The sequence below is a fragment of the Pseudomonas sp. GW-45 genome, assembly GCF_056896675.1.
The window spans coordinates 1205881-1263551 of sequence record NZ_CM167674.1 but is presented as its reverse complement, the minus strand read 5'-3'; the positions used below and the strand labels follow the sequence as shown (position 1 = coordinate 1263551).

Annotated in this window: 54 protein-coding genes (2 of these 54 only partly in view); 19 read left to right on the top strand and 35 right to left on the bottom strand. The window is 55.0% G+C overall.

The window, feature by feature from the left end:
* The 4 genes from lpxK to AC1XYH_RS05660 form a co-directional block, all read right to left on the bottom strand.
* On the bottom strand, positions 1-756 hold the 5' portion of the coding sequence (gene lpxK, locus AC1XYH_RS05675; RefSeq protein WP_483325664.1) for a tetraacyldisaccharide 4'-kinase. It extends 273 nt beyond the left edge of the window; only the first 756 of its 1029 coding nucleotides appear in the window; its start codon is at positions 754-756; its stop codon lies beyond the left edge, outside the window.
* Positions 753-1187, bottom strand: a complete 435-nt coding sequence (locus tag AC1XYH_RS05670; RefSeq protein WP_483325663.1) for an ExbD/TolR family protein — start codon at positions 1185-1187, stop codon at positions 753-755. The genes lpxK and AC1XYH_RS05670 overlap by 4 nt, the downstream gene beginning before the upstream one ends.
* A 2-nt stretch (positions 1188-1189) precedes the next feature.
* Complete coding sequence (locus tag AC1XYH_RS05665; protein WP_483325662.1) at positions 1190-1873, bottom strand: MotA/TolQ/ExbB proton channel family protein; 684 nt, start codon at positions 1871-1873, stop codon at positions 1190-1192.
* Between the two features lie 84 nt (positions 1874-1957).
* Complete coding sequence (locus tag AC1XYH_RS05660) at positions 1958-4207, bottom strand: DNA internalization-related competence protein ComEC/Rec2 (RefSeq protein WP_483325661.1); 2250 nt, start codon at positions 4205-4207, stop codon at positions 1958-1960.
* Between the two features lie 94 nt (positions 4208-4301).
* Between AC1XYH_RS05660 and AC1XYH_RS05655 the strand changes: the two genes are divergently transcribed.
* On the top strand, positions 4302-4826 hold the full coding sequence (locus tag AC1XYH_RS05655) for a DUF2062 domain-containing protein (RefSeq protein ID WP_483325660.1): 525 nt from the start codon (positions 4302-4304) through the stop codon (positions 4824-4826).
* Here AC1XYH_RS05655 and lolD read toward each other — a convergent pair whose 3' ends face one another.
* Together lolD and AC1XYH_RS05645 are read right to left on the bottom strand one after the other, a co-directional pair.
* A complete protein-coding gene (gene lolD / locus AC1XYH_RS05650) occupies positions 4827-5510 on the bottom strand; it encodes a lipoprotein-releasing ABC transporter ATP-binding protein LolD (RefSeq protein WP_483325659.1) in 684 nt (227 codons plus the stop codon). It abuts the gene before it with no gap.
* The gene (locus AC1XYH_RS05645) at positions 5503-6747 is read right to left on the bottom strand and encodes a lipoprotein-releasing ABC transporter permease subunit (RefSeq protein WP_483325658.1); all 1245 of its coding nucleotides are present in this window, start codon (positions 6745-6747) and stop codon (positions 5503-5505) included. The genes lolD and AC1XYH_RS05645 overlap by 8 nt, the downstream gene beginning before the upstream one ends.
* 110 nt (positions 6748-6857) lie before the next feature.
* Between AC1XYH_RS05645 and AC1XYH_RS05640 the strand changes: the two genes are divergently transcribed.
* The 3 genes from AC1XYH_RS05640 to AC1XYH_RS05630 are packed head-to-tail and all read left to right on the top strand — an operon-like array spanning position 6858 to position 8453.
* Positions 6858-7433, top strand: coding sequence for a PilZ domain-containing protein (locus tag AC1XYH_RS05640; protein WP_483325657.1), 576 nt, complete (start codon positions 6858-6860; stop codon positions 7431-7433).
* Complete coding sequence (locus AC1XYH_RS05635; protein ID WP_483325656.1) at positions 7430-7726, top strand: phosphodiesterase; 297 nt, start codon at positions 7430-7432, stop codon at positions 7724-7726. The genes AC1XYH_RS05640 and AC1XYH_RS05635 overlap by 4 nt, the downstream gene beginning before the upstream one ends.
* A 1-nt stretch (position 7727) precedes the next feature.
* Entirely contained in the window at positions 7728-8453 is a 726-nt protein-coding gene (locus AC1XYH_RS05630; RefSeq protein WP_483325655.1) for a glycerophosphodiester phosphodiesterase, read from the top strand.
* Between the two features lie 34 nt (positions 8454-8487).
* Here the strand turns inward: AC1XYH_RS05630 and sthA are convergent, their stop codons facing one another.
* The 9 genes from sthA to AC1XYH_RS05585 all read right to left on the bottom strand — a co-directional run bounded on the left by sthA (position 8488) and on the right by AC1XYH_RS05585 (position 17075).
* The gene (sthA, locus tag AC1XYH_RS05625; RefSeq protein ID WP_483325654.1) at positions 8488-9885 is read right to left on the bottom strand and encodes a Si-specific NAD(P)(+) transhydrogenase; all 1398 of its coding nucleotides are present in this window, start codon (positions 9883-9885) and stop codon (positions 8488-8490) included.
* Positions 9886-9951: 66 nt separating this feature from the next.
* Positions 9952-10194, bottom strand: coding sequence for a (Na+)-NQR maturation NqrM (gene nqrM / locus AC1XYH_RS05620; protein WP_483325653.1), 243 nt, complete (start codon positions 10192-10194; stop codon positions 9952-9954).
* 3 nt (positions 10195-10197) lie between these two features.
* Complete coding sequence (locus AC1XYH_RS05615; RefSeq protein WP_483325652.1) at positions 10198-11115, bottom strand: FAD:protein FMN transferase; 918 nt, start codon at positions 11113-11115, stop codon at positions 10198-10200.
* A 106-nt stretch (positions 11116-11221) separates the two neighbouring features.
* A complete protein-coding gene (gene nqrF / locus AC1XYH_RS05610; RefSeq protein WP_483326311.1) occupies positions 11222-12448 on the bottom strand; it encodes an NADH:ubiquinone reductase (Na(+)-transporting) subunit F in 1227 nt (408 codons plus the stop codon).
* Between the two features lie 13 nt (positions 12449-12461).
* Positions 12462-13070 (bottom strand): NADH:ubiquinone reductase (Na(+)-transporting) subunit E, encoded by a 609-nt coding sequence (nqrE, locus tag AC1XYH_RS05605; RefSeq protein ID WP_483326310.1) that lies wholly within the window; start codon positions 13068-13070, stop codon positions 12462-12464.
* Positions 13071-13076: 6 nt separating this feature from the next.
* Complete coding sequence (locus AC1XYH_RS05600) at positions 13077-13748, bottom strand: NADH:ubiquinone reductase (Na(+)-transporting) subunit D (protein WP_483325651.1); 672 nt, start codon at positions 13746-13748, stop codon at positions 13077-13079.
* Between the two features lie 2 nt (positions 13749-13750).
* Positions 13751-14530: a Na(+)-translocating NADH-quinone reductase subunit C gene (locus AC1XYH_RS05595; protein WP_483325650.1), complete on the bottom strand. Its 780-nt coding sequence runs from the start codon at positions 14528-14530 to the stop codon at positions 13751-13753.
* Positions 14520-15734: an NADH:ubiquinone reductase (Na(+)-transporting) subunit B gene (locus tag AC1XYH_RS05590; protein ID WP_483325649.1), complete on the bottom strand. Its 1215-nt coding sequence runs from the start codon at positions 15732-15734 to the stop codon at positions 14520-14522. Before AC1XYH_RS05590 ends, AC1XYH_RS05595 begins: the two co-directional genes overlap by 11 nt.
* A 3-nt stretch (positions 15735-15737) precedes the next feature.
* The gene (locus AC1XYH_RS05585) at positions 15738-17075 is read right to left on the bottom strand and encodes a Na(+)-translocating NADH-quinone reductase subunit A (protein WP_483325648.1); all 1338 of its coding nucleotides are present in this window, start codon (positions 17073-17075) and stop codon (positions 15738-15740) included.
* Positions 17076-17367: 292 nt separating this feature from the next.
* Here AC1XYH_RS05585 and AC1XYH_RS05580 point away from each other — a divergent pair, with 292 nt between their 5' ends.
* A complete protein-coding gene (locus tag AC1XYH_RS05580; RefSeq protein ID WP_483325647.1) occupies positions 17368-17928 on the top strand; it encodes a chalcone isomerase family protein in 561 nt (186 codons plus the stop codon).
* Between the two features lie 63 nt (positions 17929-17991).
* On the opposite strand, the gene AC1XYH_RS05575 is transcribed toward AC1XYH_RS05580, so the two are convergent.
* Positions 17992-19431, bottom strand: coding sequence for a glyceraldehyde-3-phosphate dehydrogenase (locus AC1XYH_RS05575; protein ID WP_483325646.1), 1440 nt, complete (start codon positions 19429-19431; stop codon positions 17992-17994).
* Between the two features lie 193 nt (positions 19432-19624).
* Here AC1XYH_RS05575 and mfd point away from each other — a divergent pair, with 193 nt between their 5' ends.
* Together mfd and AC1XYH_RS05565 are read left to right on the top strand one after the other, a co-directional pair.
* Positions 19625-23116 carry a transcription-repair coupling factor gene (gene mfd / locus AC1XYH_RS05570; RefSeq protein ID WP_483325645.1) on the top strand — a complete coding sequence of 1164 codons (3492 nt, stop codon included), beginning with the start codon at positions 19625-19627 and terminating at the stop codon, positions 23114-23116.
* The gene (locus tag AC1XYH_RS05565; protein ID WP_483325644.1) at positions 23113-23679 is read left to right on the top strand and encodes a CsiV family protein; all 567 of its coding nucleotides are present in this window, start codon (positions 23113-23115) and stop codon (positions 23677-23679) included. The genes mfd and AC1XYH_RS05565 overlap by 4 nt, the downstream gene beginning before the upstream one ends.
* Before the next feature lie 49 nt (positions 23680-23728).
* Here AC1XYH_RS05565 and AC1XYH_RS05560 read toward each other — a convergent pair whose 3' ends face one another.
* The 5 genes from AC1XYH_RS05560 to AC1XYH_RS05540 all read right to left on the bottom strand — a co-directional run bounded on the left by AC1XYH_RS05560 (position 23729) and on the right by AC1XYH_RS05540 (position 27929).
* Positions 23729-24466 carry an S-methyl-5'-thioinosine phosphorylase gene (locus AC1XYH_RS05560; RefSeq protein ID WP_483325643.1) on the bottom strand — a complete coding sequence of 246 codons (738 nt, stop codon included), beginning with the start codon at positions 24464-24466 and terminating at the stop codon, positions 23729-23731.
* The gene (locus AC1XYH_RS05555) at positions 24463-25629 is read right to left on the bottom strand and encodes a mechanosensitive ion channel family protein (RefSeq protein ID WP_483325642.1); all 1167 of its coding nucleotides are present in this window, start codon (positions 25627-25629) and stop codon (positions 24463-24465) included. Before AC1XYH_RS05555 ends, AC1XYH_RS05560 begins: the two co-directional genes overlap by 4 nt.
* Positions 25626-26612, bottom strand: coding sequence for a beta-N-acetylhexosaminidase (gene nagZ / locus AC1XYH_RS05550; protein ID WP_483326309.1), 987 nt, complete (start codon positions 26610-26612; stop codon positions 25626-25628). The genes AC1XYH_RS05555 and nagZ overlap by 4 nt, the downstream gene beginning before the upstream one ends.
* 55 nt (positions 26613-26667) lie before the next feature.
* Complete coding sequence (locus AC1XYH_RS05545; protein WP_483325641.1) at positions 26668-27156, bottom strand: L,D-transpeptidase family protein; 489 nt, start codon at positions 27154-27156, stop codon at positions 26668-26670.
* A gap of 89 nt (positions 27157-27245) precedes the next feature.
* On the bottom strand, positions 27246-27929 hold the full coding sequence (locus AC1XYH_RS05540; protein WP_483325640.1) for a TetR/AcrR family transcriptional regulator: 684 nt from the start codon (positions 27927-27929) through the stop codon (positions 27246-27248).
* 201 nt (positions 27930-28130) lie between these two features.
* On the opposite strand from AC1XYH_RS05540, the gene lexA reads away from it, so the two are divergent.
* The gene (lexA, locus tag AC1XYH_RS05535) at positions 28131-28739 is read left to right on the top strand and encodes a transcriptional repressor LexA (protein ID WP_483325639.1); all 609 of its coding nucleotides are present in this window, start codon (positions 28131-28133) and stop codon (positions 28737-28739) included.
* 10 nt (positions 28740-28749) lie between these two features.
* Positions 28750-29256: an SOS-induced cell division inhibitor SulA gene (gene sulA, locus AC1XYH_RS05530; RefSeq protein ID WP_483325638.1), complete on the top strand. Its 507-nt coding sequence runs from the start codon at positions 28750-28752 to the stop codon at positions 29254-29256.
* A gap of 128 nt (positions 29257-29384) precedes the next feature.
* Here sulA and AC1XYH_RS05525 read toward each other — a convergent pair whose 3' ends face one another.
* From AC1XYH_RS05525 to fadB, 6 genes are all read right to left on the bottom strand, one after another.
* A complete protein-coding gene (locus AC1XYH_RS05525) occupies positions 29385-29627 on the bottom strand; it encodes a hypothetical protein (protein WP_483325637.1) in 243 nt (80 codons plus the stop codon).
* Positions 29628-29691: 64 nt separating this feature from the next.
* The gene (locus AC1XYH_RS05520) at positions 29692-30195 is read right to left on the bottom strand and encodes a DUF6586 family protein (RefSeq protein ID WP_483325636.1); all 504 of its coding nucleotides are present in this window, start codon (positions 30193-30195) and stop codon (positions 29692-29694) included.
* 11 nt (positions 30196-30206) lie between these two features.
* Complete coding sequence (gene topA / locus AC1XYH_RS05515) at positions 30207-32828, bottom strand: type I DNA topoisomerase (protein WP_483325635.1); 2622 nt, start codon at positions 32826-32828, stop codon at positions 30207-30209.
* Between the two features lie 95 nt (positions 32829-32923).
* Positions 32924-33136 carry a DUF1653 domain-containing protein gene (locus AC1XYH_RS05510; RefSeq protein ID WP_483325634.1) on the bottom strand — a complete coding sequence of 71 codons (213 nt, stop codon included), beginning with the start codon at positions 33134-33136 and terminating at the stop codon, positions 32924-32926.
* A 101-nt stretch (positions 33137-33237) separates the two neighbouring features.
* Positions 33238-34413 carry an acetyl-CoA C-acyltransferase FadA gene (gene fadA / locus AC1XYH_RS05505; protein ID WP_483325633.1) on the bottom strand — a complete coding sequence of 392 codons (1176 nt, stop codon included), beginning with the start codon at positions 34411-34413 and terminating at the stop codon, positions 33238-33240.
* 30 nt (positions 34414-34443) lie between these two features.
* Positions 34444-36591: a fatty acid oxidation complex subunit alpha FadB gene (gene fadB, locus AC1XYH_RS05500; protein WP_483325632.1), complete on the bottom strand. Its 2148-nt coding sequence runs from the start codon at positions 36589-36591 to the stop codon at positions 34444-34446.
* 491 nt (positions 36592-37082) lie between these two features.
* Here fadB and AC1XYH_RS05495 point away from each other — a divergent pair, with 491 nt between their 5' ends.
* The gene (locus AC1XYH_RS05495) at positions 37083-37520 is read left to right on the top strand and encodes a universal stress protein (RefSeq protein ID WP_483325631.1); all 438 of its coding nucleotides are present in this window, start codon (positions 37083-37085) and stop codon (positions 37518-37520) included.
* A gap of 87 nt (positions 37521-37607) precedes the next feature.
* Here the strand turns inward: AC1XYH_RS05495 and uup are convergent, their stop codons facing one another.
* Positions 37608-39530 (bottom strand): ATP-binding cassette ATPase Uup, encoded by a 1923-nt coding sequence (gene uup, locus AC1XYH_RS05490; protein ID WP_483325630.1) that lies wholly within the window; start codon positions 39528-39530, stop codon positions 37608-37610.
* Between the two features lie 200 nt (positions 39531-39730).
* On the opposite strand from uup, the gene AC1XYH_RS05485 reads away from it, so the two are divergent.
* Positions 39731-41680: a transglycosylase SLT domain-containing protein gene (locus AC1XYH_RS05485; RefSeq protein WP_483325629.1), complete on the top strand. Its 1950-nt coding sequence runs from the start codon at positions 39731-39733 to the stop codon at positions 41678-41680.
* Between the two features lie 4 nt (positions 41681-41684).
* Here the strand turns inward: AC1XYH_RS05485 and AC1XYH_RS05480 are convergent, their stop codons facing one another.
* Together AC1XYH_RS05480 and nfuA are read right to left on the bottom strand one after the other, a co-directional pair.
* Positions 41685-42617, bottom strand: coding sequence for a chemotaxis protein CheV (locus AC1XYH_RS05480; RefSeq protein ID WP_483325628.1), 933 nt, complete (start codon positions 42615-42617; stop codon positions 41685-41687).
* Between the two features lie 95 nt (positions 42618-42712).
* Positions 42713-43297: a Fe-S biogenesis protein NfuA gene (gene nfuA / locus AC1XYH_RS05475; protein WP_483325627.1), complete on the bottom strand. Its 585-nt coding sequence runs from the start codon at positions 43295-43297 to the stop codon at positions 42713-42715.
* 193 nt (positions 43298-43490) lie between these two features.
* Here nfuA and metH point away from each other — a divergent pair, with 193 nt between their 5' ends.
* From metH to AC1XYH_RS05450, 5 genes are all read left to right on the top strand, one after another.
* Positions 43491-47183: a methionine synthase gene (gene metH, locus AC1XYH_RS05470; RefSeq protein WP_483325626.1), complete on the top strand. Its 3693-nt coding sequence runs from the start codon at positions 43491-43493 to the stop codon at positions 47181-47183.
* Between the two features lie 5 nt (positions 47184-47188).
* Positions 47189-48523, top strand: coding sequence for an MATE family efflux transporter (locus AC1XYH_RS05465; protein WP_483325625.1), 1335 nt, complete (start codon positions 47189-47191; stop codon positions 48521-48523).
* Between the two features lie 74 nt (positions 48524-48597).
* Positions 48598-48831, top strand: coding sequence for a DUF2970 domain-containing protein (locus tag AC1XYH_RS05460; protein ID WP_483325624.1), 234 nt, complete (start codon positions 48598-48600; stop codon positions 48829-48831).
* Positions 48832-49195: 364 nt separating this feature from the next.
* The gene (locus tag AC1XYH_RS05455) at positions 49196-50854 is read left to right on the top strand and encodes a nitrite/sulfite reductase (RefSeq protein WP_483325623.1); all 1659 of its coding nucleotides are present in this window, start codon (positions 49196-49198) and stop codon (positions 50852-50854) included.
* A complete protein-coding gene (locus AC1XYH_RS05450; protein WP_483325622.1) occupies positions 50838-51338 on the top strand; it encodes a DUF934 domain-containing protein in 501 nt (166 codons plus the stop codon). The genes AC1XYH_RS05455 and AC1XYH_RS05450 overlap by 17 nt, the downstream gene beginning before the upstream one ends.
* Before the next feature lie 61 nt (positions 51339-51399).
* Here AC1XYH_RS05450 and AC1XYH_RS05445 read toward each other — a convergent pair whose 3' ends face one another.
* Complete coding sequence (locus AC1XYH_RS05445) at positions 51400-52386, bottom strand: YhdH/YhfP family quinone oxidoreductase (RefSeq protein WP_483325621.1); 987 nt, start codon at positions 52384-52386, stop codon at positions 51400-51402.
* A gap of 9 nt (positions 52387-52395) precedes the next feature.
* Positions 52396-53421, bottom strand: a complete 1026-nt coding sequence (gene sohB, locus AC1XYH_RS05440) for a protease SohB (protein ID WP_483325620.1) — start codon at positions 53419-53421, stop codon at positions 52396-52398.
* A 172-nt stretch (positions 53422-53593) separates the two neighbouring features.
* Here sohB and AC1XYH_RS05435 point away from each other — a divergent pair, with 172 nt between their 5' ends.
* The 3 genes from AC1XYH_RS05435 (at position 53594) to AC1XYH_RS05425 (ending at position 55682) form a co-directional block, all read left to right on the top strand.
* Positions 53594-54298 (top strand): histidine phosphatase family protein, encoded by a 705-nt coding sequence (locus tag AC1XYH_RS05435; RefSeq protein ID WP_483325619.1) that lies wholly within the window; start codon positions 53594-53596, stop codon positions 54296-54298.
* A 62-nt stretch (positions 54299-54360) separates the two neighbouring features.
* Positions 54361-54675 carry an SCP2 sterol-binding domain-containing protein gene (locus AC1XYH_RS05430; protein WP_483325618.1) on the top strand — a complete coding sequence of 105 codons (315 nt, stop codon included), beginning with the start codon at positions 54361-54363 and terminating at the stop codon, positions 54673-54675.
* 239 nt (positions 54676-54914) lie between these two features.
* On the top strand, positions 54915-55682 hold the full coding sequence (locus AC1XYH_RS05425) for an SDR family oxidoreductase (protein ID WP_483325617.1): 768 nt from the start codon (positions 54915-54917) through the stop codon (positions 55680-55682).
* Between the two features lie 57 nt (positions 55683-55739).
* On the opposite strand, the gene AC1XYH_RS05420 is transcribed toward AC1XYH_RS05425, so the two are convergent.
* The 3 genes in view from AC1XYH_RS05420 to AC1XYH_RS05410 are tightly spaced (at most 18 nt apart) and all read right to left on the bottom strand, a layout consistent with a single transcriptional unit that may run on beyond the window.
* Positions 55740-56402 carry a hypothetical protein gene (locus AC1XYH_RS05420; RefSeq protein ID WP_483325616.1) on the bottom strand — a complete coding sequence of 221 codons (663 nt, stop codon included), beginning with the start codon at positions 56400-56402 and terminating at the stop codon, positions 55740-55742.
* A gap of 18 nt (positions 56403-56420) precedes the next feature.
* On the bottom strand, positions 56421-57260 hold the full coding sequence (gene nudC / locus AC1XYH_RS05415; RefSeq protein WP_483325615.1) for an NAD(+) diphosphatase: 840 nt from the start codon (positions 57258-57260) through the stop codon (positions 56421-56423).
* On the bottom strand, positions 57260-57671 hold the 3' end of the coding sequence (locus tag AC1XYH_RS05410) for a FimL-related protein (protein ID WP_483325614.1). Its footprint extends 1262 nt past the window's final position; the window shows 412 of its 1674 coding nt (coding positions 1263-1674); its start codon lies beyond the right edge, outside the window; it ends in the stop codon at positions 57260-57262. The genes nudC and AC1XYH_RS05410 overlap by 1 nt, the downstream gene beginning before the upstream one ends.

The window sequence follows — 57671 nt, the reverse complement described above, 5'->3', positions numbered from 1 at the left end:
CGGGTTACCGATACCCGCCACCGCGACCACCTCACGTGCCCCCTGCCAAAGATCGATTGGCACCCTAGTGCCGCTGACCAGGTGAATCAGCGCGGTGGGCCGCAATTGCATGGCGTAACAGCTGCCCTGATCTACAGCCGCACCGTTGTGTACGACCAAGTCAACGGTGTCTAGCCGTTGCGGCGGTTCACGCAAAGGTCCTTCTGGCAGACAGCGACCATTACCCAGGCTGCGCTGTGCGTCTAGCATCACCAGTTCAACACTGCGCCCAAGTGCATAATGTTGCAGACCGTCGTCGCTGATAATCACATCGACCTGTTCCTGAGCCAGCAAGGCGCGGGCTGCAGCAGGGCGATCAGGATCAATAAAGACCGGAACCTGGGCGCGCTGAGCAATTAACAAAGGTTCATCACCGCTGTGCGTGGCATCACCGGCAGGATCAACTCGCCAAGGCAGCTGCGGCGGCTGTCCACCGTAACCTCTGCTGATCACCCCTACACGGAACCCTTGGTTACGCAGAAATGCAATCAGCCACAGCACCATGGGCGTTTTACCGGTACCGCCTAGGGTTATATTACCTACCACGATCAGCGGAACGGGCGGCTGCCATTGGCTACGCCGCCCGCTCAAATACTGCTGACGCCGGCGCTTGGCAAGGCTTGCGTATAGCGCAGACAGAGGGCGTAACAGAATCAGCCAGCGCTGCTTCCCATACCAGGCACGCAATAGCGCCTGCTCCAGGGAAAAGCCCTTCACTGTTGCTCGCCCGCTCCGAGTTCACTGGTGGTCAGACGCAAACGACTAAAGCCGAGTTGTCCGGCGGCGTCCATCGCAGTGATAACCCACTGATGAGGCGTCTGTGCATCTGCGGTAATGACCACAGGCAACATATTGTCACCCCCTGACTCCTTCTGCAGCGCCGCTTTGAGATTGCTCAGACCAGGATTAAGCAGCGCCTTGTCGTTCAGCGCCATTTCACCGGTGGCGGAGATAGTCAGCTCAAGCTGTTGAATATTCCGATTTTCGACCCGTTCCCCGGATGCCGCCTGGGGCAGGTCCAGCTTCAATTGGGTTTCGCGGGTGAAGGTAGTAGACACCATGAAGAAGATCAGCAGCAGAAAGACCACATCAATCAGCGGCGTCAGGTTGACGTTAACCTCCTCCGCTCTTTTACGGCGAAAGTTCACGGTCAGGCTCCCTTGCCAACAACCGCAGTAGCCGGCGCGCGCGCGGCGTTGCCGTTTTCCTTGCTGCCGTTGAACTCGACGTCACGATTGCCCTGCACTACTTCAACCAACTTGGTAGCTTCCTGCTCCATGGTGATAACCAACTCATCCACACGACGCACAAAGAAGCGGTGAAAGAACACCGCCGGAATAGCCACGGTGAGACCTGCCGCAGTGGTGATCAGCGCCTTGGAGATGCCGCCAGCCAGCACACCCGTATTGCCGGTGCCCTGTATCATAATGGCGCTGAACACATCGATCATACCGATCACGGTACCCAGTAGGCCCAACAATGGCGTGATAGCAGCAATGGTACCCAGGGTATTGAGGTAGCGTTCCAGTTCGTGCACGACCTTGCCGGCCGCCTCCTGGATACATTCTTTCATGATTTCGCGGCCGTGGCGTGAGTTGGCCAGGCCGGCGGCGAGCACTTCACCCAGAGGCGAATCGGCTCTCAGGGTTTTCAGTTTGACCGCATCCAACTGGCCATCCTTGACCCAACGCCAGACTTGACCGAGCAAATTGACCGGTGCAACGCGGCTAGTACGAAGCGCCCACAGACGTTCGATAACAATGGCCACAGCAATAACAGACGACAGAATGATCGGCAGCATTAGCCAGCCACCGGAACTGATCAATTCCCACACAAGCGATCCCTCCCCCAAAATGGTTGTTTACTCTAGCACAGACAATCCGCCGAAACGCCCTGTAACAGCGGTGCCTACACCTTATTATTCATGCCAAAAACGCCGTGCTTTTTCACGCCAGCGCCAGCTAAGCTGAGGCTTCGCATGAGCGCCCAGCGTAAAGCGCACGGCGCCGGAAGCGGCAGTATAAACCGGTTCAGCCGACAGTTCCCGGTATCGTGCCACAACCTTTGCATCTGGGTGACCATAACGGTTCTGCGCACCGGCGCTGAACACCACCCAACGCGGCGCCACCTTGCGGATAAAGGCGTAGGAAGAAGAGCTGCTGCTGCCATGGTGAGGAGCCAGCAACAACGTGGCAGGCTGCAGCTTCGCCAGCACCTGATACTCACCGGTGCGCCGTATATCACCCGGCAGCAAGACACCGCCCTGCCCCGATCCTATCTGCAGCAGACAGGAACGATCATTGGCCGCAGCGTCCGGCACACCGTCACCGGGGAATAACGCGAAGTCCACACCATCCCACTGCCAGCGCTGCTCTGTGCAAGGCTCTGCGGCCAAGGCGGCCGTAAGTTGCTCCGGCTCACCGCTCACTACTTTGGTTACCGGCAAACGCTGGGTTATCGCCAGGGCGCCGCCGGCATGATCGTTGTCGGCGTGGCTGATCAGCAACATATCCAAACGCGCCACACCACTCGCCTGCAACGCCGGTGCTACCACGGCCTCGCCCAAATCAAAGCCACTGGCCATCCGCGCGCCCGCGTCATACAGCAGATCGTGCTGGGCCGTTTGCACATGCACTGCCAGGCCCTGCCCCACATCCAGCACGGTAACCTGCACCGCACCCAGGGGCGGCCGTGTAACGGACGGCCAGACCAGCGGCAGCAAACACAGCACAGCCGGCAACCAGCACAGCCGTGCCAAAGGACTCAGCAACAACAGAGTACCGAGCAGCGCTGTCAGCCAAGCCAACCAACCGGGGAACGAAAAATGCAACACTGGACTGAATCCAGCAATCCATTGCAACGCGCTGAACAGCCAATCCAGAGCGCTGGCAGACACCTGCAGCAAAGTGGGCCAATTGAATGCCACCTCAAGCAATGCGCCAAGCAAGGCTGCTGGCAGTATCACCAAGCTAACGCAAGGAATGGCGACCAGATTAACCAGAAACGCCGAAACACTGCTTGGCATGCCCCATAGCACCAGCCAAGGCCATAGCCCTAGATAAACGACCCACTGAGCACGGCCCCAACGCGCCCAAATACCGCGCTGAGCCAACCGGCCGCTGAGACCCCATATCAACAAACCCACAGCGGCAAACGATAGCCAAAAACCAGCACGCAAAGGAGCTGCTGGATTAAACAGCACCACCACGACCAATGCCACTAACCAGATCAACAGTGCGCTAGGTCGCCTGCGTGCCAGCTGGGTGAGGCACACCAGCACACACATCAGGAGCGCGCGCTGAACCGGTACAGCGAAGCCCGCCAACCATGCGTACAACCCCGCTGCAATCAGTGCCACTGGAGCCGAAAGCCACAGCTGGGGCCAAGACCAGCGGATTCGTCCCCAGCGCATTAAGTGCCTGGTCAGCCAGAATACAGTCAACGCCAATATCCCCACGTGCAAGCCGGATATAACCATCAGGTGACTGGTGCCGGTGGCCTGTAGAGCCTCCCAGTCCGCACGGCTCAAGCTGGTTTTATCACCTAACAGCAAAGCAAGCAGGCGCTGGCCGTGCGGCACAGGCTGCAACGCCTTAGCAAACCGGGTACGCAAAGTATCCCGCCAAGGTGAGCTTTGTGTTTCAGACAGCCGCTTACCAGTGCGCACACTACCCAAACCACCGGTGCCGGAGGCGTACAACCAGGCTTCGTAATCAAACGCGCCTGGATTACTCATACCCCGCGGACGTCGCAGACGAGCCTCAAGCCGCCACCGCTCCCCGGCAACTAATGGTTCGCCACCCCACCAATGCATGCGTAGGTCAGGCAAGCTTTCACCGCTATCGCTTACCCGGACTGATTCAAGCTGAAAGCGCCACCCAGTATCCGTCTGTTCCGGCAGCGCCGAAACCCGTCCCTCAAGCGCAACAACTTGAGAGTCATGTTCATGCGGCAAACGCTGCGCCATTGCCTGGTGGTGAAAGATTAGCGCCCAACAGACACCACTCAGGAAAAACGCCAGATAGCGTCCTAACCAAAAATGGCGCCACAACACAGCCGCTACAGACAAGAGCAGCAGAGGCAACCACCATGGGGGTAGCTGCGCAAAGGATAGGGGTAACAACAAACCAGCAAGCAGACTTACCAGCAGCAGGCGAATATCACTCAAAAAACTTCCTGTAATCGACTATGCTGCCAGACAGTAGTGCCCGTCTGACATTCCATGCATAATTGGCGCACGCCACAGTAGCCGAAACCCTGCGATGCCTCGCCGTCTATTCAAACGTCTGATGCCACATCCGGATCGAATCAAGGGCAGTAAGTCCCTCCGATTTATGGGCGACCTGCTGCACGATCCGAATCTCTGGCACCTCAACCGCCAAAGCGTTGCGCGAGCAATGGCGGTGGGTCTATTTGTTGCACTAATCCCAATCCCGCTGCAGATGCTAGTTGCTGCAGCAATCGCGGTACTCGCACGCTCTAACTTACCTATCTCGATCAGTCTGGTCTGGTTAACGAACCCGATAACCATGCCTCCGATTTTCTATGCCCAATACAAGGTCGGCACTCTCCTGCTTGGCGCGCCGGAACGCAGCATGCCAATGGAGCTTTCGATAAATTGGTTGATGGCTGAAATTCACCATATCTGGCAGCCGTTGCTGCTGGGATCACTGCTGGTGGCTACAGTCGTCGCCGCATTGGGCTATTGTCTGACCATGTTGTATTGGCGATGGTGGGTATCGCGCAACTGGCAACGGCGCAAAATGCGACGCCGTAACCAGTCCTGATCAAGGTTGCTCGCAGAGCTGCCCTTTTTTGAGGGTAAATATGCGGTCCATTTGCCCCGCCAGCGCCAAATCATGGGTCACTACCAGAAAGGCGGTGCGCAGCGTCTGACTAAGCTCCAGCATCAACTGCTGAATACTTTCCGCAGTCTCATAATCAAGGTTGCCCGTCGGTTCATCCAGTAACACGCAAGCCGGTTCATTGATCAGCGCACGCGCAATGGCCACGCGCTGACGCTCGCCTCCTGAAAGCTCTGCCGGCTTGTGACCTACCCGCTCCGCCAAACCAACGCGTTCCAGCATAGCGGTTGCACGCTTGCGCGCCTCGGCAATTGGTGTTTTGCCAATCAGCAGAGGCATGCAGACGTTTTCCAGCGCACTGAACTCCGCCAGCAAGTGATGAAACTGATAGACGAAACCCAGATCGGCATTACGTAAACGCCCACGCTGAGTTTCCTGCATAGCTGACAACTGCTGCCCGGCTAGCCAAACCTCACCCTGACTCGGTGTATCCAGGCCACCTAACATGTTCAATAGCGTGGTCTTACCCGAACCGGAACTACCCACAATTGCGATTCGCTCGCCACGATGCAAAGAGAAGTGCACCTGATCCAGGACCAGCAAGCGCTGCGGTCCGATCGCATATTCCTTACTCAGGCTACGGCACTCAAGAACGACATCAGTCATAACGCAGGGCCTCCGCCGGCTCGGTTCGCGATGCCCGCCAAGCGGGATAAAGGGTTGCTAGGAAGCTCAAACTGAGCGCCGCGCCGCAGATGATAAAAACATCACTCCAAATCAGTTGCGATGGTAGGTAGCTGATGAAATAAACATCCGAGCTAAGGAATTGAATACCTAAAGTATTTTCGAGCCACGCCACCATCTGCGACACGTTCAATGCCGCCAGCACGCCCAACACGCAGCCGCTCAGCGTACCTACAACCCCAATTACCGAGCCTTGCACCATGAAAATGCCCATGATCGACATCGGCGTAGCGCCCAGAGTGCGCAGGATGGCGATATCGGCCTTCTTATCCGTAACCACCATGACCAGGGTTGAAATAATGTTGAACGCCGCGACAGCGACAATCAGCATCAACAACAGGCCAATCATGGTTTTTTCCATCTTGATGGCCGCAAACAAATTGCCATGAGTACGCGTCCAGTCCTGCGCGTAATAGTCGCCCGGCAGCTTGGCGACCAGATCCCAAGCCACTTTGGGTGCTTCAAACAGGTTATCCAGCTTGATGCGCACACCTTGTACTTGGCCGGGCTGCCAGCGATTTAATTTAGCGGCGTCGCCGAGGTTGATCATCGCCAGTGAGCTATCCAGCTCCGCGCCAACCTTAAAAACACCGGCTACGGTAAAACGCTTCAAACGGGGGAAAACACCTGCCGGCGTGACCGAGGCTTCGGGCAGAACAAAGGTCAGTTTGTCGCCCACCGCAACATTGAAACGTTTGGCGATCAGTTCGCCGATAACGATGCCAAACTCACCTTCAACCAAATTATCCAACGAGCCGCTCTGCATGTGGTCTTCAATAATAGAAACGGTTTTCTCCGCTTCGGATTCCACGCCAGTAACCAGCACCGGAGCAACGCCGCCATCGTGGGTCAACATGCCCTGCAATTGAATAAAGGGTGCGGTTGCTACCACTTTGGGATTAGCAATCAGTTCCTTTGAGAGTGTCTGCCAGTCGCTGATCGGCTGATAACCATTGATGGTGGCGTGCGGCACCATGCCGAGAATGCGCGTGCGCAGCTCACGGTCAAAACCATTCATCACCGACAGCACCAGAATCATCACCATCACGCCGAGGGTAAGCCCCAGCATGGAGATCAGCGATATAAAGGAGATAAAGTGGTTACGACGCTTGGCCCGCGTATAACGCAGCCCGATAAAAAAGGGTAAGGGTCTGAACATGAAAAGCAGGTTACCTTATAAGCCGGGCTCAGCCGGTGAATTTTGAGCGACATGTTACACTGAACAGCAGCACTTGGTCAGCGCTGCAGCAGCGCCATACGAGATATGCCATGCAAACAGACAATGAAGACAAGCGCGAGTTCTTCCGCATTCAGGATCAAATGGCACTGGATTGTAAACCCATTGACGGGCCTGATGCCGATTTAGGACGACAGCACGGTACGCTGTTTGATCTGCTGAGCGATATGCACATGCTGGACTACGAGTCACAGCATCTGTTGCGGCAAATATCCGAGCGCGATCGCGCACTTGCGCAATACCTTAAAGTCATCAATAAACGAATCGATCTGCTCGGCAAAACCTTGGCCGTTGAGCTATCCGGCGACTTTGGCGATCCCATTGACGTTATCCTCAGCGAAGGCGGCATGTCGTTCGAGTCGACCGAAGCTTACCCCGTCGACTCCTGGTTAGCCGTGCACATGATTCTGCTACCCGCGCCGCTTGGCTTGGCTATTCCTGGACGCGTGGTACGTTGTGACCGCAATGCGACAGATCAGGGCTGGACACTGGGCATCAACTTCGACGTGATGACAGATGCACAGCGACAACTGCTGGCACGGCATATACTGCAAAAACAGGCACAGGAAATACGTGCCGCCAAATCGACCGAAAGGACCTCTTCATGAAAACGCTACTGCACGGACTGGTACTGGTCAGCAGCATGCTGGCTGCCGGCACACTCCACGCTGATACCCTGAGCATCCCTGTAGGTGAGCAAAGTGGCAGCCAAGCCACCTCGTTGCCACAACGCGGTGTAAGTTTCGACGCCGTTGTACGTGGCTGGGGTGAGCCTGCCCGCCGGCATGCGGCAGTGGGCCAGCCGCCTATCACTCGCTGGGACTACGACAGCTTTAGTGTGTATTTCGAATCCAGCCACGTGATCGACAGCGTCCGCCAGCACAAACCCAAGGCGCCCTGATTTGACACCGCTTATTTATGGGCATCGTGGCGCCCGAGGCGAAGCGCCGGAAAACACGCTAGCCAGCTTTCAAAAAGCATTGGATGCCGGGGTAACCCGAGTAGAGCTTGACCTGCATTTATCAGCAGACCATCAGCTGATGGTGATACACGACCCTACACTGAAGCGCACCACCGGACGGCGCGGCAAGGTAGCGCAACGCCAGGCTGCGGATTTGATGCAGCTAGATGCTCGCTTTGGCTTACCTAGCTGGCCAGACGCATGCCCTATCCCCAGCCTCGAGCAGTTATTTAGAACCTTTACACAGCTGGAGCACTATCAGCTGGAAGTCAAAAGTGGCTCAGTGCGGCAATCACGCATCGTGCTACAAGCCGTAGAGGAACTGGTGGCGCGTTACCGACTGCAGGACAAAGTGGTGGTCACATCGAGCAGCCGCACCCTATTGAAATACGCCAAGGCATCCGCTTTCAGCTTACCTACCGGCCTAGTAGAAGAATATGGCCTGCTTGACCCAATCAAAGCCGCGCAGCGTTATGGTTGCCGCTACCTGATACTCAACTGGAAGTTATGCACTGCCCAGCGCATACAACTGGCTCAGCAAGCCGGCTTGCATGTATCTGTGTGGACCGTGAATGAAGAGCACAGAATGCAAAAGCTAGCCGCCATGGGGGTCGACAGCCTGATTACCGATTACCCATTGCGGGCAATGCAGCTGTTTAATAAATAGCGCCTGAGCTCTCAGGCGCTATTAACTCAACCGATCAGAACAATCGATTTAACCCGTCCAGTGCCGCAACCCGGTAGGCCTCGGCCATAGTCGGATAATTGAACGTAGTATTGACGAAGTAGTTGATACTGTTAGCTTCGCCTTTCTGGCTCATGATTGCCTGGCCGATGTGCACAATCTCAGATGCCTGGTCACCAAAACAGTGAATACCCAGGACTTCCAGCGTATCGCGATGGAAGAGTATTTTCAGCATCCCCACCGGCTCGCCACTGATCTGCGCACGCGCCATGCTTTTGAAAAAAGCCTGGCCGATCTCATAGGGCACCTTCTCGCTGGTTAACTCCTGCTCGGTTTTACCCAGCGAGCTAATTTCCGGAATAGTGTAAATACCCGTTGGTACGTCATCGACGAAGCGCCAGGCGTCGTTACTGACGATATTGCCAGCAGCCGAGCGACCCTGATCAAAAGCCGCGCTGGCCAAACTTGGCCAGCCAATCACGTCGCCTACCGCGTAAATATTGGGCACCGCGGTGCGATAGTTCTCATCGACACTGAGCTGACCGCGACCATTAGGGTGCAAACCGATGTTTTCCAGACCAAGACCATCGGTATTGCCGGTGCGCCCATTACACCAAAGCAAAGCGTCAGCTTTTAGCTTCTTACCGGATTTGAGATGCAGGGTTACGCCGCGGCTTTCGGTGCCTTCAATCTTCTCGTATTCTTCATTATGTCGAATCAACACACTGTTGTTACGCAGGTGATAACTCAACGCATCTGAAATCTCGTCATCCAGAAAGCTCAGCAGCCGTTCTCGGTTGTCGATCAGGTCAACCTTTACACCTAGACCGCAAAAGATCGATGCGTATTCGCACCCAATCACTCCCGCACCATAAATAATCAAGGTGCGCGGCGTGTGATTCAAACGCAGGATGGTGTCGCTATCGTAGATACGCGGATGGCCAAAATTCACGTCCGAAGGACGATATGGGCGCGATCCAGTGGCTACAATCACCTCTTTGGCGATTAGTTTTTCCACTACACCGGTGTTGTTGACCAGTTCGATGGTGTGCTCATCGGCGAAACTGCCTTTACCGAAAAACACGTCCACGCGGTTACGCGCATAATAGCTGGTACGCGAAGCAACCTGTTTGGCCATCACCTTTTCAGCACTTTTCAGCACATCTGGAAACGGAAACCAGCGAGGATCACCGATGGCACGAAACATCGGGTTGGTGTTGAATTGGATGATCTGCTTGACCGAATAACGCAACGCTTTGGACGGGATGGTACCCAGGTGAGTGCAATTACCGCCTACTTCCTTGCGCTCCTCCACCACAGCCACTTTGCGGCCATGTTTAGCTGCATTCATCGCAGCACCTTCACCCGCAGGGCCTGAACCCAGCACCACCACATCGTAGTTATAAACAGCCATTCAGTCGGTTCCTTGTATCACACAGACAACACGCATAAAGAGAGTGCCACAGACAGCAAAACGCCCCTAGTCGACCTTGGTGGCATCCCGGGCTAGCTCAAACTCCTGGCTACGCGGCTGCACACCGGCATTGACCGTGGCCTCTTCACATTTGGTGGTGTCACCCCCGCAAATCCCGCAGGACTTATCGAGGCCCGTCGCGCCAATACCACCACAGGAACCCGCGATCGGCTTGCGACCCATCATTACGCCAACGGCCATACCGGCCACAATCAGCAGCATCAAAGGGAATACCAAAAGCCAAACCATGGTTTACTCCTCGCTCTTTGCAAGAGCATTAAATTGTGGGGTGCCTTTGGAAATAAAGGCCTCCCCCTCGCGAATAACAAAAAAAGCTGGGATTTTATGCTCTACCGCATACTGCCAGCCGCGATCTTCACCCATGATCATCAACAGCGTAGATAGGCCGTCCGCCTCTGCGGCTGAATCATCAAGTACGGTGACAGCCGCGAGCTTGTGCATCACCGGATGACCAGAACGGGCATCAAAGGTATGCGAGAAACGCTGCCCATCAACCTCGTAATAATTGCGATAGTCACCTGAAGTAGAAACACCCTCACCGTCCAGTGCAAGGATCATTTGCGCCACGCGCTCATCATCTCGCGGCTCTTCTATAGCGATTCGCCACGGACGATTACCGGGTTTTTTTCCCGCTGCCTTGAGCTCACCGGTGATTTCCACCATATAGTTTTTGACGCCATAGGTAGCCAGGCGTTCCACTACCCGATCAACCATATAACCAGCACCCACGCTGCTTATATCGAGTGTCAAAGCAACGTCTTTACACAACTGACTTTCATCATTGATGTGCAGATGCTGCTGCCCCACCGTAAGCATTACCTGCTGCAGTTGATCAGGATGTGGCATCTGATGCTGCTCGCCGCCGTGGAAGCCCCAAAGCTTGAGTAGCGGCGCCACGGTGATATCGAAAGAGCCTCCGCTGTCAGCGTGAAAGTGGTCAGCTAACTGAACCATATCCAGCACTGACTCAGGCATCGTCATACAGGTTCCAGCGGGGGATGCGTTGAATCGGGCCAAGTCAGAATCGGTGCGCCAGTTCGAAGCTTCGCTGTCGAAGCGCGCAAACATGCTTTCGATTTCTTCCTGTAGCGCCTCAGGTGCCGGCGACTCTTCAGTCGGCACCCACTTGATCGAATAGGTGCTACCCATGGTCGCCCCATACATCTCGGAAACCGGGTCGACAGAATTGAAACAGCCCGTTAGGGCTGCTGCCAAGGCAACAGCAATAACGGGCCGGACCAAGCCAAGGCGCATATCAGCCGCCAAAGTCATCAAGCAGAATATTCTCAGGCTCTACCCCCAAATCCTGCAGCATCTTGATCACCGACGCGTTCATCATCGGCGGCCCACACATGTAGTACTCACAGTCTTCTGGCGCTGGATGCTCCTTCAGATAGTTTTCCAGCAAGACATTGTGGATAAAGCCCGTTGGGCCTTCCCAGTTGTCTTCCGGCAGTGGGTCAGACAGCGCCAAATGCCACTCGAAGTTATCGTTCTCAGCTGCCAGCGTATCGTACTCATCGACGTAAAACGCTTCACGCAATGAACGCGCACCGTACCAGAAAGTGATTTTGCGCGTGGAATGCAGACGTTTGAGCTGATCAAAAATGTGCGAACGCATAGGCGCCATACCGGCACCACCGCCAATAAAGACCATTTCGGCATCGGTATCCTTGGCAAAAAACTCACCGAACGGACCGTATACCGTGACCTTGTCACCCTCGGTAAGACCAAACACCCAGGACGACATTTGACCCGCTGGCAGATCATCACGGCCAGGCGGCGGCGAAGCCACACGAATATTGAACTTCACCAGACCGCGCTCTTCCGGATAGTTAGCCATGGAGTAAGCGCGGATCACGGTCTCATCTACCTTGGACGTATAGCGCCACAGGTCGAATTTATCCCAGTCGCCACGGAACTCAGGCTGGATGTCAAAATCCTTATAATTGACAGCGTGCGGCGGGCATTCCAGCTGCACATAACCGCCAGCGCGGAAATCGACGCTCTCGCCCTCCGGCAGTTTAAGCGTGAGTTCCTTAATGAAGGTGGCCACGTTGGGGTTGGACTCAACCGTGCATTCCCACTTCTTAACGCCGAAGACCTCTTCCGGCACTTCGATTTTCATATCCTGTTTGACCGGAGTCTGGCAGGACAAGCGCCAGCCTTCTTTGGCTTCGCGCTTGGTGAAGTGTGACTCTTCAGTGGGCAACATCTCGCCGCCGCCACTTTCGACAATGCATTTGCACTGCGCACAGGTGCCGCCGCCGCCACAGGCGGAGGACAGGAAGATGCCGTTGGCAGACAGCGTATTCAACAGTTTCGAGCCGGCCGCTACGGTCACAGTACGTTCGCCATTCACCTCAATGGTGACGTCGCCACTGCTTACCAGTTTCGAACGGGCAATCAGAATGATGGCAACCAGCGACAATACGATGGCTGTAAACATCCCGACGCCCAGAAAGATTTCCATGTTCATCAGTTACAGCTCCTCTCTACAGTTGCACGCCGGAAAATGACATGAAACCTAGCGACATCAACCCAACAGTAACGAAGGTGATGCCCAGGCCACGTAAACCATCAGGCACATCGCTGTACTTGAGTTTTTCCCGGATACCCGCCAAAGCAATGATTGCCAGCGCCCAGCCGATACCGGCACCAGCGCCATAGACCACACTTTCACCAAAGGCATAGTCACGCTCTACCATGAACAGCGACGCACCCATGATGGCGCAGTTAACGGTGATCAGTGGCAAGAACACGCCCAAGGCGTTGTAAAGAGCAGGTACAAACTTGTCGAGCAGCATTTCGAGGATCTGCACGATGGCCGCGATCACACCGATATAGCTGAGCAGACCCAGGAAGCTCAGGTCAACGTTCGGCAGGCCAGCCCAGGCCAACGCGCCATCTTTCAGCAAATAGGTATAGATCAGGTTGTTGGCAGGCGTAGTGATCGCCAATACGACTACAACAGCAACGCCCAAGCCAATGGCGGTCTCAACCTTTTTGGAGATGGCGATGAAAGTACACATCCCCAAGAAGAAGGCCAACGCCATGTTTTCAACGAAAATCGCCCGAACCAGCAGGCTTATGTAATGTTCAATCATGGCTTACATAGCCTCCTTCATCGCGCGAGTCTGCGGCGCCATCTTGAATTCCGCTGCTTCAACTTGATCAGTTTTCCAGGATCGTAGACCCCAGATGAGCAGACCAATAATAAAGAATGCAGACGGTGGCAGCAGTAACAAGCCATTAGGCTGATACCAGCCACCAGCGCTAACCACTGGCAGAATTTCGATGCCAAACAGGCTACCGGCACCCAAAAGTTCACGTACTGTCGCGACACAGATCAGAATAAAGCTGTAACCCAGACCGTTACCAATACCGTCCAGGAAGCTCATATGCGGCGGGTTCTGCATGGCGAAGGCTTCAGCGCGGCCCATCACAATACAGTTGGTAATAATCAAACCGACGAAGACCGACAGCTGCTTGCTGATGCCGTAAGCGTATGCCTTGAGCACTTGGTCCACTACGATTACCAATGACGCGATAATCACCATTTGCACGATCATACGGATCGAGCTGGGGATCTGATTACGTACCACTGAGATGAAGAAGTTAGACAGCGCCGTTACCGAGGTCAAAGCAATACACATAACCAGGGTAACGTTCAGACTCGTGGTAACCGCTAGCGCAGAACAGATACCAAGGATCTGAAGCGCAATGGGATTGTTGCTGAAAATAGGATCAAAGAGCACCTGCTTGGCGCTTGCATTAGCCATGATTATGCCTCCCCTGCGCGAAGATGATCGAGGAACTCGCCAAAGCCGTCTTTACCCAGCCAGAAACGCACTAGGTTTTCCACGCCCCGACTAGTCAGAGTGGCACCGGCTAATGCATCAACCTGATGCTCTGCGTTCGGACTGTTGTTGTCTACGCCGCCCTTAATGACACTGATATCAACGTCACCAGACTCGTCGTATACAACCTTACCAGTCCATTGTTTCTTCCAGCTGGGATTATCCACCTCACCGCCTAGACCGGGGGTCTCAGCGTGCTGGTAGAAGCCCAAACCCACCACGGTTTTCAAATCGCTTTCCAGCGCCATGAAGCCGTACAGTGTGGACCACAGACCATAACCGTGAATCGGCAGGATGACAGTTTCGATTTCGCCCTGCTCGTCTTCAACCACATACACCGTAGAGTAGTAGGCTTGACGACGGATACTGGCAATATCGACCTTTGGATCCATACGCTGCGAGGTTTCCGGGACTTTGGACGCTTTCTGCTGGTCGTAGGTCAGCGGATCTGTCGCATCGCTGAACTCACCGGTGCGCAGATCCACAAGCCGCGGAGTAACCTGTTTGAACTGCTCCTGCACACTAACGCCTTCTTTATATAGGCCGGCGATCTGCAGAATATTGCGCTGTTTGTCTTGCAACTGGTTGGTAATCTGGACTGGCTTGAGCGCTACAGCAGCGGCAGATACCACTACAGAGCACACCAGGCAGACCAGAAGCGCAACCGTCAGGGTGCGGAGAACGGATTCTTTCTTACTGGACATTGCGTGCAAGCCTCCGTTTGATGTTGGCCTGAACCACAAAGTGGTCAATTAGCGGGGCGAACAGGTTGGCGAACAGGATGGCCAGCATCATGCCTTCCGGGAAGGCCGGGTTGACCACACGAATGAGGATCACCATTAAGCCAATCAATGCACCAAACAGCCACTTGCCGGTGTTGGTCATAGAGGCAGACACGGGGTCAGTCGCCATGAAAATCATACCGAAAGCGAAGCCACCGACTACCATATGCCAGTACCACGGCACTGAAAACATCGGGTTGGTCTCTGAACCAATCGAGTTAAACAGCAGACTGGTGGCAATCATGCCGATCATCACACCGGCCACAATGCGCCAGTTAGCAATTTTCGTTGTCAGCAGTACCGCGCCGCCGATAAAGATGGCCAGCGTGGAGACCTCACCCATAGAACCCTGGATGTTGCCGTAGAAGGCATCCCACCAGGTGATGCCTTGGGCAACCACTTGATCGATACCACCGGAGGCCGCCATGCTCAGCGCAGTAGCACCAGCAAAGCCATCAACCGCAGTCCAGACCGCGTCACCTGACATTTGCGCAGGGTAAGCGAAGAACAGGAATGCGCGACCGGTCAACGCCGGGTTGAGGAAGTTTTTACCGGTACCGCCAAATACTTCCTTACCAATCACCACGCCAAAACTGATACCCAGCGCAACCTGCCACAGCGGAATGCTCGGCGGCACGATCAGGGCGAACAGAATGGAGGTAACGAAGAAACCTTCGTTGACTTCATGCTTGCGAACAGAGGCGAAGATCACTTCCCAGAAACCACCGACCAGGAAGGTCACCGCATAGACGGGTAAAAAGTAAGCTGCGCCATGAACCAGATTGTCCCAGAGACTCTCGGGGTTAAAGCCGGCAAACAGTGAGATCAGCGCAATACGCCAGTTATCCTGCGCTGCGAGCATATCTGCATTGGCTGCATAGATGCTATTAGCCTGATAACCGATGTTGTACATACCGTAAAAAATAACCGGAAAAGTACAGAGCCATACGGTGATCATCATGCGCTTAAGATCGAGACCATCACGCACGTGAGCAGTCGTCTTGGTGACGCTGCCGGGGCGGTAAAAGAAGGTATCGACGGCTTCGTAAAGGGCATACCACTTCTCGTGTTTGCCACCTTTTTCGAAGTTGTGCTCTATCTTGTCGAGGAATGCGCGTACACCCATGACTTAACCCTCCTTTTCAATGCGAGTCAGGTTATCCCGCAGAATCGGGCCGTATTCGTATTTGCCAGCGCAAACATAGCTACACAACGCCAAATCCTCTTCTTCCAACTCAAGGCAACCGAGCTTCTGTGCCATCTCAGTGTCACCTACGATCAGGTAACGCAACAATTGAGTAGGCAGGATGTCCAGCGGCATGACCATCTCGTAATTGCCTACCGGAACCATGGCGCGCGGACTGCCATTGGTGCTGGTATCAAAATCAAACAGACGAGAAGGTGCCAGTTTGGAAGTAAAGATATTGAGTACCGAGTGCTTGTTCTTACCAGCACGCAGATAGTGCAGCAGTTGGCGCTCATCGCCTTCCTTCAGCACTGATACCTGGGAGTGGAACCGACCAAGATAGGCAACCGGACCACGCGCCATGCGACCACCGAATACCGAGCCGGAAATCACGCGATTGTTGTCCGGAGTCAACTCACCTGCGGTCAACTCATCCAGGTTTGCACCTAGGCGGGATTTCAACAGACGCGGTTTCTCTACCTGCGGTCCAGCCAGTGCAAAGTAACGGTCAGTCCAGATTTTACCTTGGGTGAAAAGCACACCAAAGGCGATCACGTCCTGATAGTTGATTTGCCAAACCGTCTTGGTTTCGCTGACTGGATCAAGATTGTGTATGTGCGTGCCTGCCAAACCGGCGGGATGCGGACCGGCAAAGCTCTCGGTGCTAACGCCGGTAACAGATTCACCCGGAATATTGGCACCTTCGGCCTTACACAACCAAACCTTACCCAAGCGCGCAAGGACCTTAAGACCGTTTTCAAAGTCAGCAGCATGCTGCTGGATGATCACGGCAGGATCGGCCGCCAACGGATTGGTATCCATCGCGGTAACGAAGATCGAGCTGGGTTTGCTGTCAACAGCAGGCGTCTTGCTATAGGGGCGGGTACGCAGAGCGGTCCACAAACCTGAGCTGATCAGCTGATCACGTATTACCTGCTGATCCAGCGAGGCCAGTTGGTCGACCGCATGAGAATCAAAGGCGACAGCTTCGTCACCCTCAATATCGATTACCACCGATTGCAAAACACGTCTTTCACCACGATTGATGGCACTAACAACACCAGCAGCAGGCGAAGTAAAAATGACACCAGGCGTTTTTTTATCACTGAACAGGATCTGACCCAGCTTGACCCGGTCTCCCTCGCGTACCTCCATAGTGGGCTTCATACCGTGGTAATCAAAGCCTACTACTGCGACACTGCGTACCTGACGGGCGTCATCGATACGCTGCTCGGGTGAGCCGGTGATTGGCAGATCCAAGCCCCGTTTGATTTTTATCATACGAATAGCCTAATCACTAGTTTGGAATCTTTAAGGGCGGACTGCCGGTGCGAAGCACAACAAGCTCTGCGGAATGGCTCTTGGCAACAGACACGGAATCAGGGCGAGACAGCCACAAACCCCCATCAAAAATCCCGCTAAGTATAAAGTTCCTGCCCCACCATTACTACTCGACCCTTGGCTTTTTCGGGTTTTAAATAACCTACATTGATGAAATCTATGACCTTGCATCCCGCATCTACTCTGGGCTTGTCATAGACTGAAACACTGCATCGTTAAAACGGAGACAACCATGCGACCACATTACCTGCTACTTGCCGGCCTGCTGCTGTCCACGCCGGCGCTCGCCAGCAACGAACGCATAAACCAGGCCGGCTTCGCTTCCAGTGTGACAACGGAAAACAGTAACCAAGTGTTGCCACTGCGCAACACTCACCTGCTTGAATACCTTTTCGTCGATGTCTACAGCGCTGCTCTTTATGCTCCAGCCGACGCAAAGCTCGAGCAATTGCTGGCCGGCAACTCCGCATTGCGGCTTGAACTCTATTACTATCGCTCAATCAAGCGTCAAGATGTCATCAAGGCCGCCTGGACTGCACTAGAGCGGCAATATGACACCACAACGCTGGCTACTCTAAAGCCTAGCGTGGATCAGTTGCATGTCAGCTTCAGCGATATTGGTAGCGGCGATCGCTACAGCCTGACCCGCACCAGCGACCAGCATCTAGTGTTGCGCCACAATGGCAAAATCACCTTTGAATCCAACGACCGGCAATTGGCTGATGCTTACCTCGGCATCTGGCTGCGCCCTGATGGCTTATCCGATGAGTTACGTAGCGCCCTGTTGAACTAAGATCACTCAAACAGCAGGCAACAAAAAAGGCGCCTAAGCGCCTTTTTTGCATTAACCCATCGATCAGGCCGGGAATGCCGGCGGATTGACGTGAGCCATGTCTTCCAAAATCCGCACTACCTGGCAGCTGTAGCCGAACTCGTTGTCGTACCACACATAGAGAATGACGCGGTTATCGTTGCAGATAGTTGCCTCTGCATCCACTACGCCCGCGTGACGCGAACCAACGAAGTCGGACGACACCACCTCTACCGAGTTAGTGAAGTCGATCTGCTTGTGCAGGTCGGAGTGCAGCGCCATGTGACGCAGATACTCATTCACTTCGTCGCGATCAGTCGACTTTTCCAGGTTCAGATTAAGAATCGCCATCGACACGTTCGGCGTAGGAACGCGAATTGCATTGCCGCTCAGCTTGCCTTCCAGCTCTGGCAGCGCCTTGGCAACCGCCTTGGCTGCACCGGTTTCGGTGATAACCATGTTCAATGCGGCGCTACGACCACGACGATCACCTTTGTGGAAATTGTCGATCAGGTTTTGGTCGTTGGTGTAAGAGTGCACGGTTTCAACATGACCATTGACGATGCCGTACTTGTCATTGATGGCCTTGAGTACCGGCACAATAGCATTGGTGGTACAAGACGCAGCGGAGACAATCTTGTCTTCAGGTGTAATCGATGCATGGTTGATGCCGTGCACGATGTTCTTCAGGTCGCCTTTACCCGGTGCAGTTAGCACAACCTGGCTAGCGCCTTTGCATTGCAAATGCTGAGACAGGCCTGCCTCATCACGCCATACGCCGGTATTGTCTACGATCAGCGCATTTTCGATGCCGTAGCTGGTGTAATCGATGCTGGCCGGATCGCTAGCGTAGATAACCTGAATCTGATTGCCGTTGGCCGTCAGCGTATTGTTCTCTTCGTCGATAGTGATGGTGCCCTGGAAGGACCCATGTACCGAATCACGACGCAGCAAGCTGGCACGTTTGGCCAGGTCATTGGGAGCGCCCTTGCGCACAACAATGGCGCGCAGACGTAAACCATCGCCGGCACCCGCTTTCTCAATCAGAATGCGAGCCAACAGACGGCCGATGCGACCGAAACCATACAGCACCACGTCACGACCCTGACGGCGCTCGCCAGTGTGGCCGATAACGCTGCTCAGCTCATCGCGCAGAAAGGCATCCAGATCATCGTTGCCGCTTTCACGGAACTTTTGAACCAGCCGAGCAAGGTCGATGGACGCAGGCCCCAGCTCCAGATCTAATAACGCTTTGATCACCGGGAAAGTGTCGTGTACAGAGAGTTCGGTATCGTCAATCTGGCGAGCAAAACGGTGCGACTTCAACAAGCTGATAACCGAGCGATTGACCAGGCCACGCCCATAAATGGACGTCACCACGTTATGCTCACGGTACAGACGACCGATTAGAGGAATCATGGCTTCGGCGGTCGCTTCACGATCCGTCCAGCTTTCCAGACACTGCTCGAATTGGGCTTGAGTCACGGCTTTACCTTCCACGGCTTGATAACTAAAGGGCGCATATTATGCTGTCCACGGCCTCTTGAGGCAATCATCAGCCCAAAATCAACCAGAGAATGAGCACAGCCGGGCTGACGGCGTTACACTTAGCCCCCTCTGAAACGGCGACGGACATACTCAACTCTGCGCCGAAAACATGACTACATGAGCTTATTGCATGCCTGTTGAAACCACCCTGTTGTCACCCCCGCTCGCCAAAGCCCCTGGAGCGAAGATGCACTGGGCTGGATTGCACGGTGCCGCACGCGCACTGGCGATTGCCGAGGCAGCGTCTCAGCATCAAGGGCTCAGCCTGGTCATTACCACTGACACTTCAGCTGGCGACAGCCTGGAGCAGGAGCTGCGCTTCTTTTCGCCTGAGCTGCCGGTACTCAGCTTCCCCGATTGGGAAACCCTGCCCTATGATCGCTTTTCGCCACACCAAGACATAGTCTCGCAACGCCTGCGAACCCTATTTCAGCTACCGCAGGTCAGCCAGGGCATCTTGGTCGTGCCAATGACCACGTTGTTGCATCGCCTACCACCACGCAGCTTTCTTGGCGGCTCGGTACTCATGCTGGAGCTGGGCCAACGGCTGGATATTGAGCGGATGCGACTAGATCTGGACTCTGCCGGCTACCGCTACGTCGACACTGTATATGAGCATGGCGACTACGCCGTGCGCGGCGCACTATTAGACCTTTTCCCGATGGGCAGCAAACTACCCTATCGCATTGATCTGTTTGACGAAGAAATCGAAACCCTACGTACCTTCGATCCGGAAAGCCAACGTTCAATCGACAAGGTAGAACGCATTCACCTGCTGCCCGCCAAAGAGTTCCCGCTCGACAAATCCGCACTCACCGGCTTTCGCGCCCGCTATCGTGAACGCTTCGAAGTGGATCATCGGCGCTGTCCTTTATATATGGATCTCACCGAAGGATTGGTGCCGCCCGGCATCGAATATTATCTGCCGTTGTTCTTCGATGAGTTGGGTAGCCTGTTCGATTATTTACCCGAAAATACGCGTGTGTTCACCCTGCCAGGCATCGAAGCCAGCGCGGAACATTTCTGGCTCGACGTGCGCAGCCGACATACTGAGCAAGGCGTAGATCCGACCCGCCCGCTGCTACCGCCTGGTGAGTTATTTTTACCAGTAGAAGAATGCTTTGCCCGTATCAAGAGCTTTGCGCGCACAATTTGCCATCAGACAGAGCTACCCGACAGCGGACAAGCTGAAGACCTCGGCTGCCTGCCACCGCCCGAGCTGCCCATCGACAACAAGCTCGACAATCCTTTGCAGGCGTTGCAGGGCTTTTTGCAATCGCATAAAGGACGCACGCTGTTCGTCGCCGAAACCGCCGGCCGACGCGAGGCCTTGATCGAGTTATTGGCGCGCATTGATCAGCGCCCACAACAAGTCGACAGCTGGCTCGACTTTGTCACCTCAAACCATCCGCTGGCCTTGGCGATAGCACCGTTGGACCAGGGATTGCTGACCCGTTCTCCAGCCGTTGCCGTCATCGCCGAAAGCCAGCTGTTCGGGCAGCGCGTTATGCAACGCCGCCGCCGCGGCAAAGCCACGGATATGGGCGACGCCATTATCCGTAATCTCACCGAACTCCGCGAAGGTGCACCGGTTGTGCACATTGACCATGGTGTCGGCCGCTATCTGGGCTTAACCAACCTGACTGTCGAAGATCAGGAAACGGAGTTTTTGGTACTGGCCTACGCCGAGGAAGCCAAGCTTTACGTACCCGTAGCCAATCTACATCTGATCGCTCGCTACTCCGGCTCCGAGGATGAAAACGCACCCTTGCACCGTTTGGGCTCGGAGCAGTGGCAAAAGGCCAAACGCAAGGCCGCTGAAAAAGTTCGTGACGTCGCCGCCGAACTGCTCGACGTGTACGCCCGCCGCGCCGCCCGCGAAGGTTTCACGTTCAGCGCACCAGAGCGTGATTATCAGAGCTTTGCGGACGACTTCCCGTTCGAAGAAACGGCCGACCAGGAAGCGGCCATTGATGCAGTGCTGCAGGATATGACTAACCCACAGCCAATGGACCGACTGGTGTGCGGTGACGTTGGCTTCGGCAAAACCGAAGTTGCCATGCGGGCAGCATTCCTCGCCGTGCACAGCGGCAAACAAGTTGCTGTTCTGGTTCCCACTACCCTATTGGCGCAGCAGCACTACAACAGCTTCAAGGACCGCTTTGCCAACTGGCCGGTCAAAGTCGAGGTCATGTCGCGTTTTAACTCCACCAAGGAAATCAAAGCCGCGGTTGGCGAGCTGGCCGAAGGCAAGGTGGATATCATGATCGGCACCCACAAGCTGCTGCAGCAAGACGTCAAATTTCGCGACTTGGGCTTGGTGGTCATCGATGAAGAGCACCGCTTTGGCGTGCGCCAGAAAGAACAGCTGAAAACCCTGCGAAGCGAAGTGGATATATTGACGCTCACCGCGACTCCGATCCCGCGCACCTTGAACATGTCCTTCTCCGGCATGCGGGATTTATCGATCATCGCCACTCCCCCGGCACGCCGCCTATCGGTCAAGACCTTTGTCATGACCCAGCAGAAGCCGGTGCTCAAAGAGGCGATACTGCGCGAGCTGCTACGTGGCGGTCAGGTTTACTATCTGCACAATGAAGTACAGACCATAGAGAAGTGTGCCGCCGACCTGGCGGAGCTGGTCCCTGAAGCCCGTATCGCCGTCAGTCATGGTCAGATGCCGGAACGGGCGCTAGAACAGGTGATGCGTGACTTTTATCACCGTCGCTTCAATATTCTGGTTACCACCACCATCATTGAAACTGGTATCGACGTGCCTAGCGCCAATACCATCATCATCGAGCGCGCGGATAAATTCGGGCTGGCCCAACTGCACCAGCTACGCGGCCGAGTTGGACGTAGCCACCATCAGGCTTACGCTTACCTGCTGACACCCGACGGCAAGAAAGTGACTCGAGACGCCGAGAAGCGCCTGGAAGCTATTGCAGCCGCACAAGATCTTGGCGCTGGTTTCACACTGGCGACCCACGATCTCGAGATTCGCGGCGCCGGCGAGCTGCTGGGCGATGGGCAAAGCGGGCAGATTCAAGCCGTTGGTTTCACGCTGTATATGGAAATGCTCGAACGCGCAGTAAAAGCCATCAAGCAAGGCAAGCAGCCTGACCTTGATCAACCATTGGGCGGTGGTCCTGAGATTAACCTGCGGCTGGCTGCGCTGATCCCTGACGATTACTTACCGGATGTGCACGCCCGACTGATCCTGTACAAGCGTATAGCCAACGCCAATGACGATGAAACGCTGAAAGACTTGCAGGTTGAAATGATCGATCGCTTCGGCCTGCTGCCGGAACAGGTCAAGACATTGTTCCGTGTCACGGCCCTCAAATTGCGCTGCGAACCGCTGGGCATTACCAAGATAGATGTCGGCGCAGAGCACGGGCGCTTTGAGTTCGGCGCACAAACCAATATCGACCCCATGGTATTGGTGCGCATGATTCAGGATAATCCCCAACGTTATCGCCTTGAAGGCGCTACGATATTCCGCTTCAATGCCCCCATGGGCGGCGTAGAACTGCGCCTCAATACTGTAGAAGCATTACTCGACCGACTGGCGCAAGCGCCACAGGACACTCCCGTAAAAGGCAAAGGAAAACGCCCATGAAGCATTTGTGCAAAAAGCTCGGCCTGGTACTGCTGGCCTCACTCGCAAGCACTCTGGCACTAGCGCAGTCAGCCGATGAGTATTTGGTAGAAGTGGTATTTTTTGGTCAGCCATCAGCGCCTATTGTAGCCGGCACACCACCCGATCTGGATTGGGCCAACAACGCCATCAAGCTTGATGAGACTACACGCAGCGACGTGCGCGCCATTGATCCAACCCGCTTCCAGCTGGACCAGGATGCGCGCAAGCTTGAGCAAAAGGGTTACCAGATCTATCTGCATCAAGCCTGGTCACAGCCGCTGGATAACAATTTGGACGTAGCCCTGAGCAAGGGACAAGCCGATAACGGCATTTTCCCCGTACAAGGCCTGGTCAACCTGAGCCAAGATAAACTGATGGAGATCGCCGTGTCGTTCTGGCGTAACCGCGCCGCCAGCGAAGTGCAGATGAGTGGCGCATCAATAGTGTCGGAGAACCTGCATCAACGGCGCGCTCTGCGTTTGAACGAAACCCATTACCTGGATCACCAGAGTCTTGGGATGTTGGTACGCGTCAGCCGCTAAACTGCCGGCAGTGGCGGCCAGCACGGCAATCGTGCTGGCCGCCACAGTGTCACTCAGCTATAAGCGCAGAAAGCACCTGTTTGACCTGCTGCATGCCCTGCTCAATCACCACCTCAATCGCCTGCATGGTGATCACCTCAGTCGATTTCCCCGCTGCCGGGTTAACCACCAACGCGAGACAGGCGTAAGGCAACTCAAGTTCGCGCGCTAATGCAGCCTCCGGCATGCCGGTCATACCGACCAGATCAGCGCCATCACGCTCCAAGCGCACAATTTCTGCAGCCGATTCGAGACGCGGACCTTGGGTGGCGGCGTAAACCCCGCTCGGTAAATGCGCAAGACCGCGCTCGCGTAAAATCGCCACCAGCCGTTCGCACAACACTCGATCATAGGGCCAAGAGAAGTCAACGTGGACTACATGATCGAGATCATCCTCAAAGAAACTAGGCGCCCTGCCCCAGGTGTAATCGATGATCTGATCTGGCACGCAGAAGGTACCGGAAGTTAGCTGCGGATGAATACCGCCCACCGCATTCACTGCGATTATCTGCTCAACTCCAGCCGCCTGTAGCGCCCAGAGATTGGCTCGATAATTAACTTTATGCGGCGGAATGCGATGCGGCTTGCCATGGCGTGCCAGAAACACTACCTGCTGATCACCCAGACGGCCATGCACCAACGGCGCTGAGGGTTTACCGAATGGAGTTTCCGCCCAATCTTCACCCAGCAGCTCAACACCTTCCAGTTCGGTCAGCCCGGTCCCTCCGATCACGCCCCAAGTACTCATGCATTACTCCTTTCATGTGACTCGTTGGCGACCTGTTTACCACTATCAGCAGATTGAAACTCGCCGCGCAACGCCAAAGGGTCTGGCAGGTGCAATGTTGAGGTAGGGAAGGCAACCTGTGCTTCGTGATCTTCAATGATTGTCAATACTTTCAACAATATATCTTCCTTTACCCGATGGTATTCCGCCCAAACCGGCGTGGTAAAGCAGTATATGAAGAAGTCGACTGAGGACGGTGCGCAGCGATCAAAGAACACCATTAGCGTCTGATTCTGATCAATATCGTCATGCGCTTTTAGCATCTCACGCACTTTGTGCACTATCGGTTCCATGTGCCCGATATCGGAATAGCGAATACCCAAATGCTCATAGATACGTCTATGACTCATGCGGGACGGGTTCTGTACCACAATATTGTTGAATATCGCGTTCGGCACATAGATTGGCCGTTTATCAAAGGTACGGATACGCGTTAGCCGCCAGCCAATGTGCTCAACCGTGCCTTCAATGTCACGATCAGGGGAGCGCACCCAGTCGCCAACCGCAAAGGGGCGATCCAGATAAACCATTAAGCCGCCAAAGAAGTTGGCCAATAGATCCTTGGCCGCAAAGCCAACCGCGATACCGCCAATACCACCAAACGCCAATACCCCGGAAACACTGTAACCAAGCGACTGCAGCACAACCAGAGCGGCCGTAATGATCACCGAGGCACGCAGCAATTTGCCGATAGCGCTCACGGTGGTCTGGTCCACTGGCTTTGCGCGGTAGCGTGGATCAACCAGGCGCTGCTCGATCTCTTTCATCAAACGCAAAATAAACCAGCACAACAAGGCTATGAGCAGAATGCGCTGGACCTGATCCAATACGTCAGCCAGCCCTTCATCCATTTGGTTAGCGGTAATTCTCGCCGCCCACATGAGCCCCATTGACCAGATCAGGACCCAGGCAGGACGTCGCGCGGCATACACCAAAGCGTCGTCCCACATGTTGTTGGTCCGCTCGGCCCGGCGCTCCAGATGGTCTAGCACGCGCTTGACCACATAGGCCGCAACCAGAGCCGACATCACTACCGCGAAAACTTGATATATCCAAGCCTCGCCAATAATGGGCATTTGATCCAAATTCAGTTTTGCTGTCAGTTCATCAATCGTTTCAATCAAACCAGGCCCAACTCTCTGAGTAATGAGTAATGCACGCCCCAATCAGGGCTTGCTTTGTAATCGATAGATACCGTGCGCCGCGCCAGCATGCGCGCTATGTTAGCCGGCGCCTGCAGACCCACCTGCTGCGCATGCACAAGGCCCTCTTCTGCAGCGGCTCGATCATTGCAAATTAACAGCATGTCGCAGCCGGCGGCGACGGCAGCGTCGATACGCTCAGGAATACCCCCTACAGCATGCGCACCGGCCATGGTCAGGTCATCGCTGAATATGACGCCGGTGAAGCCCAGCTCCTCGCGCAGAATAGTCTGCAGCCAGTAACGAGAAAACCCGGCCGGTAATGAATCAACCTGCGAATACACCACGTGCGCCGGCATGATGCCCCCCAACTGGTTGGCGAGCAGCGCAAAGGGCTTGAGATCGAGCTCACGAATCTGCGCTTCGCTGCGCTCGTCTACCGGGAGCGCAAAATGCGAGTCCGCTTCAGCCCAGCCGTGGCCGGGAAAGTGTTTTCCGGTAGCCGCCATACCCGCCTGATTCAGACCGTCGATATAAGCGCTGGCGAGAAAACTGACTTGCTCCGGATTGGCACCCAGAGAACGGTTGCCAATGACTTTGCTGCGTCCATGCTCCAAATCCAATACCGGCGCAAAACTGATATCAATACCGCAGGCCAACATCTCAGTCGCCATCAACCAAGCTGCGGCACGCGCAGCGGCCGCAGCCTGATCACCGCCCTTTTTTGCGATATCTGCCAACGCGGGCAAACGATGCACCCCTCGGCGCAGGCGCTGCACACGCCCTCCCTCTTGGTCGATAGCAATCAGCATATCGGGACGAATAGCCCGAATGGAGGTCACTAATTCGCGCACTTGTGCGGGGGACTCCGTATTGCGAGCAAACAGAATCATGCCACCCACTTCGGGCTGGCGCAGCAGCTGCCGATCTTCGGACTCCAGCCATAGGCCGGGCAGATCCAGCATCAACGAACCTTGTTTCAAGCAACTATCTCCTGACAAAAGGACACGCAGCGCCTGTTTAGGCGGCGTCTATCTGAACAGTACAACCGACCGGCGTACTATCGAACAGTTCCAGTATGTCTGCATTGCGCAGGCGAATGCAGCCGTGGGACAAAGGTTCGCCCATCGGCTGGTCATCGCCCGTGCCGTGCAGATAAATGTAGCGACGCTGTGAGTCAACCTGTCCGCCGCGATTAAAGCCCGGCGAATTGCCACACAGCCATAGAATGCGAGTCAGTATCCAATCGCGCTCTGGGTGGGTTGCAGCCAGCGAGGGCGTCCATACCTCACCCGTCGGGCGCCGGCCAATATATACCGAGCCCAAAGGTTGCCCATCACCAATACGCGCGCGCACGCGGTGCTCACCGCGCGGCGTGCAACCAGAACCCGAGCGCTCGCCCAGACCGTTCAGTGCTGTTGAAATAGGAAAGCGACACACAACACTCCCGCCGCAAAACCCGGTGAGCTGCTGCGCTGCAATAGATATGTGAATATGATCCAACTGCATGGTCGTCTCCGTTACCAACGCATACGATAACGGATCAGCCACGTATAGGTAAGGGCGAGGAAGCTAAACTATGCCAGCGCTAGGCGCCGCTAAGATGAGGCTACTTCGGCAGCTGCTGCCGCGACCGGCTTAACCGGCAGGCTATCGGCGCGCATGCCAGCCGCAAGAAATGGCACCATCAGGCGTAGCACTTCATCAACCGCGCGATGTTCCGCGAACTCAGCCTCAGCAATGGCGCGCAACGCTTTCATGCTGGACATGGTAAAGGCTGCACTACCCAACATGAAATGCACTCGCCAAAACAACTCCGCTGGCGGGATGCTCGGTACGGCGCTAACCACCAGCGCCATGTAGCGCTGAAACACCTTGCCATACACTTCGGCGAGGTACTTACGCAGATGCCCCTGACTCTGACTAAATGCCAAGCCCAGTAAGCGCATAAAGGTAGAAAGATCATTACCACTACGCGGCTTAACCGTCAGGGCCTGATCGACCAGCATTTCAAGCAAACCTTCCAAGCTCAGCTGACGCAGGTCTCCGCGCTGCTCATGCTGGTCCAATTCGCGCTCTAGGCTGCTAACGAAAGGATCGAGAAAACGCACGAAGACAGCTTGAATCAGCGATTTTTTTGAACCGAAGTGATAATTCACTGCCGCCAGGTTCACACCGGCTTTACTGGTGATCAAGCGCAGTGAAGTTTCAGCAAAGCCTTTTTCTGCAAACAGCTGCTCTGCTGCATCCAATATGCGTTTAACGGTATCAGACTGCGCCATGCGGGGCTCCCAAGGTACAAACATTTGTTTCAAACATACGTTTAAAACAAATCAACTGTCAACCCTGTATAAAGCTACTGAACTGTCGCACTAATTATTCCCCACGCCAAGCGCGACAGCCTGTTTACAAAATCAGCGCTTGCCCAAGCAGAACAACTGTATATAATCACAGCTACTGGATAAAAAAACAGGCTCAACTCCATGCAGAAGCTTACCGCACGACAACAGCAGGTACTGGCCTTCATCAAGGAATACATGGATGGCAATGGCTACCCACCTACCCGCGTAGACATCGCTAAAACCCTGGGCTTCAAATCACCCAACGCCGCTGAAGACCATTTACGCGCTTTGGCCCGCAAGGGTGCAATTGAGATGATCCCTGGCGCGTCCCGCGGTATTCGCTTGCCGGAATCCGAGACCGAGGCCAGTGACGACCGCTTGCCCGTGATCGGCCGAGTTGCCGCTGGTGCTCCCCTGCTGGCTCTGGAAAATATCGAAGACCATTGCCACATAGATCCTAGCTTCTTCCATCCTCGCGCCGATTATTTGCTGCGCGTACAGGGCGAAAGCATGAAGGGCATTGGCATCATGGATGGAGACCTGCTGGCCGTTCACCGTACCAGCGAGGCACGCAATGGCCAGGTAGTGGTAGCGCGCATCGGCGATGAAGTCACCGTCAAACGCTTCCAGAAGCAAGGCCGCAAAGTGTCCTTGATTGCAGAGAACCCCGAATTTCAGCCGATTGAAATCAATCTGGCAGAACAGGAACTTACCATTGAAGGTTTGAGCGTCGGTGTAATCCGCCGCTGAGGAGCTGAGAATGCAGTACGCCCGCCTTGATCAACAGACGCTGACCCAAGCTGACCTGTTTCATAACGCCTTGATGGCATCGCGTATGGAACACAGCCAATTTGCTCGCCCACGTGCCAAGCAGCAAACGCCACTGCCTTCGCAGGAGGAACAGGAATACGGCTATAGCGAAATCAGCTTACAAGGCGCTGCACGTCAATGTTTACAATGGCTTGCTCCCGTACTGCGCGACCTGAGCAATAGCGCTGCTCCTCGCTGGCTTACCCTGATTGATCCGCCAGCCAGCCTGAGCAATCAATGGTTACGCAATGCCGACCTAGACGCGGCGCGCATCATGATAGTTCGTTCCAAACCCGGCATGGACCCGACCACACTGTGCTGCGACCTACTTAAGCTCGGCGGTAGCCATACCGTCGTCAGCTGGTTGTGCCCCGATAGCAGCAGCAAGCCACGCCTTGAACGCGCGGCACAAGCCGGGCTCTGCCGCAGTCTCAACATCCGCTTGCAAGCTGCCTGAGCAAAAAGCAGAAAGCAAAAAAGGCCGCAGGTAACACCTGCGGCCTTTTTTCTAATTCGTTGCTAGTCAGTTTTTCTTGGCTTTGCCACATTCATCAACACGGTATAGCGCTGCAAAGCTCTTATCGCTTAGTGAAGAACACGATCCTCGGGAATGTGCTCATCTTCGTCCTCGTCTTCTTCCAACTGACCAGCCGCTTGCATACCTGCACTGATCATGGCCTTGGCCACTTCAATGTAGTTGCCTTGCAAATAGTCTTTGGCATCTACCGAAAACTCGATAACCAGCAACGGCTCGCCCTCTTCGTCTGAGCGGCGCAAAGCCACTTTGCCGTTGGACAGCTCTACGATCTCAAGAAAGGGTGAAGGCATCTCATCTGGTCTCCTCTAGTGCAGGCGCGCAGTGTATCACAACGCACCTGCCGCCGCAGCCCCGCTACCACTCCAACATACCTTCGCGATAGCTGCGGACTCGCTCAGAAAGCGCTGACCAAGCTTCCTGCGCATCATCCAACGTCCACTGACCGGACTTAATTGCACTGCTGGCGATCAAGCTGCTCGCAGATGCCGCAGCTACAGGGGCAGGCGGTGCCTGCAACTGCTGCCAGGCTGCCAATAGCTTGGCCAACCAAGTGTCGCGGTTGTCGGCCAACTCCGTCAGCTCCGCTAACTCAGGTCCGGGAAAGCGAGCTACTACGGCAGGCGTTAAAGCTGCTTCGACCTGGCGCAAATCGACTAGCGGCCAGCGATACAGATCCGCAACCTCGTGTACTACCGCAAGCACGCCCCTATACAGATGAAACATGGCGTGCTCTTGATGGTATTGCACCTGACTCATCGCATCCACAGCATCGGACGCTTGGGCCTGAGCCCAGGAATCAAGTGCTTTACGCGCGAAGAACAAGGCTTGGTTAGTTCGGGTATAAACTTCGTTAGCCATGCAGAACCACCTCAGCGCTTGGCTTTCTTGCGGCCATCATCCACCGACCAGGCTTTGCCATCGTGAAAGGCACGCCAGCCGGTAGGCTTGCCTTCAAGTTCACTTTGCACGTACTGCTCTTTGGTCTTGCGACTATAACGAACCACTGTCGGATTGCCGTCCGGATCAGCTACCGGAGCATCCATAAGGAAGTGGTACTTGGGGTCAATTTCTTTCTTGTGCGGCAACAGCTCCTTGACCAGAGGCGCCCGCGTTTCCCGGTTTTTTGGGAACAAGCTGGCGGCCAGGAACAACCCGGACGCACCATCACGCAAAATATAGACGTCATCGACCTTTTCGCACTTCAGCTCAGGCATCGGCACTGGGTCCATCTTTGGCGGTGCCGCTTCACCACTTTTCAGTAGTTTACGAGTATTTTTGCACTCGCTATTGGTGCAACCGAAATACTTGCCGAAACGACCCGTCTTCAGCTGCATCTCATTACCGCATTTATCGCACTCAATGATGGGTCCGTCGTAGCCCTTGATCTTGAATTGCCCGGCTTCTATTTCAAAGCCACTGCAGTCAGGGTTATTACCGCACACATGCAGCTTGCGCTTTTCATCGACCAGGTAGCTATCCATTGCCGTACTGCAAATTGGGCAACGATGCTTAGCACGTAATATGCGAGACTCACCTTCATCATCGTCCGCCGCCACGTCGTTGCCCGGCACCAGATTAATGGTTTCCTTGCAGCGTTCTTTGGGCGGCAACGCATAGCCCGAGCAGCCAAGGAAAACGCCAGTAGACGCTGTGCGAATCATCATCTGACGACCACAGACCTTACAGGCGATATCGGTGGGTGTGGGCTGATTGGCACGCATACTGCGCTCATCGTCCGCAGACGATGCCGCTTTCAGCTTGGTACTGAAGTCTGCGTAAAAATCATCAAGCACCTGCTTCCAGATAACCTCGCCTTGAGCAACATCATCCAGCGACTCTTCCATGCGAGCAGTGAAGCTATAGTCCATCAGGTTAGGAAAGCTCTCGCTCAAACGCTCGGTGACAATGTCGCCCATTTTCTCGGCGTAGAAACGACGATTATTAAGCGCAACGTAACCACGCTCTTGAATCGTTGAAATGATCGATGCGTAAGTGGATGGACGGCCAATACCGCGCTTCTCCAACTCCTTTACCAAGCTGGCCTCGGCATAACGCGACGGCGGCTTGGTGAAGTGCTGCTTTGGCTCCAGCGCCTGCAACGCCAGCAGATCTTCAACTCTGATATCCGGGAGCACCTCGTCTTCGCCACCCTTACCCTGCGGCACCATCACTTTGGTGTAACCATCAAACTTGAGAATACGCCCCTTGGCGCGCAACTCGAAATCACCAGCGCCGACCTGAATACTAGTAGACAAATACTTGGCAGGCGTCATCTGACAGGCCACGAATTGACGCCAGATCAGCTCATACAAGCGCTCGGCATCACGCTCCATACCCTTCAAATCAGTCTGCTTGAGCTTGACGTCGGAGGGGCGAATCGCTTCGTGCGCTTCCTGCGCGCCTTCCTTACTGCTGTAAGAGTTAGGCTTCTCTGGCAGGTAATCCTTACCAAAGGTTTTTTCAATATAGTCGCGCGCCATGCTGACGGCATCGACCGAAAGATTGGTCGAGTCGGTACGCATGTAGGTGATATAACCCGCTTCATACAGACGCTGGGCCATCATCATGGTCTTCTTCACACTGAAGCTCAGGCGCGTACTGGCAGCCTGTTGCAGCGTGGAGGTAATAAAAGGTGCGTTGGGGCGTGAGCTGGTTGGCTTGTCTTCACGCTTGAGAACGCGGTACTCAGCTTTCTCGAGCACAGCCAGCGCAGCGTCTGTCTGCGCCTTTTCTGTTGGCCTGAAGGCCTCTCCGGCCTGCTTAACCACCTCAAAACGCACCGCTTCAGCTTTAGGCGTATGCAGTTGCGCGTGAATTTCCCAGAATTCTTCCGGAATAAAGGCGCGAATCTCACGCTCGCGGTCAACAATCAGCTTTACCGCGACCGATTGGACTCGACCAGCAGACAGGCCACGGGCAATTTTCTGCCACAACAGCGGCGACACCATGTAACCAACCACGCGATCAAGAAAACGACGGGCTTGCTGCGCGTTAACTCGATTCAGGTCCAGCTTACCCGGCTTAGAAAAGGCTTCTTGAATGGCTTTCTTGGTGATCTCGTTGAACACCACGCGCTTATAGCGGCTTTCGTCACCACCGATACTTTCCCGCAGGTGCCAGGCAATAGCCTCCCCTTCGCGGTCCAAATCCGTCGCGAGATAAACGGTGTCGGCATCTTTGGCCAAGCGGCGCAGTTCATCGACAACCTTTTCTTTGCCCGGCAAGATCTCATACTGGGCAGCCCAGCCGTTGTCCGGGTCCACGCCCATACGCTTGACCAGTTGGGCGCGCGCTTTAGCCAGTTTTTCCTGCTCACTGGCGGGTGCCGCTTTGCGACCTCCCTTGGGTTTGCTGTCGGTCTTGGCACTACCGCTAGTGGGCAGATCGCGAATGTGACCGATGCTCGACTTCACAATGAAATCGTTACCAAGATATTTGTTGATCGTCTTGGCTTTGGCCGGTGATTCCACAATGACCAGTGCTTTTCCCATAGGTAATCGTTTTCCTGACTCAAGCTATTTGAATGGTCCACAGACCCTGTGGCGCTAGCGTAAAAGGGTCTGCTGGCGGCCGGAGGGGCCAGAGCCTACACGTCTTCGTTGATAAAGGTAAAGCGCGGATATGCTTTGCCGTCAACCTCTACTGTTTCTTCAAACATCGCCTGTGGCCGCACCCAGAGATCGAAATTGCCATACAGCGTACGATAAACCACCAAGCTTTCTTCGGTCTCTGAGTGGGTCGCCAGACTAATTACCTCGTAGTCCTTGCCTTTATAGTGCCGATACCGTCCGGGACGCATAAACCGCTCCTTCATCATCGCTGGCGCAGCGCTTTCTGGCGCCAACCACACATAAAAAAGCCGAGGCACAAGGCCCCGGCTCTGGTTACACCCTTACCGTCTTAAACGCGTTCAAAGACGGTGGTGATGCCCTGACCCAGACCAATACACATGGTCGCGATACCAACGGTACCGTTATTCTGCTTCATTACATTCAGCAGGGTGCCGGAGATACGGGCGCCTGAGCAACCGAAGGGGTGACCCAGGGCGATAGCGCCGCCGTGCAGGTTTACCTTCTGTTCCATCTGATCAAGCAACTTCAGGTCCTTCAGGACCGGCAGCGCTTGAGCAGCGAAGGCTTCGTTCAATTCAACGAAATCAACGTCACTCATGCTCATGCCAGCGCGCTTCAGGGCCTTCTTGGTGGCCGGGACTGGACCGTAGCCCATGATCGCCGGATCAACACCCGCCACGGCCATAGAGCGGATAACCGCCAGCGGCTCCAGGCCCAGGGCCTGTGCGCGCTCGGCAGACATCACGATCATGCAGGAAGCGCCGTCAGTAATCTGCGAAGAAGTACCTGCAGTCACAGTACCGCCCTTGGGGTTGAACGCTGGACGCAGTGCGGCCAGGCTTTCCAAGGTGGTTTCCGGGCGAATGGTTTCGTCAGTGGAGAACAGCTTCAGGAAACCGTTTTCGTCATGACCTTCCATCGGGATGATCTCGTCCTTGAAGTTACCTTCAACGGTCGCTTTGTGGGCCAGACGGTGTGAACGTTCACCGAAGGCATCCTGCTGCTCGCGGGTGATGCCATGCATCTTGCCCAGCATTTCAGCAGTCAAACCCATCATGCCGGATGCCTTGGCGGCATACAGCGACATAGCCGGGTTCGGATCAACGCCGTGCATCATGCTGACGTGACCCATGTGCTCAACACCACCGACGACGAATACATCACCGTTACCGGTCATGATCGCCTGCGCAGCAGTGTGCAGCGCGCTCATGGACGAACCACACAGACGACTAACGGTCTGCGCTGCACTAGTGTGCGGGATCGGGGTCATCAGCGATGCCATGCGGGCAATGTTCCAGCCCTGCTCCAGGGTCTGATTTACGCAGCCCCAGATTACATCTTCAACTTCTGCCGGATCGATTTTCGGATTACGCGCCAGCACACCGGTGATCAGGTTGGCTGACAGGGTCTCGGCACGAACGTTGCGGTACATGCCACCCTTGGAACGGCCCATTGGGGTGCGGCCGAAGTCGACAATAACGACGTCTCTCGGATTCAGGCTCATAGATTTACTCTCGCTCTGTACGTTCCGCGGTTAACCGAAGAATTTTTGGCCGGTCTTCGCCATTTCACGCAACTTTTCAGTTGGAGCATACATGGCGCCGAACTCGGCGTATTTATCCGCCATGGCCACAAACTCAGCCACACCAATGGTATCGATATAGCGCAGCGCGCCACCGCGGAAGGGCGGGAAGCCAATACCGTAAATCAGACCCATGTCCGCGTCGGCAGCCGACTCAACGATGCCGTCTTCCAGGCAGCGTACAGTCTCCAAACACAGCGGAACCATCATGATTTCGAGAATCTGTTCGTCGGTGAACTCGCGCTGCTCCAACACAACGGGCTTGAGCAGTTCGTAGGCTTGCGGATCGACAACCTTCTTCGTCTTCCCTTTCTTATCGGTCTCGTAGGCGTAGAAGCCCTTGCCGGTCTTCTGGCCCAAACGGTTAGCTTCATACATCACGTCGACCGCAGTCTTAGTGGTGTCAGCCATACGGTCTGGATAGCCTTCAGCCATAACATCGCGGCCGTGATGACCGGTGTCCATGCCGACCACGTCCATCAGGTACGCAGGGCCCATTGGCCAGCCGAATTTTTCCATGATCTTGTCAACGCGCTGGAAGTCGGCACCCATGTTGATCAGGCGAGCAAAACCGCCGAAGTACGGGAACAGAATACGGTTGACCAGGAAGCCAGGGCAGTCGTTGACTACAACCGGCGTCTTACCCATTTTCTTGGCGTAAGCCACGGTGGTAGCAATCGCCTTGTCACTGGACTTCTCACCACGGATAACCTCAACCAGCGGCATCATGTGCACTGGGTTAAAGAAATGCATGCCGCAGAAGTTTTCCGGACGCTTGAGCGCCTGCGCCAGGTAGGTGATGGAGATAGTCGAAGTATTGGAAGCGATGATCGCGTCATCGCGAACATAACCTTCAACCTCTGCCAGCACAGCGTGCTTGACCTTAGGGTTCTCGACTACAGCTTCAACCACGATGTCGACTTCCTTGAAGTCGCCATAAGACATGGTCGGGCGAATAGCGTTGAGCGCCTTAGCCATTTGCTCAGGCTTCATACGGCCTTTGGCCACACGCTTGCCAAGCAGCTTGGAGGCTTCATCCAGACCCAGTTGAATACCCTCTTCGCGGATATCCTTCATCAGGATAGGCGTGCCCTTAACCGCAGACTGATACGCAATACCACCGCCCATGATACCGGCGCCCAATACGGCACCCAGCTTCACGTCGCCAGCTTGTTTATCATACTGTTTAGCTTTGTGCTTCAGAGCTTGATCGTTCAGGAACAGACCAACCAGGCTGGCAGCCACAGTGGTTTTAGCCAGTTTGGCAAAACCAGCTGCTTCAATTTCCAGCGCCTTCTCACGGCCATGGTTAGCCGCTTTCTGGATAGTCTTGATGGCTTCAACCGGGGCTGGATAATTCGGACCAGCCTGGCCAGCAACGAAACCCTTGGAGGTTTCGAACGCCATCATCTGCTCGATGGTGTTGAGCTTGATTTTTTCCAGTTTGGGCTGACGCTTGGCCTTGAAATCCAGTTCGCCAGACAGCGCACGCTTGATGATATCCAAAGCGCCTGCCATCAGCTGGTCGTCAGCAACAACGGCATCGACCGCACCCATTTTCAGAGCGTTGTCGGCGCGCTGCTCAGCACCGCCGCAGATCCATTCAATCGCGTTATCAACGCCAATCAGGCGTGGCAAGCGCACAGTACCGCCGAAGCCCGGGTAGATACCCAACTTGACTTCTGGCAGACCGATCTTGGCACTCGCAGCCATGACACGGAAATCCGCAGCCAGACACATTTCCAGACCGCCGCCCAGCGCAATGCCATTGATAGCAGCGACTGTAGGAACGTTCAGGTCTTCAAACGCGCTGAAGATCTTGTTGGCCTCGAGACTACCGGCAATCAAATCTTCTTCCGGCAGTTTGAAGCTGTTGACGAACTCGGTGATATCGGCGCCGACGATGAATACGTCCTTGCCGCTGGTGACGATTACGCCCGTCACATCACTGTTATTTTGAATAGCCTCGACTGCCGCTTGTAACTCGGACAGTGTGGCGCTGTTGAACTTGTTGACCGACTCGCCCTGCAGATCAAATCTGAGCTCGACGATGCCGTCTTCAAGACCTTGAACCGTGATGGCTTTACCTTCGTAAATCATCAACTGATCTCCACGCTATGAAAGCACATGAGAAACACCAGTCGCCAAAACCGGCTTTGAGCCAGCGAACAACTGATGTCATGAACGATCCCGATCCTCGGCGAAACGATGAACAAAAAATTCATACGACCGTTTGATTCGGGTGCGCACACCTTCTTCCAAAACCTTGCGCTTGTCAATCAGCCTGCTTTTGAGCAGCGCCAAAACACATCGGCAAAACCTCGGTTAAAGATTGTTTTTTTATTCAATAACAACGATTTGAGTGACATTCATAAGACCGCATCAAGAAGCGGCAAAAATACCTACCAGAACACTTAAAACACATAATGTAGCAGGCCCGAAGCCCACAGCAAGTCAGTCACCAAAACAGCAAAACAGAGCCATATGCTTTGTTTTGCAACGTCTTCATGCTCAACAATAGTTAAGACGACAAAACAGGCTGCACCCAAGACCCCAAGACTGCTAGTATCCGGAAAAAAGGAGAATTGCCGATGCTGTACTCACACGTGTTGGTGGCAGTGGATTTGATCGAAGAATGCCGCGCCGTTGCCGACCACGCCATGAAGCTGGCCAAGGCGCTGGACGCTAAGCTGTCGTTACTGCATGTGGTTGAGCCGCTTGCCATGGCCTACGGCGGAGACGTACCAATGGATCTGTCGATGCTGCAACAACAGCAATTCGAGCAAGCCAAGGAGCGTATGCAGCTGTTCGCCGCCGATTACGGCTTACCAGATGACCGCTTACAGATTTCCTTCGGCCATCCACGCCAAGAAATTCATCGCGTTGCCGAAGAACAGAGCTGTGATCTGATTGTAGTGGGCAGCCATGGTCGTCACGGATTGGCGCTACTGCTCGGCTCAACCGCCAATGACGTGTTACACGGCGCACCCTGCGACGTTATTGCAGTGCGCCTAGGCAAGAAGAGCTGAAGCTTTCTTTCGGCAACAAGCCTCAAGCTAAAAGCGATAAGGTATTCGAGCGCTTCTAACTTGCAGCTTGCCGCTAGCGGACGCGAACTAGCCGCCCGCTAGCTCCTCTAGTTCAGCCCAGCGCTCCATCGCCACATCCAGCTCCTGCTGTTTCTGCTCGACATCTGCGAGCACCTTGGCGGTCGCGTCATGCGACTGCTGATAAAAGGCAGGATCGCTGATCTGCTGCTGAAGCTCTTCCAACTTGCGCTCCAGTTTTTCCATGGTTTCCGGCAATGCATCCAGTTCGCGTTGCAGCTTATAACTCAGCTTGACCTTGGGTTGCGCAGGTGCAGCAACTTCGGCAGGTGCTGGGGTTTCCACCGCCGCTGGCTCAGTCTGTGAATTGGCGTCCTCACCCCACTCTGCCAGAGTCTCAATACGCCCACCCTGGCGCAACCAGTCGGCATAGCCACCCACGTACTCACGCACCTTGCCGTTGCCCTCAAAGACCAAGCTGCTGGTAACCACGTTATCCAGGAAGGCTCGATCGTGACTAACGATCAGTACAGTGCCGTCAAAGCCAGCCAATACTTCCTCCAATAGCTCCAGCGTCTCCACATCCAGGTCGTTGGTCGGCTCATCCAACACCAGCATGTTGGCAGGCTTGCTGAACAGTCGCGCCAGCAACAAGCGCGCACGCTCGCCACCCGACAACGCTTTAACAGGGGTACGCGCGCGCTCAGGCGAGAACAAGAAGTCCCCCAGATAGCTGATTACATGCCGGCGATCGCCATTGATCTCGATGAAATCACGACCTTCGGAAATGTTATCGATAACGGTTTTTTCCGGCTCAAGCTGGTCACGCAGCTGATCAAAATAAGCCACCTCCAGTTTGGTGCCGCTGTGAATCTTGCCGCTGTCAGGCTGCAGCTTGCCCAACAGGAGCTTGAGCAACGTGCTCTTACCGCACCCGTTATTACCGATCAGGCCAATGCGGTCACCACGAATGACATTGAAAGACAGGTCGCGTACCAACGGCGTGCGGCCGGGCCAAGCAAAGTTAATGTGCTCGACTTCGATAACCCGCTTACCCGACGAGTCAGCCGTTTCCAGCTGGAAGCTGGCTTTACCCTGACGCTCGATGCGTTGCGCACGATCATCACGCATCGCCTTGAGCGCTCGTACCCGGCCCTCGTTACGGGTACGTCGAGCTTTGATACCCTGCCGAATCCACACTTCTTCCTGAGCCAGCTTCTTATCAAACAAGGCGTTGGCTGTCGCTTCTGCTGCCAGCTGCTGCTCTTTATGCTCAAGGAAGCTGTGGTAGTTACCCACCCAGTCGATCAATTGACCACGGTCCAACTCCATAATCCGTGTAGCCAGCGCCTGCAAGAATTGACGGTCGTGAGTGATGAAAAGCACAGCGCCGCGGAAGTCCAGCAGCACTTGTTCCAGCCAGGCAATGGTATGAATGTCCAAGTGGTTGGTTGGCTCATCCAGCAGCAGCACGTCCGGCTCGGCCACCAGCGCTTGCGCCAACAATACCCGGCGACGCCAGCCACCCGACAACTCTGACATCTGCTTGTCTGCGGGCAGACCGAGACGCGTCAATGTGGTTTCAACCAACTGATCCAGACGCCAGCCGTCCTTTGCTTCCAGCCGCTCTTGCACTTTCTCCAGTCGCGCCAGCTCAGCGTCGCCCATCTCACCGGTAATCAAGTGATGATACTCGGCCAGCAACTCGCCTACCCCTTCCAGGCCAGCGGCGACCACGTCGTAGACTGTTTTATCGTCAGCCTTGGGTAGCTCCTGCGGTAACTGACCGATCTTCAGGCCAGGCGCTTTCCATATCTCACCTTCATCAGCCGGTTGATCGCCATCGATCAGCCGGAACAGGCTCGATTTGCCTGTACCATTGCGGCCAATCAGGCACACCCGTTCACCTCGGTCGAGCTGAAAGCTGACCTTGTCGAGCAGCGGATTGAGGCCGAAGGCCAGCGAAACATCGGTAAAAGAAAGAAGAGCCATAGCACACCTGTGATTGAATCAGACGCGCATTCTACCTGTAGCGGCGTCGCTCTGTAACAAATGCCCATTAATTCGCAGACGCCCCTTTTTCAGCGCGGGGCAAAAAGCTAAGCTGTGAGCACAGGTTCGTCGTCCGCAACGCCCGTCTGCGCGCACCTGACATTCACTCGGCCATTTGTTGCCTTCCCGGCAGGATCACTATGCACCGCACCGCCCGTTTCCGTTCCGCTGTACTGCACTGCCTTCTGGCTACTAGCCTGTTATTTATCAGTTTTTTTGCTCAGGCCGGCAAACTGGAGACGCAGCGACTGCTGTACGATCAGGCTTTAGCCGCCATAGAAAAAGGCGATACCAGCCGGTACCGACAACTTGAGTCCGGTTTGCGTGACTATCCGCTGTACGGTTACCTGGTGCTGGCTGATCTCAATCATAGCTTTGCGACTGCCTCGGACGAGCAAATCAGCGTCTTTATGCGCACCTACGGCGACCTGCCCTTCGCTAATCGCCTGAAAGCACGTTGGCTTGCGCGCTTGGCTCACCAAGGAAAATGGTCCGCGTTCGAGCAAAATTACACGGCAGCGGACAAAAGCGCCGCGTTAGATTGCCAGGCGGTTATGTACCAGTGGCACAACGGTGATCGCGCCGGGGCAATGCAGCAGGCACAGGAACTGTGGACTGTAGGTCGCTCACAGCCCAATGCGTGCGACCCCTTGTTCGAGCGCTGGCAACAGGCCGGCGGCCTCAGTGAAGACATCGTCTGGCAGCGCATTCGTCTTGCCCTGCTCTATCGTCAAGACGGGCTGGCGCGCTACCTAACCAAGCTGATGCCCAGCCAAACCGCGCTGGCTGAGCGCTTTGTCGATACCGCCACCAAACCCACGTTGCTGCGCCAAACTGCGAACTACCGCGTCAATGCTAATCAGCCGGCAGACAAGCTCACCGACATCGCCACCGTATCGCTACGCCGCCTGGGTCGCGACGACAGCAGCGCTGCCCTGGCAATCTGGCCTCTATACCAAGACTTGCCTTACAGCGAAGAAGATCGTTTGGCGATCACCCGCGACATAGGCGTGCGTCAAGCGCGCAAGGTAGAGCCTGCCGCCCTCGCCTTCATGGCAGCAAACGATCCGCTGATGAAGGACGACGAGGTTAGCGAATGGCGTATTCGCCTGGCGTTGCGCACCCGCAACTGGGAGACCGCACGTTCGCTGACCCAGCAAATGCCCGCTTCAATGAGCAGCCAGAGCCGCTGGCGCTACTGGAAACTGCGTAGCGCCCAGCTGGCTTCAAGCAATGCCGGCGATCTGGTCGACGAGTACAAGGCCCTGGCCCAGGAACGGGATTTTTACGGTTTTCTTGCCGCTGAGCGCAGCAATCAGCCCTACGCACTGAATCATGTCAGTGCGCCGGTTTCCGACCAGCAACTGGAACAAGTCAGACAGCTAAACGCCACCCAGCGCGCCTATGAATTTCTCGGCCGTGGTGAGGTGGTCAATGCGCGACGCGAGTGGTATCACGCCGGCGACACCTTCAGCCGTGAACAGCTGATGGCGCAAGCCAAGCTGGCACGAGAGATGAAGTGGTACTTCCCGGCCATACGCGGCATTAGCATTGCCGAATACTGGGACGATCTGGATATTCGCTTCCCGATGGCCTATCAAGAGCCGATCATGCAGCAGGCCCGTGTGCGGCAGATCAAATCAACCTGGGTTTACGCTATTACCCGGCAGGAAAGCGCCTTTATGGCTGACGCCCGTTCCCACGCCGGTGCCATGGGCCTAATGCAACTGATGCCCGCCACCGCGCGTGAAACTGCCGGTCAGTACGACATTCCTTATGGCGGCAACAACGATGCCTTGATACCGGAGCGCAATATCGCGATCGGCACAGCTTACCTGTCTCGTTTAAGTGGCCAATTCCAGGGCAACCGCGTGCTCGCCTCCGCCGCCTATAACGCTGGTCCGGGCCGAGTGCGTCAATGGACCCGTGGTATGGGCAGCTTGCCAGCAGATGTTTGGGTGGAAGCCATTCCCTTTGACGAAACACGCAAGTACGTACAAAGCGTATTGAGTTACGCCGTAATTTACGGGGAGAAGTTGGGTATCAAGCAAAGTGTGATGGAGCAGCACGAGCGCTATCTGGAGTTTTGAGCGCTTAAGGCTCTAGCAGCTGCAAGCGGGCGCGTACGGTTTCCACCAGCTGATCAGGCTGGAACTTGGAAAGGAAGCCGTCGCAGCCTACCTTCTCGACCATCGCCTTATTGAAGTTGCCTGACAAGGAGGTATGCAGCACCACGAAAAGATCTTTCAAGCGGGGATCTTTGCGGATTTCAGCTGTAAGCCGATAGCCATCCATTTCTGGCATTTCGGCATCCGTGATCACCATCAGCAGACGCTGACTAATGTCTTCACCATTGTCTGCCCAAGCTTGCAGCATGCGCAGCGCCTTTAATCCATCGGTAGCTACATGCATGTTCAAATGCAGCTGCGACAGGGTCTCGCGTAACTGATTAATCCCGGTAGGCGAGTCATCGACCAGAAGCACTTCGCGGCCGTGCGCCTTGGTCAGCAACGGATCCTCCAGCAGCTCTTCACTGACCCGAGTATTGAAGGGTACGATCTCAGCCAACACCTTCTCTACGTCGATGATTTCAACCAAACGCATATTTTCCAGGCGGGTAATGGCCGTCAAATAGTGCGCCCGGCCTGCGCCTCTAGGAGGCGGCTGCACGGTGTCCCAGTTGAGATTCATGATGCGGTCAACGCTGCCGACCAGGAAGGCCTGCACTGAAAGGTTGTATTCGGTCACTATGATAGTGCTATCGCGCTGCGCCGCGATGGGCTGCAGGCCTATGGCGCCAGAGAGATCGATAACCGGGATAGTTTGCCCGCGCAAATGAATCACACCCGCCACATGCGGATGCCGCTGCGGCATTTGGGTCAACGCGGGCAGGGTCAACACTTCACGAATCTTGAAGACATTCAGTGCAAACAGCTGGGGGCCGGCAAGTTGAAACAACAAGATTTCGAGTCGGTTTTCGCCAACTAGACGGGTACGCGAATTAACCGTATCCAAAACCCCTGCCATAACCTGTGCCTCGCAACGTTCAGCGTCAGATAGCAAGATGCCATCTGTGTGATGCAGTATAGCCACAGTTCCCCATCACGAAACAACACCGCTATTTAATAGTAGGCGTTTTCGGTCACGCTGTGGTCGGTAGAGTCGCGTACACCGGTCAGTTCAGGGATGCGCGCTACCAAGGTTTTTTCAATACCTTCCTTGAGCGTCACATCGACCATGCCGCAACCCTGGCAACCACCACCAAACTGCAGAATGGCAATACCGCCTTCGACCACATCAAGCAGCTTTACATCGCCACCGTGACTAGCCAGACCAGGATTGATTTCGGTCTGCAGCAAATAGTTAATACGCTCATTCAATGGACTGTCTTCATTGACCATCGGTACTTTAGCGTTAGGTGCCTTAATGGTCAGCTGTCCGCCCATGCGATCAGTCGCAAAGTCGACCATTGCGTCGTCAAGAAAGGGCTCACTAACCGAATCGACCCACACATTAAAAGGCTCAAGTGGAATCACTCGATCTTCCGGCTTTTCTTCGCCCGGCTTGCAATACGCGATGCAAGTCTCAGCATAGGGAGTTCCCGGCTGGGTAATGAATACCCGGATACCAACACCCTCCGTGTCCTGCTTGGACAGAAGATCGCCAAGGTAGTCTTGCGCGGATTGGGTGAGAATAATGCCTGCCATGAAATGCCTCGTACTCATATGACTTGGACGCCTAGTGTAAGGGAAGCCTGCCCTCGAATAAAGTCCCACCTTTTTACTTGGTTATTATTTGCACCGCCTAAAGCCCCAAAACAGTAGTACAGCAAGCCAATTCAGAGTTTTTGTCACGCGTGCTATGATAGCCGGCTTTTCGGCGTGTAAATTTGGAGTACCCATGTCTGACCGCATCGCTCGCTTGACCGCTCTTAATGAGGCTCTGCAACAACGCATTCTGATCCTCGACGGCGGCATGGGCACCATGATTCAAGCCTATCAGCTTGAGGAAAGCGATTTTCGCGGTGAGCGCTTCGCCGACTGGCCAAGCGACCTCAAGGGTAATAACGACCTGCTGGTACTAACTCGCCCTGACGCCATTGGCGCCATGGAAAAGGCCTATCTTGACGCCGGCGCCGATATAATCGAAACCAACACTTTCAACTCCACCCGGGTTTCCCAAGCCGATTACGGCATGCAGGAATTATCTTACGAGCTGAATCTTGAAGGTGCTCGCCTGGCTCGCCGGGTCTGCGACGAGAAAACCCTGGAAACCCCGAATCGTCCGCGCTTTGTTGCCGGCGTGCTCGGGCCTACCAGCCGTACTTGCTCGTTATCACCGGATGTGAATAACCCAGGCTATCGCAACGTCACTTTTGACGAGCTGGTTGAAAACTATGTCGAGTCCACCCGTGGCCTGATTGAAGGTGGTTCTGACCTTATTCTGATTGAGACCATCTTCGACACTCTCAACGCCAAAGCTGCGATTTTCGCCGTGCAGCAGGTGTTGGAAGAAATGGGCATAGACGTGCCCATCATGATCTCCGGCACCATTACCGATGCCTCTGGTCGCACGCTGTCAGGTCAGACAACGGAAGCGTTCTGGAACTCAGTCAGCCACGCCAAGCCCATCTCCGTTGGCTTGAACTGCGCACTTGGCGCAAAAGACCTACGCCCTTATCTGGAAGAGTTGTCCAACAAGGCTGGCACCTTTATTTCCGCTCACCCGAATGCCGGGCTACCGAATGAGTTCGGCGAGTACGATGAAACGCCGGCCGAAACCGCTAAGGTAATCGAAGAGTTTGCAGAAGCGGGCTTCCTCAACATTGTCGGCGGCTGCTGCGGCACCACGCCGGAGCATATTCGCGCTATCGCCGAAGCAGTTGCCAAGTATCCACCCCGTGCGATACCTGACATCCCCAAGGCTTGCCGGCTGTCTGGCCTTGAGCCTTTTACCATCGACCGCAGCTCGCTGTTCGTCAACGTTGGCGAGCGCACCAACATCACCGGCTCTGCCCGGTTCGCGCGACTAATCCGCGAAGATAACTACACCGAAGCCCTGGAAGTTGCGTTGCAGCAGGTCGAGGCCGGCGCCCAGATCATCGACATCAACATGGACGAGGGCATGCTCGACTCCAAGTTGGCCATGGTCACCTTCCTCAACCTGATTGCCGGCGAGCCCGATATCTCCCGCGTACCCATCATGATCGATTCATCCAAATGGGAGATCATCGAAGCGGGCCTCAAGTGCATTCAGGGCAAAGGCATCGTCAACTCAATTTCCATGAAGGAAGGCGTCGAGTCCTTCAAGATGCAAGCCCGTTTGTGCAAGCGTTATGGCGCAGCTGTGGTAGTAATGGCCTTTGACGAAAAAGGCCAAGCCGATACCGAGCAGCGCAAGAAAGAAATCTGCAAACGGTCTTACGACATTCTGGTTAACGAGGTTGGCTTCCCACCGGAAGACATCATCTTTGACCCCAACATCTTTGCGATCGCTACCGGTATCGAAGAACACAACAACTACGCTGTCGACTTCATCAATGCCTGTGCCTATATACGCGACAACCTGCCCAACGCTTTGACCTCAGGCGGCGTTTCCAATGTGTCCTTCTCGTTTCGTGGCAACAACCCGGTGCGTGAAGCGATTCACTCTGCATTTTTGTTCCATGCGATCAAGAGCGGCTTGACCATGGGCATCGTGAATGCCGGCCAGCTGGAAATCTACGATGAAATCCCGGCAGAACTACGCAACTGCGTTGAAGACGTGGTGCTCAACCGCACCGAAAACGGTACCGAAGCGCTGCTGGAGATTGCTGATAAATACAAAGGCGACGGCAGTGTAAAGGAAGCGGAAACCGAAGAATGGCGCACCTGGGACGTCAACGCGCGGCTCTCCCACTCGCTGGTCAAGGGTATTACCTCCTGGATTGTCGAAGATACCGAAGAAGCACGCCAGCAGGCCAAGCGCCCTATCGAGGTCATCGAAGGCCCATTGATGGATGGCATGAACGTGGTCGGTGACTTGTTTGGCTCCGGCAAGATGTTCTTGCCGCAGGTGGTTAAATCCGCCCGCGTGATGAAGCAGGCAGTTGCTCACCTGATCCCTTTCATTGAAGAGGAAAAAGGCGACAAACCGGAAGCCAAGGGCAAGATTCTGATGGCTACCGTTAAGGGCGATGTGCACGACATCGGCAAAAACATCGTCGGCGTGGTACTTGGCTGCAACGGCTACGACATTGTTGACCTGGGTGTGATGGTCCCTGCAGATAAGATTCTGCAGACGGCAATCGATGAAAAGTGCGACATCATTGGCCTATCTGGCCTGATTACCCCGTCACTGGACGAAATGGTACATGTCGCGCGCGAAATGCAGCGCCGCGACTTTCATTTGCCATTGATGATTGGTGGCGCCACCACATCCAAGGCGCATACCGCGGTCAAGATCGACCCCAAATACCAGAACGATGCGGTGATCTATGTTACCGATGCGTCGCGCGCAGTTGGCGTGGCCACGACCTTGCTATCCAAGGAACTGAAACCGGACTACATCAAGAAGATTCGTGAAGACTATGCCGTCGTCCGCGAGCGCACCGCCAATCGCAGCGCGCGCATGAGTTATTTGAGCTACGCGCAAGCCGTCGAGCAAGGCCCAAAAATAGACTGGCAGGATTACCAGCCGCCCGTACCCAAGGTTGACGGCGTACAAGTTCTCGACAATATCGACCTCAACGTACTCGCTGAGTATATTGATTGGACCCCCTTCTTTATCTCCTGGGATCTGGCCGGCAAGTACCCGCGCATTCTCGAGGACGAAGTGGTTGGTGAAGCGGCACGCTCGCTGTTCGCAGATGCCCAAGCGATACTGAAGCAGTTGATCGACGGCAACTTGATTACCGCCCGTGCAGTGTTTGGCTTCTGGCCGGCCAACCAGGTCAACCACGACGACATTGAGCTTTACGATGACGCCGGACAGCCCATGGCCACCCTGCATCACCTGCGACAGCAAACCATCAAGCCAGATGCTAAGCCAAATTTCTCGCTGGCCGATTTCGTCGCCCCCAAAGGCAGTGGCAAGACCGACTACGTGGGCGGCTTTATCACCACCGCCGGCATTGGCGCGGAAGAAGTTGCTCAGGCTTACCGAGACGCAGGCGACGATTACAACTCGATCATGGTTAAGGCATTGGCCGACCGTTTAGCCGAGGCCTGCGCCGAGTGGCTGCACCAGCAAGTACGTCGCACTCACTGGGGCTACGCGCCAAATGAGGCACTGGAAAACAATGACCTGATTCGCGAAAAATATGCTGGCATCCGCCCTGCTCCCGGCTACCCGGCTTGCCCGGACCACACCGAGAAAGCCACGCTGTTTAAGCTTCTGGATCCGCAGGGTAAATCGGGCGTGACGCTAACCGAACATTTCGCCATGTTCCCGGCGGCAGCTGTCAGCGGCTGGTACTTCGCGCACCCGCAAAGCCAGTATTTCGCAGTGGGCAAAATCACTCGCGACCAGGTCGAGTCGTATGCCGTCCGCAAGGGCGACACCCAGGAGACCGTTGAGCGCTGGCTAGCGCCCAATCTCAGCTACGACAACTGATTTCGGTGGCACTCCTTCCGGACCGCAGCCGACTGAAAAGCATCGGCGTGCTAGGCCTGCCCATCATGGGCGGCATGCTCAGCCAGAGCTTATTAAACCTGGTTGATGCCGCCATGGTCGGTAGCCTAGGCAGTCAAGCACTGGCAGGTATTGGGCTTGGTAGTTATGCCAATTTCATGGCGGTAGCACTGGTTATGGGGCTGGGCGCCGGCGTTCAGGCTATGGTTGCGCGCCGCAAAGGCGAAGGCAGTAACGAACTTATCGCCGCGCCACTGAACGAAGGCTTGCTGATAGCTCTGCTGCTCGCCCTGCCACTGACTTTGCTGTGCTGGCTGCAAGCCGACAATATCATTCGCCTGTTGGCAGACGACCCCGCGGTAGTCAGCATTGGTGCGAACTACTTCCAATGGCGCATCCTTGCGATTGCTGCGGTGGGCTGCAATTTTGCCTTTCGCGGATACTGGAATGGCATACACCGCTCAGGCATGTATCTGCAGATTCTGATCGTTACTCATTTAGTGAATATTTTGATTAGCTACGGCCTGATTTTCGGCCGATTTGGCATGCCCGAGCTAGGGCCTGAAGGCTCTGGTCTAGGTACGGCTATCGCTATGCTGTTCGGCTCGGCGCTGTATTTCGTGATTACCTGGTACGCTGGTCGCGAGCACGGGTTCTTGCGAGCGCGCCCTCGCTGGCATGGCATTAGCGCGATGCTGAGGCTATCGATTCCAAACTCATTGCAGCAGTTTTTCTTCGCCTCTGGTATCACCATACTGTTCTGGATCATCGCTCAGATTGGCACTAATGAACTGGCTATCGCTCATGTACTGGTCAATTTGGCTTTGTTCCTTATCCTGCCCGGCGTCGGTCTCGGCATGGCGGCCACCACTCTGGTGAGCCACAGCCTCGGCGCGCGTAAACCGGACGATGCCTACCGCTGGGGTTGGGATGTGGCGCGCGTCGCCATAGTCACGCTCTTCCTCATGGGCATGCCCTTTTGGCTGGCTCCGCAACTGGTGTTGAGCATATTCACTCAGGATCCCCAGTTGATCGCACTGGGTGAGTGGCCGCTACGCATCACCGGCATCGGCATGAGCCTGGATGCGACCGCACTGGTGTTGACCCAGGCGTTACTGGGCGCTGGCGCCAGCCGCACGGTAATGAGCGTCAACCTGGGCAGCCAGTGGTTGATATTCCTGCCCTGCGCATACGTCGTCGGACCGGTAATGGGGGGAAGCTTGTTGGCCGTGTGGCTGCTGCAATCCCTTTACCGCTGCCTGACATCGGTCATCTTCGCCATCATGTGGCGCCGGCGCGGCTGGGTAGGGATCAAGCTTTAGCAGGCGCTTGGACTGCCTCCAGCTTAAGCGTTAAGCTGATGACAACACGCAGTCCATAAATAAGGCCTCGCAAGATGAGCGAAGAACAAAAACAACAGAAAAACCTACCGCCAATGCGCTTTCGCGACACTCTGATGAGCGTGCTGGCCGCCGCGCTCGGCGTGCAAAGCAGCAAAGCACGCGAACGCGATTTCAGTCATGGCAAGCCCAGCCACTTCGTACTGCTGGGCATCGGTTTCACCGCGCTGTTCGTGCTCGTAGTGCTAGGGGTGGTAAAACTGGTTTTGCATCTATCCGGGGTAAGCTGACCACCGCCCTCGGCTAATGACCGCTTACCCAGAATACTGCGGTAGCAACCGCCAGGAAAATCAGCGTAACGGCTGCAAAAGCATCTAGCCGGCTGTCTTGCTGTGAGGTGTTCTGCAGGTCATGGTCGTTCATGCGATGAATATCCTCTATTATTATTTTAACTACCCCAACATAGCGGGTAACCTCAGTTAAGACCATTACTGCAAGCGACACAAGAAGTGTCTGGCATGTGCAAAAACAATCTAAAGATATAGATAAACATTCCTTTTGTGCATATTTAAAATTTGCTATTGTCTGCCCGCCCGAGCCTGAAGGGACATAACTAGTTAAGGGGCCAATAGCGCTCCAAGCACAGGTTTCTGTATGTATATCTACGATGAATATGATCAGCAGATCGTTGAGGACCGCGTAAAGCAGTTCCGCGATCAGACCCGCCGTTTTCTTAGCGGTGAGTTAAGCGAAAACGAATTCCTACCCCTGCGTTTGCAGAACGGTCTCTACGTGCAGCGTTACGCGCCCATGCTGCGGGTTGCCATTCCTTATGGTCTGGTGTCTACCAAGCAGATGCGTAAGCTTGCTTTTATTGCCCGTCAGTACGACAAGGGCTATGCGCATTTCAGTACCCGTCAGAACGTTCAGTTCAACTGGCCGGAACTGGAGCAGGTTCCGGACATTCTGGCGCATCTGGCTGAAGTACAGATGCATGCCATTCAAACCAGCGGTAACTGCATTCGCAACACCACCACCGACCAGTTCGCTGGCGTGGCTGCCGATGAACTGGTTGATCCCCGCCCTTGGTGCGAGATCATCCGTCAATGGTCTACTTTCCATCCCGAGTTTGCCTTCTTGCCACGCAAGTTCAAGATCGCGGTTAATGGTGCTGAAGAAGATCGCGCGGCTATCGGTGTGCATGACATCGGTTTGAACGTCATCAAGAACGAGGCCGGCGAAATCGGCTTTCGTGTGTTGGTTGGCGGCGGTCTAGGCCGAACGCCTATCGTCGGCTCGCAGATTTGCGACTTTCTGCCTTGGCAGCACCTATTGACTTACCTCGACGCCATTTTGCGTGTGTATAACCGCTATGGCCGTCGTGACAATAAGTATAAGGCGCGCATCAAGATTCTGGTCAAGGCGCTGACGCCCGCTGTATTTGCTGAAAAAGTTAATGCTGAGTGGGCGCACACCAAAGACAGCGACACTACCCTGACCGAGCAGGAAGTGCAGCGCGTTGCCGCCCACTTCACCGCACCGGACTACCAGCAGTTTGCCGGCGAAGACGCTGACTATCTGGCCAAGCGTGAAGCCGAAAAAGGCTTCAACAATTGGGCCATGCGCAACCTGCAGGCGCATAAAGTGCCAGGCTACGCCGCTGTCACTCTGTCGCTGAAGCCTACCGCTGTGGCACCAGGTGATGCCACGGACAAGCAGATGGACGCTGCCGCCGACCTCGCCGAGCGCTATAGCTTTGGCGAATTGCGCGTGACTCATCAGCAGAATCTGGTGCTGGCCGATGTGCGTCAGAGCGACCTCTACGCCTTGTGGCAAGAATGCAAAGAGCTGGGCTTCGCCACGCCAAACGTGGGCTTGCTGACCGACATCATCTGCTGCCCCGGCGGCGATTTCTGTGCGCTGGCCAATGCCAAGTCAATCCCGATTGCCGAAGCGATTCAGCGTACTTTTGATGATCTCGATTATCTGCACGACATCGGCGATCTCGATCTGAATATCTCTGGCTGCATGAATGCCTGTGGCCACCACCACGTCGGTCATATCGGCGTATTGGGTGTCGACAAGAAAGGCCTGGAGTTCTATCAGGTCTCTCTGGGCGGCAATAGCGGCCGTGACGCCTCGATTGGCCAGATTCTCGGGCCATCTTTCGCCGCCGACGAAATGCCGACCGTTGTCAGCAAGGTGATCGACGTTTATATCCAGAACCGTACCCCCGAAGAACTGTTCCTCGATACCTTCCAACGTATCGGTATGGCACCCTTCAAGGAGCGCGTTTATGCAGCGGCTAATTAAAAACGGCGAAATCATCGATGAAAGCTGGCACCTGCTGGATAAGGACGCCACTTTGGATGGCATGTCTAACTGCGATGATCTGATCGTCCCGCTGGGTCTGTGGCTTGAGCACGCACATGCCCTTAAAGCGCGCGACGGCGGTCTTGGCGTATGGCTTGACAGCGATGAACACGTGGAAGAGATCGCCGACGACCTGCCGCTTTTTCAGGTAATCGCGCTTAATTTCCCGGTGTTCAGCGATGGGCGCAATTACTCCAATGCGCGCTTGCTGCGTGACCGTTATAAGTATGCGGGCGAAGTCCGCGCTATTGGCGATGTGCTGCGCGACCAGCTCTTCTTCATGCGCCGTTGCGGCTTCGATGCGTTTGCGCTACGCGCAGATCGTGACGCTGTAGAGGCACTGGAAAGTTTCAAGGATTTCTCTGACACTTACCAAAGTGCTACCGATCAGCCGCTGCCGCTATTTAGGCGTCGCCAGAGCTAATCAGAAAATCAATAAAAAACCCGCCTAGGCGGGTTTTTTATTGCGTCGAAGAACCTGCCAATCAGGCCATATTCACCAAGGTTCTACCGACCATTTTGCCGCCCAGAATACGCTCTATCTCGGCAGGCAAGTCGGCGAGGGTGATTTCATGCACCAACTCGTTCAAATCCAGCTTCCACTGCACTGAGAGACGGTCCCACATAGACGCCTTGACTACCAACGGCTGCTCAACCGAATCAATCCCCAGCAGATTCACGTTACGGAGAATGAACGGGAAGACATTGCCTTGAAATTGACCGCCAGCCGTCAAACCACAGCAGGCAACGCTGCCGCCATAACGTAGCGCCTTGACTACGTTGAACAGAATTTCGCCGCCCACTGTATCTACCGCCCCAGCCCACTGCTCTTTTAGCATCGGCTTCTCTTTACCGGCTTCTAGTGCGGTGCGGTCAACAATCTGCTTTGCACCCAACCGGGTCAGAAAATCGGCTTCCTGTGCTTTACCGGTAGCTGCAGCCACTTCATAGCCCAAGCTGGACAGCAGCGCCACCGCGATGCTGCCAACCCCACCGGTAGCACCAGTAACCAGCACAGGGCCCTGCTCAGGCAGGAGCCCTGCCTGTTCAAGCTTGTCCACGCAAAGCGCCGCGGTCAGGCCAGCGGTACCCAGTATCATGCTCTCGCGCAGGGACAGCCCTTCTGGGCGCTTCAGCACCCAAGCAGCAGGTACGCGGATGTACTGACCAAAGCCGCCATCAGTATTCATGCCCAAGTCATAACCGGTCAGAATGACCTCATCACCGACACTCAATTCCGCAACCGAGCTGGCCTCCACAACGCCCGCGGCATCAATGCCTGGGGTATGCGGGAAGTTACGGGAAACGCCCTTGTTGCCCGATGCAGAAAGGGCGTCTTTGTAATTTAGCGATGAGTACTGCACGCGAATCAGAACATCGCCTGCCGGCAAATCATCAATATGACGATTAGTCACCGAGGAAACGTAATTGCCAGCTTCTTCGCTGACAACCAAAGCTTTGAATTCGGACATAATTCGCTCCTACCAGAATCGTTGGTTATTAAAACGCGACACCCAAGTCAGCAACAATCTGTCTGCCGCCTGAGCCATCCCACCGGATAGTCGGTCTTGCAGACGCTTGCGTTGCACGTAATTCAACTCGAATACATCTGCATCACGGACGCGCTCGCTCAGGTACTGGTCACTGGTTTTAACCTCATCGGCCAGATTATTTTCCAAGGTCTCGCTACCAAACCAGACTTCACCGGTAGCTACCGCCTCAATATCCAAACTCGGGCGATAACGGGAAACGAAGCGCTTGAAAAGCTGATGAATATTCTCCAGATCTTCCTGAAATTTCTCTCTTGCCTTGTCGTTATTCTCACCGAATACCGTCAACGTGCGTTTGTATTCACCCGCGGTGAGCATCTCAAAATCAACATCGTGCTTTTTTAGCAGTCGATTGAAGTTGGGTAACTGCGCGACCACGCCGATGGAGCCAAGCATTGCAAAAGGCGCTACCAAAATGCGGTCAGCGATACAGGCCATCATATAGCCGCCGCTGGCTGCCACTTTGTCCACCGTAATGGTCAATGGGATACCCGCATCGCGAATACGCACCAACTGTGACGCGGCAAGACCATAAGCATGCACCATGCCGCCGCCGCTCTCCAATCGCACCAGAATCTCATCCTGCTGCCGCGCCAAACCCAAGACTGCCGTCACTTCATGACGCAGATTTTCCAAAGCGCTGGCTTTGATGTCGCCATGAAAGTTAAGCACATAGAGGCGCCCTTTAGCATCGTGGTCAGCCGACTTGGCTTTAGTCTTGGCTTCCTGCTTAAGTTGCTTTTCCTGTGCTTTGCGCGCGCCTTTGCTCAGTACCACCTGCCCCAAGCGTTCAGCCATACGATTGAATTTATCATTCACGCGCACCACGCTTAGCGTGCCTTCGCTACGCCGCGTGCGGCCTTTACTGGCGGCAATTACCAGCACGATCAACACCACGACAACCAACACCGTTAAGGCTTTAGCCAGAAAGAAAAAATATTGATCAAACCATTCCACAGGCATCTCCAGAGTCAGCTAGCTAATTGCTTTCGCGCTCTAGCATACAGGATGCGCGCTGGCCGCGAACATGCCGAGCCGCAGCAAATTCAAACGCTTGTATGATTTTTTGTTGACAGCCTTGTGGCTCTCAACCTAACCTCAGTGCAGATTCGAAATAAGGCAGAACATTGTGGGCAGTATCTACCTCATCCGGCACGGCCAGGCTTCACTCGGTGCAGCCAACTACGACGTACTCTCACCTCTAGGAGTGCAACAATCAAAACTCTGTGGTGAGTTCTATCAACAACATGGTTTGCGTTTTGATCGGTGTTACGCCGGTGAGATGCAGCGCCAGATAGACACCGGTCGCCATGCCCTTGCCGCTATGCAGCAACCTGATACGGTTATTGATATCGACGCGGCCTTCAACGAATACCACTCTGACCAGGTAGTGAGCACTTACCTACCCAAGGTCGTTGAACGTTTTCCGGAGGCCGAGTTTTACATTAAGAACGCTGGCCAATATCGCAAGGAATTTCAGCGCGTATTTAGCAGCGCGATTACCCTATGGATTACCGATGAAAGCGGCAGCACCGATTGCCCACCTTGGTCTGCCTTTGTTGAGCAGGTACGGGGCGGCTTGCAACGCGTCATGGCAGACAATGCTGGCAGCGGACAAAACATTGCCATCTTCACCTCGGGCGGCACCATTACTGCGGCCCTGCAACTCATCACCCAAATGCCAGCCACCAGTGCTTTTGAGCTGAACTGGCAGATAGTGAATACCTCTGTAAGCCGTCTACAATACCGTAAGGACCAATTAAGCTTGGCTGCTTTCAATAGCCAGGCTCATCTTGATGTCCACCAGCGGTCCGAATGGGTGAGCTACAGATAACCCGGCCGGCACACTTAACCTCAATTAAGTACCGTCCACCCAATCCAGCAAAGGAACGACAGATGACTAGCGTTGCAGAAATCACCAGCAAGATGGAAACCAAGTTCAACTCAGCCGCTGCCGCTGGCCTGGATCTGGTCTTCCAGTTCAACATCGAAGACGACGAAAACTTCAACGTTACTGTCAAAGACGGCACTTGCGCCGTGGCACAGGGCAATGTTGAAGACCCCAACGTCACTCTGATCATGGACAAGGAAACTCTGGTTGGCGTCATGACCGGCGAGACCGATGGCATGCAAGCATTCATGTCCGGCAAGCTACGCGCCGAAGGTGACATGATGTTGGCACTTAAGCTGGGCGAACTATTCCCAGCTTGATAAGCGTCAGATAAAAAAACCGGAGCTTAGTCTCCGGTTTTTTTATGCTCGCAAGACGTTGCCATAGACCGCACTCATTAGGCTGCAACACCCATTCTGATTAAAGCTTATCAGCCTTGTTCACCCGCCAAGGGTGGATTAGATTAGTCCATTGCATCAGCGCCGCTGGGGCTAAATTCCCAGTAGGGTTGAACTCGCTTTAACGGCACACTGCCCGGTACACAATAAGGATTACACCTATGCAAAAGACCCAACTATTTGATCTCGACGGCAAGATTGCCCTGGTAACTGGTGCCAGCCGCGGCATCGGCGAAGCCATCGCCAAGCTACTCGCACAACAAGGCGCGCACGTAATCGTTTCCAGCCGCAAGATCGATGGTTGCCAGGCCGTTGCTGATGCCATCACAGCTGCCGGCGGCAAGGCCAGTGCCATGGCGTGCCACATCGGCGAAATGGACCAGATCGTCGCTACCGTTGCCGCCATTCGCGAGCAGTTCGGTAAGCTAGACATTCTCGTCAATAACGCTGCGACCAATCCTTATTTCGGCAACGTACTGGATACCGATCTATCTGCCTTCCAGAAAACCGTAGACGTGAATATCCGTGGTTACTTCTTTATGTCGGTCGAGGCCGGCAAGTTGATGCGCGAAAATGGTGGCGGCGCGATTCTTAACGTGGCTTCAGTAAACGGTTTAGTGCCCGGCGAAATGCAAGGCATTTACTCCATCACCAAAGCTGCCGTAATCAATCAGACCAAAGTTTTTGCCAAGGAATGTGCTCAGTTCGGCATTCGCTGCAACGCCTTGCTACCAGGTCTGACCGATACCAAATTCGCCTCAGCGCTGACTACCAACGATGCCATTCTTAAATCTGCTCTGCAGCGTATCCCACTGCGCCGCGCAGCTGATCCGTCAGAAATGGCAGGGACTGTGTTGTATCTGGTAAGCGATGCATCCAGCTATACCACAGGCACCGCTATCAACGTTGATGGCGGTATGTTGGCGTAAGCTAGCGAGTACTGCAGGAAGGAGTTGCATACCCGCCGGGCAAACCGGCGGGTATTATCAGTTAAAGCGTTTCAGCGCGGCCGTTGCAGCAGGATTAAGCGGCACGGGTGTTAGTCCCGTAGGCCCTAGCTCCAAAGAAAAGCGCGCACCATCCACCAGCGGGATAAAACGCACCTCAAACGCATCAGCCTCAATCACACGATGCACTTCCATACTGTCTATCCAGGCCCAAAGGTCGCGCCAAGGCGGCGTACTGTGCAGATTAGGTAGCAGTTCACTGCCAATTGCACTGCTGTCGCGCTCCTGCTCCAAGGCAAGATAACGTCCTAGCAAGCGATGCAGTCGATAGCCATCAACCAGCCCCAGCGCACTGGGCAGGCCATGCCAGCGCAATACTTCAACCTCAAGTTCCCACAGGTCACCCGCAATACGTACGGTTTCATTACCCTGCGGGCCGTTGAGCACCGCCTCGTATTGTTGATCACCTATTTTACTGAAGCTCAGCGTGCCAACGGTGGCTGCCTTGGGCTCAATTTCAGCAAAATACTGCAGATCCCACGCAGCCAGCCCAAGTCCTGCAGCCACTGCCAATAACGCCAGCAATAGGTTGCCTTTAAGCCAGCTGAGTACCCACTGCAAACGCCAGCCAAAGCGCAGTGCCAGCAGCGCCAGCAGCCCCGCTACACAGCCAAGAAGAATCGCCAAGCCGAGATATTGCATACGCGCTCCCTGGTTCGCTCAGGCGGGCACAGGAGGGGCTTCTTTACCCTCCCGGCGCGCCAGATAACAATCGATCAACCAACGCGATATGGTGCCACGTGGCGGAATGCTCGGCAGTTCATCCACCGACCACCAGTGTGCTTCTTCAATTTCACCCGGTTGCGGCACAATCTCGCCGCCGGCGTATTCGGCATGAAAGCCCAGCATCAAGGAGTTGGGGAACGGCCAGTTCTGACTACCAAGATAATGCAGGTTAGTTACCTCCAGATTGACCTCTTCCTTTACCTCACGGTGCAGGCAGTGCTCAACCGACTCGCCGGGCTCAATGAACCCCGCCAAGGTACTAAAAAAACCGGGTGGGAAATGCGGTGAGCGTGCCAACAGCACCTGATCGCCGTGGGTGATCAGCACAATGATGCAAGGTGCGATTTTGGGATATTCACGGCGCTCACACGACAAACATTCCATGGCTCGTTCGTCGCTGCGTAACTGCATCGGCTGTCCGCAGCCACCGCAAAACTGGTGCGTTTGATACCACGCATTGAGCTGCTGCGAGAAGCCCAACAGCCGGAAAAGTTGATCATCAACTTGACCAATCAAACTCCGCAGCCCATGCCAGCTAAGCCCTGGCATACCTATGCTCTCATGCAGACAGATTAGCTCGCAGCGACGACCATCAACGAGACCCAAATTTAAGCGGTGAGCGCTGTCACCAAAGTAGATAGCCTGATCAATATCATGCAGCAAACTGCCAGCGTACATCGCGAACTGATTCTGATAGATCACTACAACTAGCGCTTCAGACGAGCCACTACGCTCAAAACTGACTGCTGGCTCAAACTGACGAATAGAGCTCATTACGACTTGGCCTCCGATACGGCATAACCCAACTCAGCCAAGCTTTCTTCCGCCAGGGTCAACACATCACCGGTAGCTACCGCCGCGCGCTCGGCTGATTCAAGATAAAATTCGATACTGGTCAGTGCATCAGCCAGCACTTCAAGCTGTTGATCTTTCGGCACCTGCTTGCGCTCGAGCATGGTTTCGCGAATAAAACTGGCGGCCATGTGAATGACACTTGCTGCGCGACTCATGCCCAAGAACACCAAACCACCGCGCACTGTCTCCAATGAAGGCGGTACGTTCAACAGATGCATGGCATCGTTGCCGGACTCCATGTAGGCGGTGATCGCGCGTTTGGCCAATGCCAACCCGGCTTGTGACTCTTCGATCAGTACGATACGAGCCTCTTTTAACTCCAGCGGCTCG

What these genes read in the sequence shown, in the direction of transcription:
- AC1XYH_RS05430 (WP_483325618.1), top strand. Translation starts at nt 54,361, where the DNA reads ATGACTAGCGTTGCAGAAATCACCAGCAAGATGGAAACCAAGTTCAAC.
- nfuA (WP_483325627.1), bottom strand. Translation starts at nt 43,297, where the DNA reads ATGGCAGGCATTATTCTCACCCAATCCGCGCAAGACTACCTTGGCGAT.
- AC1XYH_RS05580 (WP_483325647.1), top strand. Translation starts at nt 17,368, where the DNA reads ATGCGACCACATTACCTGCTACTTGCCGGCCTGCTGCTGTCCACGCCG.
- AC1XYH_RS05560 (WP_483325643.1), bottom strand. Translation starts at nt 24,466, where the DNA reads ATGAGTACTTGGGGCGTGATCGGAGGGACCGGGCTGACCGAACTGGAA.
- topA (WP_483325635.1), bottom strand. Translation starts at nt 32,828, where the DNA reads ATGGGAAAAGCACTGGTCATTGTGGAATCACCGGCCAAAGCCAAGACG.
- AC1XYH_RS05425 (WP_483325617.1), top strand. Translation starts at nt 54,915, where the DNA reads ATGCAAAAGACCCAACTATTTGATCTCGACGGCAAGATTGCCCTGGTA.
- AC1XYH_RS05590 (WP_483325649.1), bottom strand. Translation starts at nt 15,734, where the DNA reads ATGGGTGTACGCGCATTCCTCGACAAGATAGAGCACAACTTCGAAAAA.
- sulA (WP_483325638.1), top strand. Translation starts at nt 28,750, where the DNA reads ATGCAGTACGCCCGCCTTGATCAACAGACGCTGACCCAAGCTGACCTG.
- AC1XYH_RS05445 (WP_483325621.1), bottom strand. Translation starts at nt 52,386, where the DNA reads ATGTCCGAATTCAAAGCTTTGGTTGTCAGCGAAGAAGCTGGCAATTAC.
- lolD (WP_483325659.1), bottom strand. Translation starts at nt 5,510, where the DNA reads ATGACTGATGTCGTTCTTGAGTGCCGTAGCCTGAGTAAGGAATATGCG.
- AC1XYH_RS05480 (WP_483325628.1), bottom strand. Translation starts at nt 42,617, where the DNA reads ATGGCAGGGGTTTTGGATACGGTTAATTCGCGTACCCGTCTAGTTGGC.
- AC1XYH_RS05525 (WP_483325637.1), bottom strand. Translation starts at nt 29,627, where the DNA reads ATGCCTTCACCCTTTCTTGAGATCGTAGAGCTGTCCAACGGCAAAGTG.
- AC1XYH_RS05640 (WP_483325657.1), top strand. Translation starts at nt 6,858, where the DNA reads ATGCAAACAGACAATGAAGACAAGCGCGAGTTCTTCCGCATTCAGGAT.
- AC1XYH_RS05460 (WP_483325624.1), top strand. Translation starts at nt 48,598, where the DNA reads ATGAGCGAAGAACAAAAACAACAGAAAAACCTACCGCCAATGCGCTTT.
- AC1XYH_RS05565 (WP_483325644.1), top strand. Translation starts at nt 23,113, where the DNA reads ATGAAGCATTTGTGCAAAAAGCTCGGCCTGGTACTGCTGGCCTCACTC.
- fadA (WP_483325633.1), bottom strand. Translation starts at nt 34,413, where the DNA reads ATGAGCCTGAATCCGAGAGACGTCGTTATTGTCGACTTCGGCCGCACC.
- mfd (WP_483325645.1), top strand. Translation starts at nt 19,625, where the DNA reads ATGCCTGTTGAAACCACCCTGTTGTCACCCCCGCTCGCCAAAGCCCCT.
- nqrM (WP_483325653.1), bottom strand. Translation starts at nt 10,194, where the DNA reads ATGGTTTGGCTTTTGGTATTCCCTTTGATGCTGCTGATTGTGGCCGGT.
- nagZ (WP_483326309.1), bottom strand. Translation starts at nt 26,612, where the DNA reads ATGCTGGATCTGCCCGGCCTATGGCTGGAGTCCGAAGATCGGCAGCTG.
- AC1XYH_RS05655 (WP_483325660.1), top strand. Translation starts at nt 4,302, where the DNA reads ATGCCTCGCCGTCTATTCAAACGTCTGATGCCACATCCGGATCGAATC.
- AC1XYH_RS05510 (WP_483325634.1), bottom strand. Translation starts at nt 33,136, where the DNA reads ATGCGTCCCGGACGGTATCGGCACTATAAAGGCAAGGACTACGAGGTA.
- AC1XYH_RS05615 (WP_483325652.1), bottom strand. Translation starts at nt 11,115, where the DNA reads ATGGGTAGCACCTATTCGATCAAGTGGGTGCCGACTGAAGAGTCGCCG.
- AC1XYH_RS05645 (WP_483325658.1), bottom strand. Translation starts at nt 6,747, where the DNA reads ATGTTCAGACCCTTACCCTTTTTTATCGGGCTGCGTTATACGCGGGCC.
- AC1XYH_RS05600 (WP_483325651.1), bottom strand. Translation starts at nt 13,748, where the DNA reads ATGGCTAATGCAAGCGCCAAGCAGGTGCTCTTTGATCCTATTTTCAGC.
- lexA (WP_483325639.1), top strand. Translation starts at nt 28,131, where the DNA reads ATGCAGAAGCTTACCGCACGACAACAGCAGGTACTGGCCTTCATCAAG.
- AC1XYH_RS05420 (WP_483325616.1), bottom strand. Translation starts at nt 56,402, where the DNA reads ATGCAATATCTCGGCTTGGCGATTCTTCTTGGCTGTGTAGCGGGGCTG.
- sthA (WP_483325654.1), bottom strand. Translation starts at nt 9,885, where the DNA reads ATGGCTGTTTATAACTACGATGTGGTGGTGCTGGGTTCAGGCCCTGCG.
- AC1XYH_RS05485 (WP_483325629.1), top strand. Translation starts at nt 39,731, where the DNA reads ATGCACCGCACCGCCCGTTTCCGTTCCGCTGTACTGCACTGCCTTCTG.
- AC1XYH_RS05450 (WP_483325622.1), top strand. Translation starts at nt 50,838, where the DNA reads ATGCAGCGGCTAATTAAAAACGGCGAAATCATCGATGAAAGCTGGCAC.
- metH (WP_483325626.1), top strand. Translation starts at nt 43,491, where the DNA reads ATGTCTGACCGCATCGCTCGCTTGACCGCTCTTAATGAGGCTCTGCAA.
- uup (WP_483325630.1), bottom strand. Translation starts at nt 39,530, where the DNA reads ATGGCTCTTCTTTCTTTTACCGATGTTTCGCTGGCCTTCGGCCTCAAT.
- AC1XYH_RS05595 (WP_483325650.1), bottom strand. Translation starts at nt 14,530, where the DNA reads ATGTCCAGTAAGAAAGAATCCGTTCTCCGCACCCTGACGGTTGCGCTT.
- AC1XYH_RS05540 (WP_483325640.1), bottom strand. Translation starts at nt 27,929, where the DNA reads ATGGCGCAGTCTGATACCGTTAAACGCATATTGGATGCAGCAGAGCAG.
- AC1XYH_RS05545 (WP_483325641.1), bottom strand. Translation starts at nt 27,156, where the DNA reads ATGCAGTTGGATCATATTCACATATCTATTGCAGCGCAGCAGCTCACC.
- AC1XYH_RS05585 (WP_483325648.1), bottom strand. Translation starts at nt 17,075, where the DNA reads ATGATAAAAATCAAACGGGGCTTGGATCTGCCAATCACCGGCTCACCC.
- AC1XYH_RS05495 (WP_483325631.1), top strand. Translation starts at nt 37,083, where the DNA reads ATGCTGTACTCACACGTGTTGGTGGCAGTGGATTTGATCGAAGAATGC.
- AC1XYH_RS05635 (WP_483325656.1), top strand. Translation starts at nt 7,430, where the DNA reads ATGAAAACGCTACTGCACGGACTGGTACTGGTCAGCAGCATGCTGGCT.
- AC1XYH_RS05455 (WP_483325623.1), top strand. Translation starts at nt 49,196, where the DNA reads ATGTATATCTACGATGAATATGATCAGCAGATCGTTGAGGACCGCGTA.
- fadB (WP_483325632.1), bottom strand. Translation starts at nt 36,591, where the DNA reads ATGATTTACGAAGGTAAAGCCATCACGGTTCAAGGTCTTGAAGACGGC.
- AC1XYH_RS05520 (WP_483325636.1), bottom strand. Translation starts at nt 30,195, where the DNA reads ATGGCTAACGAAGTTTATACCCGAACTAACCAAGCCTTGTTCTTCGCG.
- nudC (WP_483325615.1), bottom strand. Translation starts at nt 57,260, where the DNA reads ATGAGCTCTATTCGTCAGTTTGAGCCAGCAGTCAGTTTTGAGCGTAGT.